Here is a 57671-nt window from a genome sequence, read left to right on the forward strand (position 1 = left end):
CCCCGGACACCGGCGTCATCGACGTCGAACTGGCCGGAATCGACGCCCAGTTGGACGCAACCAAGCTGCATGGCGCCGCCTTCTCGGCCGCCGTCGCCCGGAAGGAGTAGCCGGTGACGACGAACCTGTCGGGCCGCCCCGCACTGCCCGGCTTTCAGGGCCGGATAGTCACCCCCGGCGCTCCCGGATACGAGCGGGCCCGCCGGGTCCGCAATGCGCGCATCGACCGCCGCCCGGCCCTGATCGCCCGCTGCACCGACGCCGACGACGTCATCGCGGCCCTCGCCCACGCCCGCGGCCACGGACTGCCCGTCGCCGTCCGCGGCGGCGGGGCCAACGTGGCGGGCTGGGGGACCTGCGACGACGGCGTACTGCTCGACCTCGGCGGGATGAAGCGCATCGAGGTCGACGCCCGATCCCGTACGGCGGTCGCGGAACCCGGCCTGACCTGGGGCGAGTTCGACGCCGCCACGCAGGAGCATGGCCTCGCGCTGCCCGGCGCGCGCAACACGGATGTCGGGATCGCCGGGCACACCCTCGGCGGCGGAGTCGGGGACCTCTCCCGCCAGTACGGGCTGACCAGCGACAACGTCACGTTCTTCGAGGTGGTGACGGCCGATGGACGGCACCTGCGGGCGGACGCCGAGCAGCACGCCGAGCTGTTCTGGGCACTGCGCGGCGGAGGCGGCAACTTCGGTGTGGTCACCCGCTTCGGCTTCCGGCTGCACCCGGTCGAGCGGGTGACCGCCGGAGCCCTCGTCCACCCGGCGCGGCAGGCCCGCCCCGCCCTGCGCGCCGCCCGCGACTGGCTCGCCACCGCACCCGACCAGGCATCCCTGATCGCCCTCGTCTGGACCGCGCCACCGCTGCCGTTCATCCCCGAGCAGCTGCACTTCGAGCGCTGCGCCGTCCTCATCCCGACCTGGTTCGGGCCGCTCGAACGCGCCGACGAGATCCTCGCGCCGCTCCGCCACGGCCCCGCCCGCCCGGTCCACGACACCATCACCGACCGGACGTACACCGCCTACCAGCGGCTGCTGCCGTCCCCGCCCGACGTCGCCCGCCAGCACGTCTACAACCGCGGGGAACTCCTCGCCGAACTCACCGACACCACGATCGACCGGCTCCTCGGCCACTGGGAGACCTCCGGGCCGAACTACTCCGTCGTGCTCGGCGCACTCGGCGGAGCCATCGCCCGCGCCCCCGCCGGACCGACCGCCTTCGCTCACCGCCGCGCCCAGTGGTTCATCGAGATCTGTGCCCAGTGGTACGGCGAGCCCGACAGCCCCACCCACCTGGAACCCGCCCGCACCGGCTGGCAGGCCATCCAGGACGTGACCGAGGGGCCGTACCTCAATCTGCTGCCCGACCCCGGCCCCCAATGGGTGCGCGCCGCGTACGGAGACGACACGTACGCGCGGCTGGCGCGCCTCAAGGAGACCTGGGACCCGGACAACCTCTTCCGCTTCAACGCCAACATTCCACCCGCCACCATTCCGTCCGCCGATATTCCGCCCGCCGATATTCCGCCCCGTGCGGCCAAGGAGACCCACCGATGACCACCGCATCCACCCCGGGCGAGCTGATCGCACAGCTGCGGCAGGCAGGAGCCCAGCTGTGGGAGGAGGACGGCGCTCTCCGCTACCGCGCCCCCAAGGGCACCCTGGGGCCCGATGAGCTGCGGGCGCTCAAGGAGCACAAGGCCGGCGTACTGGAATGGCTGCGCGCCGAGGACCGTCCGGCGTCCCTCGTGCCGGACCCGGCGGCCCGCCACGAGCCGTTCCCGCTGACCGATGTCCAGGCCGCCTACCTCCTGGGACGCAACGAGGTGTTCGGCTACGGCGGCGTCGCCTGCCATGTCTACCTGGAGGTGAACTACCCCGACCTGGCCCCGGACCGCGCCGAGCGGGCCTGGAACCTGCTCGTCGAACGGCACGCCATGCTGCGCGCGGCCGTCGACCCCGGCGGCCACCAGCACATCATGCCCACCGCGCCCGCCCTGACCCTTCCCGTCGCCGATGTCCGCGGCGCCGACACCGCCCGGGTCCGGGCCGCCCTCGAAGCGGCGCGCGAGGAGATGGGCCATCGGGTGTACGACACCACCACCTGGCCGCTGTTCGAGCTGCGCCTGACCCGTACCGACAGCCGGGCCGTACTGCATCTGTCCATGGACTTCCTCATCGCGGACTGGGCCAGCATCTGGCTGCTGCTCGCCGAATTCGAGGCCCTGCACGCCGACCCGGACGCGCAACTCCCGCCCATCGAGGTGGAGTTCCGCGACTACCTGCTCGCCGAGCGTGCCCTCGCCGAATCCCCGCGCCACCAGCGGGACAAGGACTACTGGCACGCCCGGCTCGACACCCTGCCGCCCGCCCCCGACCTGCCCGTCCTCGACACCGGCACGGACCAGTCGGCCCGCTTCCGCCGCCGCTTCCTCAAGCTCGACACCGCCGGCTGGGAACGCCTCAAGGACCGCGCCCAGCGCCGCGGACTGACCCCGTCCTCCGTGGTCCTCGCCGCCTACGCCGCCGTGATCGAGCGCTGGAGCCGCACCCCGCGGTTCTGCCTCAACCTCACCGTGCTCAACCGGCTGCCCCTGCACCCGCACATCGACCGTGTCGTCGGCGATTTCACCACCGTCAACCTGCTCGCCGTCGAAGGCACCGCCGGCGAAAGCCTCGCCGACCGGGCCCGCGCCCTGGCCGGCCAGCTCTTCGACGACCTCGACCACCGCCTCTACTCCGGCGTGCAGGTCCTGCGCGAGCTGGCCCGGCGCCGCGGCCGCGACGCTGCCCTGATGCCGATCGTGTTCACCAGCGCCATCGGCCTCGGCGACACCGAGGCGAACGGCCGCGCCGAGGGCCGGCTCGACGGCTTCGGCATCACCCAGACCCCTCAGGTCTTCATCGACTGCCAGGCGATGGACGACGCCGAGGGCCTCCAGGTCAACTGGGACGTACGCGACGGGGTGTTCCCCGACGGCCTGGTGGACGACATGTTCGACGCCTTCGAGACGCTGATCCGGGGGCTCGCGGACGGCGAGGAGCTCTGGGAGTCCGGTGACGCGGTGGCCCTCCCCGCCTGGCAGACCGAGGAGCGCCGCAAGGTCAACGACACCGCGGCCGAACTGCCCGACGGACTGCTGCACCACGGCGTCCTCACCCAGGCCGTCCACACCCCCGACCGCCCCGCCGTGATCGCCCCGCACTCCACCCTCAGCTATGGGGAACTCGCCGGCCGGGCCACCGCCGTCGCCCGGGCGCTGCGCGGCGCGGGCTGTACGGCGGGCAGCCGGGTCGCCATCGTCATGGACAAGGGCCCCGAGCAGATCGTCGCCGTCCTCGGCACGCTGCTCGCCGGCGCCGTCTATCTCCCCGTCGACACCGTGCAGCCGCCGCTGCGCCGGGCCGGCATGCTCCACGACGCCGGGGTCGAGCACATCCTCACCCAGTCATGGGTGGCCGCCGATTGGCCGCAGAGCAGCACGGTGCTCGCCGTCGACGCCCTCGACGCCGTGCCGGCCGCTGCCCCCGACCCGGAGGCGGGCGACCCCGACGCGCCCGCGTACGTCATCTACACCTCTGGATCCACCGGCCGGCCCAAGGGTGTGGTGATCAGCCACCGCGCCGCGCTCAACACCCTCGCCGACATCGGGCACCGCTACGACATCGGGGCCGACGACCGGGTACTGGGCCTGGCCAACCTCGGCTTCGACCTCTCCGTCTGGGACATCTTCGGCCCGCTGTCCGTGGGCGGCGCCCTCGTCCTCCCGGACCCCGAACGGCGCACCGACCCCTCGCACTGGGCACAGCTGGCCGCCGAACACCGCGTCACCGTATGGAACTCCGTCCCCGCGCTGATGCAGATGCTCGCCACCTACTTGGAATCCGAGCCGGGCCTGGACCTCCCGGCGCTACGCCTGGCGCTGCTCTCCGGCGACTGGGTGCCGCCCGCCCTGCCCGGCGAGATATCCGGCCGACTGCCGGGGCTGCGGGTCATCGCCCTCGGCGGCGCCACCGAGACCGCCATCTGGTCCATCCACCACCCCTGCGACGCCTCCGACTCCGGCCGCCGCTCCATCCCCTACGGCACACCGCTCGCCAACCAAGGATTCCGGGTGCTGGACGCCGCCCTGCGGGACTGCCCCGTATGGACCGCGGGCGAGCTGTACATCACCGGCGACGGCCTCGCCAAGGGCTACCTCGGCGACCACCGGACCACCGCGCACCGCTTCCGCGCCCACCCCCGCGACGGCCAACGCCTCTACCGCACCGGCGACTTCGGCCGCTATCTGCCCGGCGGGGAGATCGAGTTCCTCGGCCGCGAGGACAGCCAGGTGAAGGTGCGCGGCCACCGCATCGAGCTGGGAGAGATCGAGGCGGCGCTGCTGGAGCATCCGGCGGTCGCGGCCGCCGGGGTCGTCGTGGACGGCACGGGGGAGGAGCGCGGGCTGCTCGGCGTCGTCGAGCCCGCCCTCGCGGCCGAGCCCGCCGAGGGAGCTGCGCCCCTGACACCGGTGATCTCCGCGGCCGCCGACAACGCCGTACCCGGCATGGCGCACGAGCAGGTCACCGCCCATGTCGAGACGCTGGACGCCGCAGTGCTGGCGTCCATGGCGTACGCACTGCGCGCACTGGGGCTGTCGGCCACCACCAGCCCGACGGAGGAGGCGCTGCACGCGGCGGGCGTCGCGCCGCGCCACCACTGGCTGGTACGCCGATGGCTCGCGGTGCTGGCCGACCACGGCATCACCGAGGCCGACGCGGACGAGGTGGCCCGCCGCTGGACCGCGGCCGAAGCCGCCTGGACCGACGCTCTCGGCTCCCACGACTTCCTGGCCTACGTGCGCAGCAACACCGACCGCCTCCCCCAGCTGCTGACAGGCGACCAGGATCCGGTCGAACTCCTCTTCCCCGAGGGCGACTTCAGCACCGCACAGGCGCTCTACCGGCAGCACGCCATGGCGCGCTACCTCAACACCGCCGTCGCCACCCTCGTCGGGCGGATCGCCGACGAGTACCCCGCCGACCGTCCGCTGCGCGTGCTCGAAGCGGGCGCCGGCACCGGCGGCACCACCGAGGACGTACTCCCCGTGCTCGACGGCCGCGCCACCGACTACCTCTTCACGGACGTCGCGCCGTTCTTCCTGCCGGAGGCCAGGCGCCGCTTCGGCGACCGCCCCTGGCTGCGCTTCGGAGTGTTCGACGTCGACACCGACCACCGCGCCCAGGGCCTGGCACCGAACGCCTACGACATCGTGCTGGCCGCCGGCGTCCTGGAGAACGCCCGGGACATCCCCGCCGCCCTCAACCGGCTCACCGAACTGGTCGCTCCGGGCGGCTGGCTGATCCTGACCGAACCGACCCGTGAACACCCCTGGATCCTGGCCTCCCAGGCCTTCATGATGACCGAGCCCGAGGACGACCGGGTGCTCGGCGGATCCTCCTACCTGGACCCTGACCAGTGGCGCGCACTGCTCGCCGAGGCCGGCGCGGAGCAGGTGCTGAGCCTGCCCGAGGACGGACACCCGCTTGCCCCGCAGCAGCTTCGGCTCTTCGCGGCCCGGCTGAAGACCGACCGGACCTGTGTCACGGATGCCGAGTTGACCGCGTTCCTCCGCGACCGGCTGCCCGCCCACATGATCCCCTCGCACCTCCAGATCGCCGACGCGCTCCCGCTCACCGGCAACGGGAAGGTGGACCGGCGCACCCTCCAGGGCTGGCGGCCCACGCTCCCCGACACCGGCGAACCCGCGGCCACCGAGGCCCCCGCCGACGCCTTCGAGGCGCGGCTCGCCGAGCTCTGGGCCGCCGCGCTGCCCAGCGGCCGCATCGGACGCACCGACGACTTCTACGTGCACGGAGCCGACTCCCTGATCATGGCCCGGATGGCGGGCAAGCTCCGCGAAGACGTACCGGAGGCGGCCCACGTCCCCTTCGATGCCATGCTGCGCCAGCTGCTCAACCACCCCACGCTCGCCGAACTCGCCGCCTTCCTGCGCGCCACCGGTGCCACCGGCGACGCCGGGGCGCAGCCCGAGCCCCGCCGCGCCGCGACGGGCAACGCCGGTCTGCTGTCGTTCAGCACCACCGGCGACGGCCCGCTGCGGGTGATGTTCCACGCCGGTCTCGGCACCATGGACTGCTACCGGCCGCTGGCGAGCCGGCTCGTCGCACAGGACCTCGGCCCGGTCCTCGGCGTCGTCATCGACGACACCGACCGCTACTGCTCCCTCGACCCGGCCACCGTCGTCGAGCGCGCCGCCGACGACTACGCGGAGCGGCTGCTCGCCGAGGGCCACGACCGCGTCCAGCTCATCGGCTACTGCCTCGGCGGGCTCTACGCCACCGAGGTGGCCCGGCGCCTCGAAGAGCGCGGAGTGACCGTCGAGGACCTCGTCCTGATCAGCAGCCACCCCGTCGTCATCGACGTCGAGGACGACCTGCTGATCGAGATCCTCTTCGTACCCAACCTGCACATCTCCATGGCGCAGACCGGCTTCGGCGACCTCGACAGCGACACCGTCGTGCGCGGCTTCCTCCAGGCCATCGAACGCCACGGGGGGAAGGTGCCGGCCGGCGCCCTCGACGAGGTCGGCGGGGATCCCGAACTGGACCGGGCCGGGGACTTCTTCCGGCACCTGGGCTCCTTCACCCGCGAGGAGCGGTTTGCCGTCTACGCCCGCACGGCGTTGGAGGCCAACGGCGAGACCATGCCGCCGGAGATGGTCGCCGCGATGTTCCAGGTCTTCCGGCAGAGCTTCCGCTCAGCGCACTTCACACCCCCGCCGTACGTCGGCGACATCCGCTTCCTGCGGCCGCGCGGCGCCTCCGGCTTCGCGCCCGGCATGGACGAGACGACGCTCGGCTTCTGGCGCGACGTGTGCATCGGCGACCTCCCCGTCACCGACATCGACGGCAACCACTTCAGCTGCATCGAGGAGCCGAACGCGGACCGGGTCGCCGACCTCGTCGCCGCCCCGCTGCGTGCCGCGCGCCAGAGCTGACCCTGATCCTTCCCCGCAGGAGAGACCACCCATGACACCCGTGACACCCGTGACACCGATGACACCCGTGACACCCACGACCCAACAGCGCTATCAACAGATCAGTATCGACGGTCCCTTCGACCCCCTCGCCGTCGTCGCGCAGCTCACCGCGTCCGGGCTGCTGACCGACCATGTCGTCTACGAGCAGGACCAGCACTGGCACATCGCGGGCAACCCGGTCCAGGACATCCGCCTCTCCGCCGACGACGTCCGTACCACCCCATGGGAACCCATACGCGCGGCCCTCGCCCGCACCCCGGTCGAGGACTGGCACGCTTACGGCTGGCTGTCCTTCGAGCTGGCAAGCAGCGGTGGCGGCGACGAACTGCTCGGTCATCTCATCATTCCCGGCGTGGAGTTGACGGTGAGCCGGGAGCGGGCGCTGATACGCACGCTGGACCCGGCCCTCACCGACCGCCTGCACAAAGTGGTAGCCGAGGCCCCGCAGCACGCTGAGACGCCCGCCCCGGTGCCGGTCGACGAGCGGGCCACCGACCGCTCCTACCACGACTGGGTCGCCGGCGCCGTGGCGGAGATCGGCCGTGGCGGCCTGGACAAGGTCATCCTCTCCCGTACGGTCACTGTCCCGTACGCCGTCGACATGACCGCCACCTATGTGCGCGGCCGGGCCGCCAACACTCCCGCCCGCTCGTTCCTCCTCGACCTCGACGGGCTGCAGGCCGCCGGCTTCAGCCCCGAAACGATCATCGAGGTCACGGCGGACGGCACCGCAACGACCCAGCCACTGGCCGGAACCCGGGCCCTGACCGGAGACCCCGGGACGGACCGGGCGCTGCGCGCCGAACTGCACCGCGACCCCAAGGAGGTCTACGAACACGCGATGTCGGTGAAGCTCGCGGTCGAGGAGCTGACGTCGGTCGGCGTCCCGGACCGCACCCGGGTGGGGGAGTTCCTCACCGTCAAGCCGCGTGGCAGCGTCCAGCACCTCGCCTCCCGCGTCACCACCGAACTCGCCGACGGCCGCACCGCCTGGGACGCGCTCGGCGCGGTCTTCCCGCCGGTCACCGCCTCCGGCATCCCCAAGGCCGCCGCGTACCGGCTGATCCGCGAGCTGGAGGAGGAGCCGCGCGGGATGTACGCGGGTGCCGTGCTGCGTGTCGGCGCCGACGGTTCGCTGGATGCCGCCCTGGTGCTGCGCGCCGTCTACCAGCGCGAGGGGCGGGCCTGGCTGCGGGCCGGCGCGGGCGTGGTCGGGGCCTCCACGCCGGACCGCGAGTACGAGGAGACCTGCGAGAAGCTCCGCAGCGTCGCTCCGTACGTCGTCCCGAAGGCGGGCCGCTGATGCTCGACGGACATCTCGACGGATTCATAGGTTGGCCCGAGGAGTTCGCCGACCGCTATCGCGAGCACGGCTACTGGAGCGGCCGCACGCTCGGCGCGCTGCTGCGCCGCCGCGCCACCGCCACTCCCGAAGCCCTCGCCGTCGTCGACGGGGCCCGACGCTGGACGTACCGCGAACTGGACGAGCGGGCCGACCGGCTGGCATCCGGGCTGTGCGAGCTGGGCCTGGCGCCGGGTGACCGGGTCGTAGTGCAGCTCCCGAACTGCGCGGAGTTCTTGCAGCTGGCCTTCGCGCTCTTCCGGATCGGCGCGGTGCCGGTCATGACGCTGCCCGCCCACCGCGAGGCGGAGATCGCGCACCTGGCGGCCCTCTCCGAAGCCGTGGCCTATGTCGTCCCCGGCACCCATCTCGGCTTCGACTACCGCCCGTTGGCCCGTTCCGTACGTGCCAGGGTGCCGAGCCTGCGCCATGTACTCGTGACCGGCGACGCCCAGGAGTTCACCGGACTGGCGGGGCTGGAGCGAGCGCCGAGGCCACTGCCCGAGCCCGATCCGTCCGCAGTGGCCCTGCTGCTCCTCTCCGGCGGCACCACCGGCACTCCCAAACTCATCCCGCGTACGCACGACGACTACCTCTACAACGCCACCGCCAGTGCGGCGGTGGCCGGCCTGGACGCCGACACCCGCTACCTGGTTGCGCTCCCGGTGGCGCACAACTTCCCGCTGGCCTGCCCCGGGGTGCTCGGGACGCTGCACGTGGGCGGCACCGTGGTGATGTGCCCGACGCCCAGCCCGGACGTCGCCTTCCCGCTCATCGCCCGCGAACGGGTCACCGTCACCGCCCTCGTCCCCTCCCTGGCGCTGCTGTGGCTGGAGGCCACGGACTGGTCCGACGACGACCTCGGCAGCCTCCAACTCCTCCAGGTGGGCGGCTCCCGGCTCCAGCCCGAGGCCGCCCGGCGCATCGCACCGGCCCTCGGCTGCCGGTTGCAGCAGGTCTTCGGCATGGCCGAAGGGCTGCTCAACTACACCCGGCTCGACGACCCCGAGGAACTGATCCTGCACACCCAGGGCCGGCCGCTCGCCGCCGACGACGAACTGCGGATCGTCGACACCGAGGACCGCGAGGTGCCCGACGGCGAGACCGGCGAACTGCTCGTCCGAGGGCCCTACACCCTGCGCGGCTACTACCGGGCCGCCGAGCACAACGCCAAGGCGTTCACCGACGACGGCTACTACCGCAGCGGAGACCTGGTACGGCGCCTACCCAGCGGACACCTGGTGGTGTCCGGCCGTGTCAAGGACGTCATCAACCGGGCGGGCGAGAAGGTCCCCGTCGAGGAGGTCGAGAACCACTTGCTCGGGCACCCCGCCGTCCACGATGTGGCTGTCATCGGCCTGCCCGATGAGCGGCTGGGGGAGCGCAGCTGCGCCTGCGTCATCGCCCGCGAGGAACCACCGGCCCGCGCCGCCCTGACCGCCCACCTCACCGAACGCGGCCTCGCCGCCTACAAGCTCCCCGACGAGGTCAGGGTGCTGGCGTCCTTCCCGCGCACCGCCCTCGGCAAGGTCGACAAGAACGCCCTCATCCGGGAGGTGACCTCGTGAGTGGTCTGGGCACTGTACGGAAACTGGTGGCGCTTGCCCCGGAGGCCCTCGGCAGACTCCGGCAGGCCGCGGCGCTGAGCGTGCTCAGCGGCGTGAGCTCGGTGGCAGGACTCGTCTGCGTGGCATACGCCGTCGGGGAGCTCCTGGCCGACCGGCCGTCCGGGGCGGTCGTCACCCGCTGGACGCTCGGCGCGCTGGCCGGTCTGCTCTGCGGCTTCGCCGCCCGCTGGCTGGCCGAACACCTCGCCCACGAGGCCAGCTACGCGCTGGAGGTCGTCCTGCGCCGCCGACTCGCCGATGCGCTGGCCCATATGCCGCTCGGCGAGGTACAGCGGCTCGGCGCCGGTCGCATCAAGAAGATCGTCCAGGACGATGTGAAGGCGCTGCACAACGTCGTCGCCGACGCGCTGCCGTTCGTCGGCTCCGGCGTCGCCCAGCCGCTCGCCGCACTGCTCGCACTGGGCGTGGTGCAGTGGCGGCTGCTGCTCGCCGTCCTGCTGATCGTCCCCATCGCGTTCGTCTGCTTCTCACTCATGGCCCGCGACTACGGCACCCAGCGCGAGCGCTACAACACCGCGAACGAGAAAGTGAACGCGGCCGTCGTCGAGTTCGTCCAGGGCATGCCGGTCGTGCGCACCTTCGACGACGGCCGGGCATCGCTGGGACGGTTCGCCACCGCCGTCGAGGAGTTCACCGAGGCCGTCGGGGCGTGGATGGCGACCACTCGCGCCTCCGGCCGTCTGCACCGGCTGTTCATCGTGCCGCTGCCCACCCTGCTTCTCGTCGCGGTGACCGGTGTCCCCATGCTCACGGCCGGCTGGATCTCGCTCACCGATCTCCTGCTCGCCCTGCTGATCGGCACCATGCCGATCGAGGCGGTCTCCCCCCTGATGCATCTGACGAACCACATCAACGACTCCAAGGCCGGCGCCGTCCGTGTCCAGGCGCTCCTCGACACACCCCCGCTTCCGGAGCCGGAGCAGCCGCGCGAACCCACGGGATCGTCCGTCACCTTCGAGAACGTCGGCTTCCACTACCCCGGCCGCACCGGCCAACCCGCCCTGAACGGCATCGACCTGGAGATACCCGAAGGCACCGTATGCGCGCTGGTGGGCGCCTCAGGAGCTGGCAAATCCACCCTCGCCCGGTTGGTTCCCCGGTTCCACGACGTCACCTCGGGCGCGGTCCGCCTCGGCGGCACCGATGTGCGCGACATCCGCAGCGACGTCCTGCTGCGCCATGTCTCGCTGGTCTTCCAGGACCCGTTCCTGGTCAGCGGCACGGTCGCCGAGAACATCCGGCTCGCCCGGCCCGACGCCACCGACGACGAGGTACGCGCCGCCGCCGAAGCCGCCGCCGCCCACGACTTCATCGTCAAGGAACTCCCGGACGGCTACGACACCCCGGTGGGGGAGCGCGGCGGACGCCTCTCCGGGGGGCAGCGGCAGCGCCTCACCATCGCCCGCGCGATCCTCTCCCACGCCCCCGTCGTCATCCTCGACGAGGCCACCGCGTTCACTGACCCCGAGACCGAGGCGGCGATCCAGCAGGCCCTCGCGCGCCTCACCCGCGGCCGCACCGTCGTCATCATCGCCCACCGTCTGGCCACCATCGCCGACGCCGACCAGATCGTGGTCCTCGACGGCGGCCGGATCGCCGAACGCGGCCGGCACGCCGACCTCATCGTCGCCGGTGGCCGCTACGCCCGCCTCTGGTCGCTGCACCAGCAAGCCGCCGACTGGGACCTGACCGGCGGCCGAACCCACCGCCCGGCCAAGGAGGAGATCACCCCGTGAAGCGCATCCTGCGCCTGATGCTCACCGCCGCCGGACCCTACGCCCGGCAATTCCGCGCCACCCTGCGCGTGTCGCTGGCCGCCACCGTTCTCCAGGCCGCAGCCTACGCCTGCTTCGTCCCGCTGCTCGCCGAACTCTGCCGCGACCCCGTCCGCACCGGCCGCGTCTGGCTCTGGCTCGCCGTGCTCACCCTTCTCGTAGCGGGCGAAGGAGCCCTGCGCGTACGGGAGATGACCTTCACCTACGACCACTGGCACCTGGTGACCCGCGCCACCAGACTGCGCCTGGGCACCGCCCTGCGCGCCATGCCCCAGCAGGAACTGGCCCGGCGGGCCGCCGGCGACCTGACCCAGGTCGTCGGCAATAACGCCACCACGGCCGCCACCGCCGTCTCCTCACTGGCCGCCCTCTTCGTCCAACTCGTCACCGTCCCCGCGGTACTGGGCGCCGTGGTCCTCGTCCTCGACTGGCGCCTGGGCCTGGTCCTCGTGGCGGGCACCCTGGCCGCTCTCCCCCTCGTACGGCAGGTCCAGCGCCGCTCCGGCAGCGGCTTCCGCGCGGTCGACGAGGCCGACGGCGAGAGCGCCGCCCGGATCGTCGAGTACGTCCAGGGCCTCCCCGTCCTCAAGGCCACCGGCCAGGCAGGCGCCGACTCACCGCTCCTGCTGCCCGTACTCACCCGGCAACACCAGGCCCAGGCCGCCTCCAACCGCTCCGCGGCGCTCCCCGTCGCCGGCGCGCAACTCCTCGTCCAGCTCGCCCTGGTGGCGCTGGTCGCCCTCGGCGCCGCACTCGCCCTAGACGCCCGTCTCACCCCCGCCACCCTGCTCGCCGTCACGGTCGCCGCCGCCCGCTTCGCCGAACCCCTGAGCCTGGCCGCCGTCATGACCAAGCTCTTCGAACTCTCCGAAGCAGCCCTGGCTCGCATCGACGACGTCCTGGCCGTCCGCCCGCTGCCGGTGGCCCCCGGCGGCGAGCCGCCCCGCACGTTCGACCTCGACTTCGACCACGTCACCTTCACCTACGACGGCCAGGACCGACCGACCGTCCAGGACGTCGACTTCACCGTCCCCGCCCGCAGCGTGACCGCCCTCGTCGGCACCTCGGGATCGGGCAAGACCACCCTCACCCGCCTCCTGTGCCGCTACGCCGACCCGCAGCACGGCACCGTGCGCCTCGGCGGCACCAACCTGACCACCCTCGCCCCGGACGACGTACTGCGCCATATCGCCGTCGTCTTCCAGGACGTCCACCTCTTCGACGACAGCATCCGCGCCAACATCGCCCTCGCCCGGCCCGACGCCACCGACGCCGAGATCGAGGCCGCGGCCCGCGCCGCCGGCATCCACGACTTCGTCAGCCGGCTGCCCGACGGCTACGCCACCCGCGTCGGAGAGCTCGGCTCCGTCCTCTCCGGGGGCGAACGCCAGCGCATCTCGATCGCCCGCGCCTTCCTCAAGGACGCCCCGGTCCTCGTCCTCGACGAGCCCACCGCCGCCCTGGACACCGAGTCCGAGGCCGTCGTCCAAGAGGCCATCGACCGCCTGGTGGCCGTGGCCGACAAAACCGTCATGGTCATAGCTCACCGCCTGACCACCATCGCCGGCGCCGACCAGATCCTCGTCCTCGACAACGGCCGCATCATCCAACGCGGCACCCACACCGAACTCCTCGCCGAGCCCGAGGGCCGCTACGCCCGGATGTGGACCGCTCAATCGGCGGCGCGGGGCTGGCGGATCCCTGGTGGAAGCGATGCGCCGCCCGCGTCCTCGGGGAGACCCTGGCCACCGGAGCCGACCCACTGCACCTGACCGCGATCTTCGACCTCTCCGAGACCACCGCAGTGAAGTGCGCGACCCTCGCCCGCCAGCTCCTCCACGATCCGACCGGCCAGGAGCCGAACCTGTCGGACGCAGAGTAGATGTCACTGGCGGCGCAGGGCTGTTGTCAGTGAGGTCCCCCAGTGCTTCAGTGGTCCGCCGGGGCGGATCAGTCGTGTGGTGCTTTCCCGCTGAGGTGGTGGTCGGCCAGGTTGAGGGCTTCGTCGACCATGCGCCGCAGGTGTCCGTCGGGGAGGGCGTAGATCACCCGTCGGCCCTCCTTGCGGGTGGTGACCAGCCCGGCCAGTCGCAGCCGGGCCAGGTGCTGGCTGACGGATGGCCGGGCGGCGTCGACGGCCTCGGCGAGTGTGGTGACGTCCGCTTCTCCCGAGCCGAGCGCGTGCAGCAGGGCCAGGCGGGTGCGGTCGGCCAGCAGGCCCAGGACGTCGGCCGCGAGCCGGTAATGCTCCGGGCCTGGCTCTTGCGGGTGCGAGCCTTGTGCAGGTGATAGATGCATGCGTGCGCTCATGTGCACATAATAGAGGGGTGGCCCCGCTGCGGACCGCACTCGTCCTGCCCGTTTCCCGGAAGGCGCCCCTGACGTGAGTACCCACCACGACCATGAGCCCGTGGAGCCCCGCACCGGCAACGCCCATGGCCACGACCACGCGCACGACCACCATCACGGGCACGGCCATGACCACGGCGACCACGCCCATGAGCACACTCACAGTGGCTCACGCTGGTCGCGGCTACGCCACCAGGTCGGGCACCTGGTTACTCCACACAGCCATGAGGCGATGGACAAAGTCGACTCGGCGATGGAAACCTCCAAGGAGGGCATGCGCACGCTGTGGCTCTCGCTGGGCATCCTGGGCTTGACCACAGTGATCCAGGCGGTCGTCGTCGCCCTGTCGGGGTCCGTCGCGCTGCTGGGCGACACCATCCACAACGCCGCCGACGCGCTCACCGCCGTGCCGCTGGGCATCGCCTTCGTCCTCGGGCGCCGGGCAGCCAACCGCCGCTACACCTACGGCTACGGCCGCGCCGAGGACCTGGCCGGCATCGCCATCGTGGCCACCATCGCCGCCTCCTCCGCCCTGGCCGTCTACGAAGCAGTCGACCGGCTGCTCAACCCCCGCGACATCACCCACCTGTGGGCGGTCGCCGTCGCCGCGGTGGTGGGCTTCATCGGCAACGAATGGGTGGCCCGCCACCGCATACGCACCGGCCACAGGATCGGCTCCGCCGCGCTGGTCGCCGACGGTCTGCACGCCCGCACCGACGGCTTCACCTCCCTGGCCGTCCTGCTCGGCGCGGGCGGCGCCGCGATCGGCTGGCGACTGGCGGACCCGATCATCGGTCTGCTCATCACCGTGGCCATCCTGATGGTCCTGCGGGACGCCGCGCGGGAGGTCTACCGGAGGCTGATGGACTCCGTCGACCCGGCCTTGGTCGATGCCGCAGAGGCCGCGCTGCGCGGCGTGGACGGGGTGGGCGGCCTCGGACAGATCCGAATCCGCTGGATCGGCCACTCCCTTCGTGCCGAAGCCGACATTGTCGTCGCCCCACAGCTCACCGTGGTGCAGGCCCACCAGCTGGCCGTCGAAGCCGAACACGCACTCATTCACGCCGTGCCCAGGCTGACCGCCGCCACCGTGCACACCGACCACACTGCCGGCGCCGACGCGCACGCCGTCCTCGCCCATCACCACAGCGTCGGCTGATATCCGCGCGGGCCCACATTCCAGGCCGCCCCGGTGACCCACAACTCACCGGGGCGCATTGCTGCCGGAGCCGCTGGCGCCCCGTCAGCCGTGGCTCACAGCGGCGAGAGAATCATGAGGATCTCATCGCGGTCGTCACCTGCGGCAAGCCGAAGGGCACCCGGCCAACGGCCTATTTCCTTCCACCCGAGTCGCCCGTAGAGGTCTTCCAGACCGACTCCGCCCCGCGCAGCCAGGCGCAGCTGCTCCAGACCCATCTCGTACGCCGTTCGGACGCTGCCGGCTCGGGGCCGGTACTGGCTGTGAGTATGGTCCAGCGTGGTGAGACGTCGACCGGTTCACCGACGACGTCCTCTACGGCCTTCGGATGGTCTCCGAGCCGTCACCAACTGCTGACTCGGACCCTGAATCAGCGCACCCGCCGGTCCTCCAACGGGGCTGCCATCAGTACGTCGTCGGCTGCCTGCGGCAGGTGGGGGGTGTGGTTGACCAGGCGGGCCGAGTTGCCGACGACGGCGATGCTGCTGGTGTTGTGGAGGAGGGCGGCCAGGACCGGGTTCATCGAGCCGCCGGCGCCGGCGACCAGGCCGAGGAGGTTGACGCCGATGGCGAGGCCGTAGTTCTGGCGGACGACGCGCAGGGTGTGGCGGCTGAGTTCGACGACGGCGGGGACCTGCCGCAGGTCGTCGCCGGGCAGTGCGATATCGGCGGTCTCCAGGGCGACGTGGGAGGAGTGGGCGCCCATGGAGATGCCGACGTCGGCGAGGGCCAGTGCGGGGGCGTCGTTGGTGCCGTCGCCGACCATGGCAACCGTGTGGCCCTCGGCCTGGAGATCGCGGATCAGCTGGAGTTTGCCCTCGGGGAGGGCATGCGCGTGGACCTCGGTGATGCCGAGGGTGTCGGCGACGACCTGCGCGGTCTCGGGTGCGTCGCCGGTGAGCAGCACCACGCGGCTCACGCCGAGGTCGGTCAGCTGCTGGATGACGGTCCCGGCCCCGGCCCGTACGGCATCGGAGACTCCGAGCAGGCCGATCAGGTCCTCGTCGTGGGCAATGCAGATGACGGTCTCGCCGCCGTCGCGCAGCTGCTCGGTCCAGCCCTGGGCCTCCTCCGTCAGCTCGACGCCATGTTGACGCAGCAGGGCGGGGCTGCCCACGAGCAGCCGAGTGCCGTCGAGTTCGGCGCGCATGCCCATGCCGAGGACGACTTCGCAAGCTTGATGGATGGGCGCGCGCAGGTGCTGTTCCTTGGTGTGGGCGACGATGGCCTGGGCGAGCGGGTGGCGGGCGTGCAGTTCGCCGGAGGCGGCGAGGCTGAGGACCTGGTTGGCGGTGTAGCGGTCGCTGAGGGTGACCACGCTGGTGACGAGTGGGCGTCCGAAGGTGAGGGTGCCGGTCTTGTCGAAGACGACGGCGGTGACCCGGCCGATGCCCTCCAGGTGGGTGCCGCCTTTGATGAGGGTGCCGCGGCGGGCGCCGTTGCCGATGGCGGCGCTGATGGCGGTGGGCGTGGCGAGGCCGGCGGCACAGGGGCAGGCGATCAGCAGCATCGTCATGGCGCGGCGGGCGTCGCGGGTGACGGCGTAGGTCAGCGCTGCCAGCGCGAAGGAGACGGGGACGAAGCGCTGGGTGAAGCGGGTGGCGACGGTCTGGATCGGCGCCCGGTCGGACTGGGCCTCCTCGACCCGGCTGATGATCCGTCCGACGGTGGTGTCCGCTCCGACGGAGGTGGCCCGGACGGTGAGCGAGCCGGAGGTGATGATGGTCCCGGCGTAGACGTCGGCGCCCGCGCGGGCGTAGACGGGCAGTGCCTCGCCGGTGATCGCGGCCTGGTCGACGAGGGCTTCGCCGGTGACGACCTGTCCGTCGACAGGGATCCGGTGATGCTCGTAGACGGCGACCACATCGCCCGGCACGACCTCTTCGAGCGCCACCTCGACCTCAACGCGCCCGTCGTTCTCCGCGCCCGCCTCGCGTACGAGCCAGACGCGCTCCTCGCCGATGGTGAGCAGTTCCTCGATGGCGCGCCGGGTGCGGCGCAGGGTCAGGGTCTGGAGGAATTCGCCGATGTTGAGGAGCCAGAGGACGGTGAGCGCGACGACGTTCTCGCGTAGTACGAGGGAGATGACGGTGGCTGCCGTCACGAGGGTGTCGGTGCCAGGGTGGCTGCGGCCGCGCAGGGAGCGCAGGGCGCCGCGGAAGAACGGCAGGCCGGTGAAGAGGGTGATCGCACCCAGGAGGCCGGAGGATCCGGTCGTGATGCGGGGGCGGCGCAGCAAGCGGCGCAGCGCCACAAAGGCGAGTACCGCGCCGCCGACCACGAGCCGGGCCAGCTCGCCGGTGGAGGAGTCGGGTGTGGAGCGGGTGGGTTTGGCGGGCGTGGAGGGAGCCGGGGCTTCTTCGAGTGCGGCCACCAGGCTGTCGATGTCCAGGAGGTCCGGGGCCATCCAGATCACGACGCTGCCGGTGCGCGGAAAGATCCGCAGCGCCCGGAAGCCGCGCATCCCGAGCAGTCGTTCGTCGACCAGTCCTGCGCTGCCCGGGCGCGCCTGTACCCAGGGCACGGTCAAGCGGGCCCGGCCGGAGGCCACGGAGCGGACGAGCACACCGGACATGATCAGTGGTCGTGGTCGTGGTCGTGGTCGTGCTCGTGGCCCTCGGTGGCGACGGCGGAGGGTGGCGGTACCTCTTCGCCCAGTGACGTACGGGCCTCGGCGAGGACGTCACCGGCCTTGAGGCGAGCCTCTTCGGCGGCCGAGGCCAGCCACCGTCCGGCCACGATTCCACCGGCCAAGCCCCCGACAACTGCTTTCCGGGCGGCGGGCTTTGTCTGGGGCAGGCGCTTGGCGGCGCCTTTGACGATCAAAGCGCCCACAACCCCGGAGACCGCGTAGTGCGCGAGCCGTCCGGCTGCGGCGCCCGCAAGCGCGACGGGATGCATCAGGACTCCTTACGTCGGAATCGCTCCCTTCAAGTGTGCGCCCGTAGGGGTTGCCCGGGCGAACCGAGCGTGGTCCGGGCCACCTGCTTCGTTCGCCGTGCCTCCGCCAGCCGGCATCCCATGTAGAGGACGAACGCGATGGTGGTGACATACGGGCTGATGGGGATGCTGCTGCCGAGCGCGAGCAGAATCCCGCCCTCCATCGCGCACAGAGCGAAGACCACGCTCAGGGCGACAAGCAGTACGGGAGACGCGGTGATCCGGGCTGCGGCGGCCGCCGGGGTGACCAGCAGCGAGAGCACCAGCAGCGCTCCGACGATCTGCACGCACAGCGCCACCGCCAGCCCCAGGACCAGCATGAAGGCCAAGGAGAGCGCCCGTACGGGAACGCCACGGGCCTCGGCGACCTCAGGGTCCACGGCGGCGAAGGTCAGCGGCTTCCAGATGACCGCGAGGGCGAGCAGCACCACCACGGACGTGCCGAGCAGCCAGGCCATCTGTGGCGTGCCGACGGCGATGATCTGGCCGGTCAGGAGGCCGAACTTGTTCGCCGCCCGGCCCTTGTAGAGCGACAGGAACAGCACTCCGAGGCCGAGCCCGAACGGCATGATGATGCCGATCACTGAATTGCGGTCACGGGCACGGACACCCAGGATGCCGATCGCTGCGGCGGCGATCAGGGATCCGACGATGGACCCGGCCACGACGTTCACCCCGAGCAGCAGCGCCGCCGAGGCTCCGGCGAAGGAGAGTTCACTGATGCCGTGGACGGCGAACGGCAGATCCCGCATGATCACAAATACTCCGACCAGGCCCCCGACCAGGCCGAGCAGCACCCCGGCGAGCAGCGAGTTCTGGACCAGGCCGAGCAGTTCGCCGTAGTCGTCGAAGTTGAAGATCTGATGCCAGATGCCGGAGTCGTCCCCGTCGTCCGCGAGCAGCCCGAGCACTGGCCCGATCATGGCTGCGCCTCCGTATCCGGCCCGTCGGTGTGGCTATGGGCAACGACGTCCTCCGGTGCCCCGACCACGACGATCCGGCCCCCGACGCGGATGACGTCAACGCGCGTCCCGTAGAGCTCGGAGAGGGTCGCGGAGGTCATGACCTCGTCCGTCGGCCCGATCCTGTAGCCGCCTCGGGCCAGATACAGGATCCGGTCCACCAGGCCGAGGACCGGGTTGATCTCGTGTGTCACGAAGACCACCGCGGTGCCGGCGGAGCGACGCCGCCGTTCCACCAAGGTGGTGACGGTGCGCTGATGCTGCAGGTCGAGGGAGAGCAACGGCTCGTCGCAGAGCAGGATCCGCGGATCGGTGGCCAGCGCCTGGGCGATGCGTACGCGCTGCCGCTCGCCGCCGGAGAGCCGGCCGACCGGGACGTCCGCGTACCGCAGCGCTCCGACCGAGGCCAGGATCTCGTCCACCCGGTGGCGCAGCGCGGGGCGGAGCAGTGGGGGGCCCCAGCGATGCCCGTCCAGACCAAGCCGCACGAGATCACGGGCGCGCAGCATGGTGTGGGCAGGCAGCGAGGTCTGCTGCGGGATGTATCCGATGTGCCGGCAACCGCGGCGCGGGGCGTGGCCCAGGACGGTCAGCGAGCCCTCGGTGAGCTGCTGCCGGCCGAGCAGCACCCGCAGCAGGCTGGTCTTGCCCGAGCCGTTCGGTCCCAGCACGGCGAGGAATTCCCCCGGCCGTATCTCCAGGTCGAGACCCCGCCACAGGACGTGGTCGCCGTAGGCCAGGGTGCCGCCCTTCAGGCTGATCACGGGCCCGGCTGCTGGGCTCTCCCTCCCCTGACCGGCGGTTCCAGCCGGTTCGGGGAGCGGCGTGACGGCCTCGGTGTGGTCCATCAGGTGTCCAGCGCGCGCTTGAGGGCGTGGACGTTGGCGGTCATCCAGCCGATGTAGTTCTCGCCGCGGGGCAGCGTCTCGGTCACCGGCACCACGGGGATCGCCTTCTGCTCGGCGGCCTTCCTGACCTGTTCCGTTTCGGGGCTGGAGGTCTGCTCGTTGTAGACCAGCGCCTCGACGTGCTCGCCGGTGAACAGGGCGAGCGTCTCGCGCAGGCTCCGCGGGGAGACATCACTGCCCTCTTCGATTGCCTCGCTGAAGGCTGCGGGCGTCTTGTTGCGCAGGCCGCTGGCCTCCGTCATATACAGCGGCACCGGCTCGGTGACTGCCACGGCGGCACCGCCGTGAGCAGCCTTGATCTGCCGCTCCTTGGCCTCCAGCGTCGTCAGCCGCTCCTTGAACGTCTTCGCGTGGAGCCGGAAGGTGCCGGCATCGGCGGGCGCCTCCTCGGCCAGGGCGGCGGCGATCCGGTCGGCCAGCTTCCCCATCGTCGGGAAGTCGTACCAGACGTGCTCGTTGAGGTCCTGGCCCGTCTTCGCCGCCTTCCCGGAAACCTGCACGGCGTCGATGACCGTGGGCGAGGAGTTCTTCGACCCGTCGAGCATCCGGCCGACGAAGTCGTCGTACCCGCCCCCGTTCGCCACGACAACCTCGGCCTTGGCCAGCGCCAGCCGATTCTGCGTACTGGCCTCGTACGAATGCGGGTCCTGCGCCGGGTCGCTGATGATCGACACGACCTTGACCTTGTCGCCGCCGATCTGCTGGACGATGTCCCCGTACACGTTGGTCGAGGCGACGACCGGGATCGCGGATGAGGGGGCGGCGCTCCGGGCGCTGTCGGCCATCCTGGCGTCCGATGTACCGCTGCAGGCACAGGCCAGGGCCAGCACCACGCTCATGACCATGAGTGATGCCGGGCAGCGGATCGAGGACGCCCGCATCGCGGCCTCCGCCCAAAGAGAAACCGAAACGGTTTTCGCTTCATTATCGGCCGGTTGCCGCCCGCTCTCCACCGGAATGGACGGCCCGCCGACACCCAGGCGTCAACGGCCCGCCGACGGGCATCGGGGAGCACCCGTGGACCCGCTGCTCGCCGCCCCGGCCGGGGCCTCAGACGAAGGGGCCTGCGAACGACCACGCCGGAACCGCTGGTCAAACGGCGTCATGGTCGTCACCACGTCCCTCGGGTGACTCCTGGACTGCCGTGCGCCCCGCGGCCTGCACGCCGCAGTGCAGCCGTGTACGACGGCTCGCCGGCCCAACGGCCCAACGGCCCCGCGGTCCTCCTCGGGCCCATCGTCACCGAGGCCGACGCGGAATCGATCGGCGCATGGCTACGGGCAGGCATGCCAGACGACGCCGGTTCGGCGCCGGTGGCTGCGACCGCCCAGACGGGCCGCTTCGCCGTCACTTCGAGCGGTGTGCATCGGTGTCGAGGTCGACGTCAAGGAGCGCTATGCGGCCTCCCCGCTCCGCTACGGCGAGCATGCGCGGGCCTATCCATGCGAGCGACGTGGCCGGGGTGGTCAGGCGCCAAGCGGCGAGGGAGGTGTAATTGCCTTCCCGGCCTCGAACGTCGGCGTGCCAGAGCCGGACGGTGTGGTCGGACCCGGCGGTCGCGAGCACGTCCCCGCTGTCGGGGCGCCAGGCCAGCGCCGATGCGCATACGGGGAGGGTGGTCAATCGGGTCGGTCTCCTGGTGCCGATGGACCAGAGCGAGACGTGGCGCTCTGCCGGTACGGCCAGACGGTTCCCGGTCTCGCTGAAGATGGGGCTGTGCCGGCCCGAGGTGTCCTCGCACTCGACCGGCGACACGCTCGGGCGATGTGTGTGCCACAACAAGGTCTTACGCTGGTGTGCCGAACACACGGCCCAGCGCCCGTCGACGGACAGAGTGAGATCCTTCGGTGCGCCGCCGTAGACATGGACGGCGACCGGTTCACGGCGCATCGGCATGAAGCAGCGGACCTGACCTGCCAGAGACACGGCCAGCAGGCGTCCGCCCGGTACGCAAGCCACATCGGTGGCTTCTGCTGGGAGGGGGGCGGCGGACCACCGTGCCACGCCATTGGTGTCATATGCGGTGACGTTGTGTCCTTCCGCAATCGCCACGATGCCCGGCCCCATCCAGCGCGCCCGGACGCAGGCCGTGGTCGTGGCCGACGTGGTCAGCCCGCCGTCGGCGGTGCGCCACAGGCCGTATCCGTGGTGGCCCGCCAAGGCCAAATGCCGCCCATCGGGGGAGAAGGCCAGGTCTGTGATGCCGCCGGGAAAGGAGAAGTGGCCGTGTTCCTCGCCTCCTTCGAGATCCAGTACGCGCACGTTGCCGCGGCGCCCTGCAACCGCGACCAGGCCCACACCTACTGACAAGGAGACCGGCTCCCATGGGAACCTCTTGGACCACAGGAGGTCGCCCCGCAGGCGTTCACCGCTTGTCGGCGCGGTCAACGTCCTCATGGCGACCACGTCCCAGCCGGAGCCTGGGGCGAAGTGGCGGGTGGGGCGCCGTGGGGTATCTGGTGTGTGGGTTGGTTGAGGTGCATCGGCGAGTCTCCAGTTGTGAATATGGGAATCATTCTCATTAAATACGATGTGGGGTCTGCCGGTGACTCCGGGCTCGACGTGTGACTCGGCGGACCGGTGCAGGTGCGGTGGGGGAGGCGAGGCTCCGAGGTCTGTCACTCCGCGAGTCGCGATGGTGCCGGAGCGCCGGCTTCTGCGATGCCTTCGGCACCACCCCCGTCGGCCCTCGGTCCGGCCGGCCGTGGGCGAGCATGGGATGTCCCGTGTCCCGGGTGTGACAGCCGCCTTCACTGCGTCAATGTCGTCGTCAATGCCGCGGGCGGTGAAAAGCCGGACGACGATTCAGCGCACGGCGACCAGGACGTGGCTGTGGCCGAACTGCCATACCGGCCCCGCGTCCTCAAATCCCGCCTCACGTAGCAGTGCGATGTGCCCCGCCAGCGTCAGATCGTTGCCCTCGCAGTACGGCAGCGGGCGGTTGTGGCGAGCGGCGAGAAGGTCGGCGAGGTCCGGGTCGGCGCCCGCTGCTGCCCACCAGGACTCCCAGTCCTCGTGGGCGAACGCGGCTTGCCGACCGGCTCGGCGACGTCCGACGTCGGCGGCGAGGCCCGAGATGCGCACGCCACCTGGGCAGATGTGGTCGCCGTTGATCAGGGCCCCGCCGGGCCGCAGTGCGGCCGCGAGCTGCCGGTGCACCCGACGAAGGGTGCGCTCGCCGAGGTAGTGCAGAGCCGTTGCTGAGACGATCGCGTCCAGTGGGCGGTCCAGGCCCAGGGTGCCGAGCCATCCCGGCTCGCCGATCGTGGCCTCGATGTAGCGGATGGCGGAGCCGTGGCAGACCCGGCCGAGTTCCAGCAGCAGGGGATCGCCATCGACCGCGAGCACCTCTGCGTGCGGGAGCCGGCCGGCCAGCCGTGCCGCCAGCGCACCGGGGCCGCAGCCGAGGTCGACGATCAGCGGATCCGTATGACCGGTCGTCGTCTGCTCGACCACGTCGGCGATGACCGTGAATCGCTCCTCGCGGTCGATCGCATATCGCTGCTGCTGGCTCTCCCAGCGTTCGACCCACCGCGCGGCCGTCGCCGTGCTCAAGCCCATTGCGAGCCCACTCCGCCTGATACCTCTGCCGACTTGCTGACCCCCTGCCAGGGGATGCTCCTGACCGGAATGCAGTGGCGAGCCGCGGGCGACCGCCAATGCTATTGAAAATCATTGCACATTGGCGAGCGCGGAGAGCAACGCGTCAATCTCCTCAGGGTTGTTGTGGACGTGCAGACTCACTCGTACGGAGCCTTCCTTCTCCCCGGCGCCGGCCTGGCAGTGGCTGTCGGAGCGCACCATCAAGCCGTGGCTGAAGAGGATGAATCCGAGGTCGCTGGAGGCGATTTCACGGTGCCGGAAGGTGACGAGGCTGCGGCGTCGCTGTACCACCGAATCGGTGGCCAGGCTCTGCCGACACCCGAGCACCTCATATGCGTCCATACGGCTCAGACCGTCGGTCAGCCGGGCAGCGAGGGCGACCGTCCAGCGCTCAATACGGTCCACGTCTGCCGCATCCAGCCAGTCCATGGCCGCCCCCAGCGCGGCGATGCCGGCCGTGTTCGGGGTGCCGTTCCAGCCGCCGGGCCGGAACGCGGGCCCGCGTGCCTCTCGCGCCCAGATCACGCCGGTGCCGGGCAAGGCCATCGTCTTGTGCCCGGAAAACACCACGAAATCCACGTCGAGTTCGGCCACGGAGAACGGCAGATGGCCGACGCTCTGAGCGGCGTCCAGGCAGATCGGCACCTCCGGGCCGACCACCCGGCGGATGCGCTGCACATTCATGTCGCCGCCGTAGACATGGTGTACATGCGTGGCCGCGACGAAGCGGGTGCGCGGTCCGACCATCGCGGCGAGTGCGGCGAAGTCGTAGTCGCCGGACGACTCCTGGTACGGCAGCGCGCGGACCAGAACCCGGATCCCCTGACGCGCCAGCAGCTCGCGCGCCTCCAGCCACGGTGACAGGTTGGCTTGGTGGTCGGCGAAGGGGACGACGATCTCGTCGCCGTCACGGAGGAAACCGGGCGTCGTCAGCCAGTCGCGGGCGACCGTGCGCAGCCCTTCGGTGGTTCCGCCGGTGAAGTGGACGGCCGACCGGTCGGGCCCCGGGTCGCCCAGGAACTCCTTGACCCGCTCGCGGGTCCGCTCCACCATCGCCGTCGTGGCGTTGGCCCATGGGTACGTGCCGCGGCCCGCGTTGGCGTTGGAGGTGGTCAGATAGGTCTGTACGGCGTCGAGAACGGCCTGCGGCTTCTGCGCCGTGGCGGCGCTGTCCAGATAGGCGAGTTCAGGATGTGACACGATGATAGGGAACTGCTCGCGCAGGGCCCGCTGCCACGATCTCAGGTCATCCAGGGGGCGTGGACATCCCATGTCAGTCACGCACCAATGGGGCACCCGCGTCCCGCCAGGCGATGATGCCGCCCGCCAGACTGCGCACGTCGGGATGTCCCATGCGAGTCAGCAGGGCCGCGTACCGGTCGGACTTCTCTCCGACCGGACATGCCAGCAGCACCGGCTGCCGCTTGCTGAACGGCAGCCCGCCCCGCAGGAGTTCGTCGAACAGCTCGTCCACGATGTTGACCGACCCCGCGATGTGCAGCGCGGCGTATGCGAAGGGGCTGCGCAGGTCGATGACCAGCGGCCGGTCCGTCGCGATCCACTTCTGCGCGTCGGCGGTGTCGATGACCGTGGCCGCCCGTATCTCGGAGTCGGTGAGCGTGGCCACGGAGTTCCTCACCGGCGGGCGGCCCAGCAACTCGGGCCGCCGCTGCCGGACATAGCCGAGATAGCTCTCCACCCGGTCGCAGACGATGAACACGGCGGCCCTGCGTTCCGTCAGCCCGGCGTCGAATGGGCGTAGATGGCGCAGGGCGCCGAAGTACGCCGCGCCGCCGGTGGGACCGGCGAGAATCCCGCAGCGGCGGAGCAGGGTCAGCATCCCGTCGATCGCCTCGTCGGAGCTCACCGGCTCGATCGTGTCGTATGTGGCCGGATCGAAGAGACCGACCTCGTGCACCTCGTCGACATTGCGGATTCCGGGGATGAAGTCCGACTTCTGTCCGACCAGACCGACGACCCGTACCCCCGGATCGTGTTCGCGCAGCACCCTGGCCACCCCGGTGGACGAACCGGCGGTGCCCACACAGGCGATGAACCAGTCCGGGGCCCGGCCGTCGAGGTCCGCCACGATCTCGGGGCCGGTGCCGGCCGCATGCGCCTCCGTGTTGAGCGCGTTGAAGTACTGATCGGTGTGGAGGTGGGTGCTGCCGGGGCGTGTCAGCTCCTGGTGGAAGCGGGTCAGCGGGTCCTCGGTGGCGGTCGGGTCCAGGCATTCGGTCTGCCCGGGCAGCTCCTCGATCTCGGCGCCCAGCAGCAGGAGAAGGTCCTTGATCTCCGGCACCCGCATCCGGTTGGTGACGCTCTTGAACGTGAGCCCGTGCATGCCCGCGATGACGGCCAGCGCCTTGGCGGTGTTGCCGCTGGACAGCTCGACGATCGTCTCACCGCGTTCCCGGGCACCGGGCAGCCCGGCCCGCGCCATGTGCCAGGCGGCACGGTCCTTGACCGAACCGAAGGGGTTGAGCAGCTCCAGCTTCGCGTAGAGGTCGATGTTCCGCAGACCGTGCACGGCCGGATCGAGCCGGACCAGCGGTGTGTTGCCGATGGCCTCGGTGATGCTGTCGTACCTCATGTGTCATGCCCCCCATGGCAGTTGACCGGCCAGTACTGCTCGTCCAGGCACCAGCTCCAGGAGCCCGCCTCCCGGTGGACGGCGACCTTGCGGGCGACGGGCTGCTGCTGGGCGCGGGTGGCGCTGAAGTCCATGCAGTAGCCGGCCGTGTTGGCGAAGGCGAGGAGGTCACCGGGTCGTGGCAGCCGGGGCAGGAAGACCGTCCTACGGGTGATCAGATCGGTCTCCAGGCACAGGCTTCCGCTCAGGTACACGCCCACCGGTTCCGGTGTCCCCGCAGTCCCCGCCGACGCGTCGTCGCGGGGCAGGAGCACGGGATCCACGAGGACCCCGTGCTCCTCCAGACTCACATCGCGCGCCGTCATCGCGAGACGCACGAGATGTTCCCCGAGTCGGTACGGCGTGTCTCTGCCACCTTCGCAAGTGAGAGCCCGCACTGGTCCACCAGCGCCCGGCCGGGCTCGATGTGCACGTCGTACAGGTTCTCCAGCAGCAGCGTGCCCAGCGGGCGGCTGCCCAGGGTCGGAGCCTGCGTCGACAGCAGCGCGTCTAGGTAGGCGGGTCCGGCGACGGGGCGGTGGGCGGGGTAGAGGGTGAGCGCGCCGCGGAGGGTGCCGTTCTCGGCGCGCAGGCCGTAGTCGTGCCCACCCCAGGTCAGCAGGGGAAGGCGCCCCAGCACGGCCTCGGTGAGCGAGGTCGTGTAGCGGTCCCACTGGGCGCCGTGCGCCAGGTAGTTGACGCCGTAGCCGCCGCCGATGTCGATGGCACGCGGCTCGAATCCCAGGCGCCGCAGCCGGCCCATGGCTCGGAGGCAGCCTTCGAGTGCGACGGCCTTCTCGTCGAGGCTGGTGGTGTCGAGGTGGTAGGCGACCCCGGTCGGTTCGATGGCGTCCTGGTGGCGCTCGACCGTGTCCAGCAGCCGGTCCAGGGAGCGCACGGAGGAGCCGAAGCGGCTGCGCCGGGAGAGTACCCTGACCCCGGACGCCTCGAACTCCGACAACCGCAGCAGGACCCGGACACGGGGCAGGCCGTGCGCGCGCACCACGGCGGCGAGGTCCTCCAGCTCCCCTTGCCCGTCGACGCTGACCATGACGCCGGTGCGCGCGGCAAGCCAGCGGAACTCCGGGTCCTTGGGACCGGTCGCCACGATCCGTTCCGGGGTGAAGCCGGCGCCGAGGGCGTGTTGCAGCTCTCCCAGCGAGGCCACGTCCACGCCGGTGTCCGTGGCGGCGAGCCGTCGCACCAGTGCACTGGAACGATTCGCCTTGTGCGCGAAGAACACCTGGCCGGTGAGGTGGTGGCGACGAAGGGAGCAGCGGAAACGCTCGACGTTCTCCGCGATCCGGTCGGGCAGCACGACATTGAGCGGTGAGCCGAGCGCATCGACCAACGTGTGCAGGAACGCGGGCGACTCCAGCAGCGACGCCAGCGGTGGTTCGAGGACCGGTTCCAGGTACAAGGGCGCACCGTGCATCCAGGCGTTCCTCCCCGGTGAGGTGACACCGCTGCCGCCGTCCGGCCTTAATTTCTTCCCACTCGCACGCTGTTTACTCCCGGATATCGAGTCGGCAGGGGCGGCCGGCGGCCGAATCAGAGGGCGAGAACCATCAGGATGTCGTCGCGGTCGTCCCCGGGCGCCACCCGCAAGGCCCCCGGCCAGCGGCCGACCTCCCGCCAGCCCAGTCGGCGGTAGAAGCCCTCAAGTCCCATGCCCGCCCGGGCCGCGAGGTGGAGCTGCTCCAGGCCCATCTCGTCCCGCGCCAGTTCGCGGACGCGGCGCATCAGCGCGGCCCCGATGCCTTGGCCGCGGAAACGTGGATGTGTCTGGAGGTGGTTGATCTCGCCCCAGTGCGCGATCAGCGGATGCATGTCACGGCGTACGAGCAGCCAGCCCGCGAGGTCGTCCCCGACGGTGGCGAGCAGTAGTCGGCTGCGCCGCGGATCGAGCCCGGCGATGAGTCGGTCGGCAGCCGGCGCGACCTGCTCGACGCTGACAGGGGGGAGGGGGAATCCGAGCGGCACGACCGGACCGCCGGCGTTGGTCACGGCCGCCCAGCACTCGATCAGCTCAGTCCTGCGCTTCGGGGGCATCTCCGGCGGTTGGGTGACCTGTCGGAACTCGGGCGGAACGTGGTCGGCCATGGTGGCACTCATGGCGGACAGCCTGCCAGACCTCCACAGTCCGGTAGGCCCGCCCCGTCCGGGGGGCCGTGGTCGGCCGGGGGCTGGCGTTGCGGCCCATAGGTCCGCGCTGGGGTTCACCGCTGCCATATTTTTGCATACGACATTCGTTTTCATGTAGCTTCGCGTGTCCGACTCGTCTTTTCGATCCGTCTCTCGGAGGTTTTCCGCAGTGGCCGTGCCCAAGCGCAAGATGTCCCGCAGTAACACCCGCCACCGCCGCGCGCAGTGGAAGGCGAGCACTCCGGAGCTCGCCCCGATCCACGTCGACGGCGTCGAGTACCAGGTGCCCCGGCGCCTCGTGCGCGCCTACGAACGCGGGCTGCTGCCGCTGCCCGGGAAGAGCTGACGACCCGTCCGCCGCTCCGTACGAGAACTGAGGAAGCCGTCCCGTGTCAGCCCCGCCGCGCCATCCCACCGCCGTCTGCCTGTCACCGTGCTGTCCGGATTCCTTGGCGCGGGCAAGACCACGCTGCTCAATCACGTCCTGAACAACCGCGCGGGGCTGCGGGTGGCGGTGATAGTGAACGACATGAGCGAGGTCAACATCGATGCCGCGCTGGTGCGGGACGGGGGAGCGGCGCTGTCCCGTACCGAGGAGCGGCTGGTGGAGATGACCAACGGCTGCATCTGCTGCACGTTGCGGGACGACCTGCTGGAGGAGGTGGAGCGGCTCGCCCGTGCAGGCCGGTTCGGCTACCTGCTCATCGAGTCCAGCGGGATTTCCGAGCCCATGCCGGTGGCCGCCACGTTCTCCTTCGCGCGCGACGACGGCGCATGCTCGCGGACATCGCGGCTCTGGACACCATGGTCACCGTCGTCGACACCGCCAACTTCCTGCCCGAGCTGGGGCGCGGAGACGAACTGACGGAGCGGGGCCTCGACCAGTACGAGCACGACGAGCGCACCGTCAGCGATCTGCTGATGGACCAGGTCGAGTTCGCCGAGGTCATCGTGCTGAACAAGCTCGACCTGGTCACCGACGCGGAAGCCGACCGGTTGCGAGCCGCTCTGGCCCGGCTGAACCCCTCCGCCCAGATCGTGCCCGTCAGCCACGGGCGGATCGACCCGGTCCGCGTTCTCGGGACCGGGCGTTTCGACGTGGAGAAGGCTCAGCAGGCCCCGGGCTGGGTCGCCGAACTCAACGGTGACCATGTCCCGGAGACCGAGGAGTACGGAATCTCCAGCCTCGTCTTCCGCGCCGACCGCCCCTTCCACCCCGAGCGGTTGTGGCGCTTCGTCGCCGACGACCTGGACGGCGGAGCGTACGGCGACATCCTGCGTTCCAAACGTACGGCTTCGACGACGCCTGTGCGCACGAGAACGCGTCCGAGTACATTCACGCGGACTGAAGCGAACGCGATCGCCAGAACCCTGGAGCATGCCGGGTCGGGCGTGTTCTGCTGCCCCGATCGGTGTCAGGCCATCCAGAAGAAGACCGCGGTCATCCGCTTGTCCTCCAGGGTGCTTCCCCAGTAGCCGGTGGCGCTGTGCATCAGGGGGTTTGCGGTAGGGGAGGACGGGAAGCGCCGGGGGCCTCGGGGGGTGTGGGGGCATGCGGCCGACCTTATGGCCGGAAAGCGTCAGAGCTCTGCCGGGGATTGGTCAGTCTTCCGTCAACTCCGGGTAGCGGAGCGCATGTTCCTGGGGCTTTCGCATCTCTCACGTGGCCTCCGTCCGGGGGTTGGCTCGGGGGCTTCGGAGCCGGGGTCGAAGGCCATGCGGTGAGGTCACGAGTGAGATCAGGAAGAGGGCGGCGATGACGAGGCTGATGGTGCCTCCGGCTGCCATGTCCCAGCGGATGGAGAACTCCAGGCCGATCACGCAGCCACCGACCCCGACGGCAACGGCCAGCGGTACGGCCGTGCGGATCCGGTCCGTCCACAGCCGGGCCGTGGCGGCGGGGCCGACGATCAGGGACATGGCCAGCATCACGCCGATGGCCGGGGCGGTGACGACGATGACGGCTTCCACCAGCAGCAGGAGCAGCAGTTCGAGAGCCGTCACCGGGTATCCGGCGGCCCGTTGCCCGTCGGGGTCGAAGGCGCCGTGCACAAGCTCTTTGTGCAGCATCCCGAGGACGAGGAGGACGATGGCGCCGACGGCCGTCGTCGTCGCCAGGTCGTGGTCCGAGACTGTCAGGAGAGAGCCGGTCAAGAAGGCTTCGAGGTTCTTGCCGAAGCCGTTGGAGGCGGACAGTACGGCGACGCCGAGGGCGAAGCCCGCTGCCAGCATGATGCCGGTCGCGGTGCCGTTGCCTTGATCGCGGCGGCGTGAGACGCCGACCACGCACAGGCAGCCGAGGAGTCCCGTGGCCGCGCCGCCGAGGTAGAGGTCGAAGCCGGTCAGGGTGGCGAGCGCCACCCCGGGGAAGGTGGCATGGGTCATTGCCATCGCGAAGAACCCCAGTCGGCGCAGGAGTATATGCAGGCCGATCGCCCCGCAGACCGCGCCGACCAGCGCCGCCTCCAGCAGGGCGCGGTCGCTGTACGAGGTGAGCCAGCTCATGTGCGTACCTTCCAGGTCTTGCGAAGGCGGGTGACTGCGGTAGCGGCGCGCAGCGTCACGTATCCGGCGACCATCAGCAGGACCACGGCGGGGCCTGCGGCCAGCGGCAGCCCGTATCGGAGGGATGCTTCGTTGCTGGCCGTCAGTCCGATCCAGGCGCACAGCCCGCCGAAGCCGGCCCCCGTGGCCGCGATCACCGGGATGCGGTGGGAGAGGAGCCGTCCGACGGCCGCCGGGATGACCAGGAGGGCGATGACCAGCATGGTGCCGACCGATCGCACCGCCGCGACGACGACCAGCGCGATCACCGAGTTCAAGGCCAGGTCCAGCAGCCCGATGCGGTAGCCCAGGGCGCGGGCGCCCTCCGGATCGAGGGCCCGCAGCGTCAGATGGCGCCCGAGCACGGCGAGCACGGCCAGACAGACCACGGCCAGGGCCACGCTCTGCGTGATCTCCTCGTCGGTGACGGTGAGCACTTGGCCGAAGAGGAATGCCGTCAGGTCGTGGTGGTAGCTGTGCTGTCGTGAGACCAGCACCACCCCCAGCCCGAACAGCGCGGTGAGGATGACGGTCAGCGCCGCGTCTTCGCTGATCCGCGGAGTGCGCGTGAGCAGCGTCAGCAGTGCTGCGGTGAGCAGACCCGCGGCGAGGGCGCCCCAGAACACCCCCTCCGCGGCGCCGGCGGCGAAGCCGATGACGACGCCGGGGAAGACGGTGTGGGTGAGGGCGTCCGCCACGTACGCGAGGCGTCGCACGAGCACGAACACCCCCACCGCGCCGCCGAGCACGCCCAGGATCACCAGTTCCGCCAAGGCCCGGGCCATGTACGGGGCCTGGAAGGGGTCGGTGAGGATGTCCATGCGGTCACACCCCCGCCACCATGGCGCTGCCGTCCACTTCGAGCACCCGGGCGCCGTAGCACTCCTTCAGGTTGCCGGTGGTGAGCGTCGACCGCACCGGTCCGAAGCCGAACTGCCGCCCGTTGAGCAGACAGACCTGCTCGCACAGGGCCTGGGCGATCGCCAGGTCGTGCGTGCTGACGAGGACCGCGGCGCCGCCCGCCTTCAGCTCGCGCAGCGCGCCGAGCAGAGCGTCCCTGCTGACGGCGTCCACGCCATTGAAGGGCTCGTCCAGCAGGAGTACGTCCGCGTGCTGGGCGATGGCGCGCGCCAGGAGCACGCGCTGCCGCTGTCCGCCGGAGAGGGTGCCGAAGCGGTCCCGTGCCCGGTCGGCGAGGCCGACCAGGTCCAGCGCCTCGGCGGCGATGGCGCGGTCCCGTCGCCCGGGCCGGCGCAGCCAACCGACGGCGCGGTAGCGGCCCATGAGCACCACCTGCCCGACGGTGACCGGGAATTCGGGATCGAGGGTGTCGGCCTGCGGCACGTACGCGGTGCGTGTGCGGGCGGCGGCCGGACGACGCCCGCACACGGTCACCGAACCCGAAGCCACGGTCACCAGCCCCAACGCCGACTTGAGGAGGGTGGATTTGCCCGCCCCGTTGGGGCCGACGAGCGCGAGCGCCTGGCCGCCGGCGACCGAGCCGTGCACGTCATCGAGCGCGACCGTGGAGCCGTAGCACAGACACGCGTGGTCGAAGATGACCGCGGGCCGTTGTCTGTCCGGCCCGGTTCCGGCGCGCGGCGCGGGAATGGCGGACGTGGTCACTTGAGGGCGTCCACGATCGTCTTGGTGTTGGCCAGTTCGCTCTTGAGGTAGGTATCACCGGCCGAGCCCTTGGGCCCCAGCGAGTCCCCGTACAGCGAGCCGTCACCGGCGATCACCTTCACCCCGGCCTGCCGGGCGATGCCCTTGGCGGTCTTGGGCGGCAGCGAGCTCTCGCCGAAGACGGCCTTCACCTTCTGCGCCTTGATCTTCTTCACCAGGCTGTCGATCTGCTTGCCGGAGAGCTCGGCCTGGTCGCTGAAGTCGGGGATGACCGCGCCGACGTAGGTGAGGTGGTAGCGGTCGACGTAGTAGCCGAAGGCGTCGTGGTTGGTGACCAGCTTGCGGCTGTTCTCGGGGAGAGAGCCGATCAGCTGCTCGATGTTCTTGTCGAGAGCGTCGAGCTTGGCGGCGTACGCGGTGAAATGCGCCTGGTAGTCGGCCTTGTGTGCCGGGTCGGCCTTGATCAGCGCCTTCCGAATGGTGTCGCACATGATCTTCGCGTTGCGGGGGTTGTGCCAGATGTGGGGGTCGTCGGCGGGCTTGCCGGTCTCCTCGTCCTCGCCTTGGCGCAGCGTGACACGCCGGCTGGTGTCGACGGTTTCGCCGCTGAAGCCAGAGGCGTGGACCGGCTTGTCCAGCCACTCCTCCTCCAGGCCCACGCCGTTCTCGAACAGCAGCTTGGACCGGCCTATCGCCTGGAGGTCGGCGGGCGTGGGCTCGTATTCGTGGGTCGAGGCGTTCGGCTTCACGAGCTGGGCCACGTCGACGTGGCCCTTGCCGATGGTGCGGACGAAGTCCGCCACCTGCGTGGTGGTGGCCACCACCTTCAGAGCGCCCGAGCCGGCGCGGTCGGACTGTGCGGAGTCGCCCTTCGCGCCGCAGCCGGCCAGCGACAAGGCGGCCAGGGGTATGACGGCAAGGGGGACGAGGGACTGCTTCGGACGGTGCACGGGATCTCCTGGGGCGTGGGCGTGGAAGGCTCGGGGCATGATAGACATGAAAATCATGTTCAACTAGTGTCGGTGATCGACAGGCCGCAGGTCAACGGGGAGTCGTGATGAGCAGCGCAGAGGCGGGGTGGACGGCCGCCGTGGAGCCGGGTGCGCGCAGGACGCGTCAGCGCACCGCCGTGCTGCGCACGTTCGCTGCCTGCCGAGACTTCGTTTCCGCCCAGGCCCTGCACGCACTGCTGACGGAAGCAGGCGTCGGGGTCGGCCTCAGCACCGTCTACCGCACCCTGCGCGACCTGGAGCGGGCAGGCCGCGTCGACGTCGTCCGCGACGAGACCGGCGAGCGGCTGTACCGGCAGCGGCCCGACGACGGCCACCGCCACTACCTCATCTGCCGGTGCTGCGGCCGCAGCCAGGCCGTCGACACGGACGTGGTCGAGGAGTGGGCCGACCGGCTCGGTGAACACACCGGCTTCACCGCCGTCGAGCACACCCTCGAACTCAGCGGCGTCTGCGCCGACTGCGGCACCTCTGCCGAACAAGGAGAAGCGCCATGCCGCCAGGCGTCCCCCCGCCCCATCGATCCCCGCAGATCAGCGTGCTGAAGGGCCGCGTACGACGCTTCCTCGCCCCCTCGGCGACGACACCGTCATCGTCATCCGCCAACCGTCTACGCGGGCCCTGGATGCCCGCCGCTGGAGACCGTCATCGCCTTCCTCTCATGGAGGGGGAAGCCCTGCGGGCCGTACGCGGCGCCGTCGGCCAGATCGCCTGCGGCTCGGCGCACGGTCTGCCTGCGGATACGAGCCTGGGCTGACATGGAAGTGCCGCCCGGGGAACGCCCGGACGGCATGAGCCTGCGCCTGGCATCCACCCGGATCCCGGCTTCGACGGAAGCGGGGGCCGCAGCCTGTCAGGTCGGGCCGTTGACTGTCACCAGCTGCTCTTGGTGACGCCGGGGAGCTCGCCCGCGTGCGCCATCTCGCGCAGGCGGATGCGGGAGAGGCCGAAGGCGCGCAGGTGACCGCGGGGGCGGCCGTCGATGGAGTCGCGGTTGCGCACCCGGGTGGCGCTGGCGTCGCGTGGCTGGCGGCGCAGTTCCTGCTGGGCGGCCGCGCGGTCCTCGTCGGATGCGTTCGGGTCGGCGATGAGTGCCTTGAGTACGGCACGGCGTTCGGCGTAGCGGGCGACGATCGCGCGCCGCTTCTCATTCTTGGCGATCTTGCTCTTCTTTGCCATCAGACCTTGCCTCCCTGTGCGCGGATGCGAGCCACGGCCGCCTCGATGCCGATCGTGTCGACGGTCTTGATGCCCTTGGTGCTCAGCGTGAGCCGGACGTGGCGGCCTTCGCTGGGCAGCCAGTAGCGCTTGCGCTGGATGTTGGGGTCGAACCGGCGGCTGGTGCGGCGGTGCGAATGGGAGATGTTGTTGCCGAAGCCGGGTTGCCGGCCGGTGAGTTGGCAGTGAGCGGACATGGCTCCCCTTGTTGCGTGTTGGTCGATTCCGCAGCACCGTAACAGGTTAATGAAAATGAAAACCAATTGTGTATGCTGCGGGGCATGGCCCGTAACGAACTGCGTCCGATCGTCAAGCTCAGGTCCACTGCCGGGACCGTTCCCCAAGCTCTCAACTTCGTTCGAGCAGGGGAGACCCCAATCACGTACGTGACCCGCAAGAACCGCCGTAACGATCCGGACCGGCTGACCCTGCGCAAGTACGACCCGGTCGTCGGCCGGCACGTCGATTTCCGTGAGGAGCGCTGACCCCTGTGAAGCCTGGAATCCACCCCGAGTACCGGCTTGTCGTCTTCCGCGACCGGGCCGCCGACCATGCCTTCCTGACCCGTTCCACGGCGACCAGTGACAAGACCGTCGAGTGGGAGGACGGCAACACCTATCCGGTGATCGATGTGGAGATCTCCTCGGTGAGCCACCCCTTCTACACCGGCACCCAGCGGGTCCTGGACACCGCAGGGCGTGTGGAGCGCTTCCAGCGCCGTTACGGGCGGAGGGAACGGTGAGTGTCGCCTCGCCCCGCCTGCCGGTGGTGATCGTCGGCGGACTGTGCGAAGGCGCCCGGCGCGCGGCCGTCGGGGACATCCTGCACTCCGTGCCCGGCACCGTCGTCCTCCACCACGATCTGTCGGCCGGACCCGACGGCTCGGTGCACCGCACCATCCGCGATCTGAGCGGTCCCGTCAGCAGCGGTCACACGCCCTTGGTCAACGACTGCGCGTGCTGCGCACTGCGTGAGGACCTGGTTCCCGAACTGGTGCGGCTCGCCGACGCCGGAACGTACCGGCTGGCCGTCGTCGAGCTGTGGGACTCCATCGAGCCGCAGGCCATGGCGGCCGTCATCGCGGCCGAGAGCGAAGCGCTGGAGCTGACCGGGGTGGCCACCGCGGTCGATCCGGCGCTCGTCCTGCCGTGCCTGTCGAACGGGGACGACCTGGCCGAGGCCGGCCTCGCGGCCGCTCCCACCGATCAGCGCACCGTCGCCGACACCTTCGCCCGGCAGATCGAGTACCCCACGGTGCTCGCCCTCGCCGAAGGCGACGAACCGGCGGACGACGCCGACCTCGCGCTGCTCGCCCAACTCACCCCGGCCGCACAGCGTTTGCGGGTGGGCGAGGGCACGCTCGGGCCGGCCCTGCTGACCGGATTCGACGTCGAGGCCGCAGCGGCGCGTCAGCACCCGTCGTGCGCGCTGCTGCCGCAGGAAGCCGACGCACACGGCGTCGACACTCTCGTGTGGCGGCGAGACCGACCGTTCCACCCCGGGCGGCTCTATGCGGCCCTGGAGGATCTGGTCTGTGCCGCGGCGCGTATCCGCGGGCGGTTCTGGCTGGCCGACCGGCCCGACACGCTGCTGGCCTGGGACGCCGCCGGCGGTGCGCTGTGTGTGGAGTCCGCCGGGCCCTGGCTGGCCGCGCTGCCCGACGCCGCTTGGGAGATGGTGTCTGCGGAACGCCGCATCGCGGCCTCGCTGGACTGGCATCCGGAACACGGCGACCGCGGTCAGCACCTCACCTTCACCTCTCCCGGCCTCGACCGGGAGAACCTGCTGATCCTGCTGGACTCCTGCCTGCTGACCGACACCGAGCACGCGGCCGGACCAGGGGCGTGGAAAGAGCTGTCGCACGCCTTCGACGAACTCCTCGACCCGGTCGCCTGAACGTGTACCACCGAAACCATGAGGAGGGATCTGGCATGGCCCGCCGCAGCAACCTCAAGTCCAAGGCCGTCAAGCGCAAGGCCAACCCGCTGGCGGCCGCCGGCATTACGTATGTCGACTACAAGGACACCGATTTGCTGCGGAAGTTCATCTCCGACCGAGGCAAGATTCGCAGCCGCCGGGTGACCCATGTGACGAAGCAGCAACAGCGGCAGATAGCCCGCGCCATCAAGAACGCCCGCGAGATGGCTCTCATCCCCTACGGCTCCCGGTAACAGACCTCGATGCGAAACATTCCGTTGGCGGTGGCGTGGGGACGCAGGGCCGCCCACACACTCGTGACCGCGATCGCCGGGGTGGGCGCGTGAGCATCGGCGGAGGGCCGGCCCCGGGCCTGCTCACCGTGGTCTGCGGCAACACCCCGGAGGCGCGTGGTCGCGCCGTCGACCTCCTCCGTCGCGTCGCTCCCGATGCCGTGGTGCTTTCCGTCTCGGTCGACGGTGCGCCGGACGGGCGGTACCCGTCCGTCCAGCGCACCGTCTCCTGCCACGACCAGCAACTGCGCGGTGACCTCTGCCGGGCGACCACAGGAGACCCGGCCGTGATAGTCCGTCAGGACCTGGAGGCCATCGCCCGCCGTACGGCGCACCCACACGTCCTGCTCGCGCTCCCCGGCGAACTGGATGCGGCTCTGTTCCTCGCCGCTCTGTGGCAGACCCCGCTGGGTCGCACGCCAACGGCGCACCACTACGGCCTGGGGCCCCTGACCGTCGTCCTGGACCCCGACCGCTTCCTCAGCGACCTGCGATGCGTGCACAGGACCGTCCGGTCCTACGGCCCAGGTGCCCACGCCGTTTCGCTCACGCTCGCCGAAGCCGCCGCCCGCCAGGTGGAGGCGGCTGGAACCGTGGTGCTGAGCCCAGGACGAGACCTCACCGACGGCACCCGGGAGGGGACGCGGGCTCTGCTCGGCCACCTCAATCCGTCCGCGGAGGTGCTCTCCGTATCCGAGTCCGGCGATGACGCCCTCGGAACTCTGGTGAAGCCCGATCCGCGGTGGGCCGTGGCCGGCCCGGTCGAGCGTCTCGATCCCGTAGTCGCACTGGTGCGCCGGCAGGGTGTCGACCACGGCGTGATGTCCGTATTGTGGCGCTCCCGCCGTCCCGTCCACGCCGAGCGGCTGGCGGACAGCCTGCCGCGGATCATGTCCGGAGTCGTACGCAGCCGGGGGCACCTCTGGCTGGCCACCCGCCCCCAGTCGGTCGTCGGCTGGCGCTCTGCGGGTCGTCACCTGGAACTGCGCGAGACCGGCGACTGGTTGCAGCAGGACAACGTAGCGGCGTGGCGAGGCGTGTCGCCGCAACGCCGGACCCTGGCCTCCTGGTTCTGGGACGACTACTACGGCGAGCGGCGCAACGAGATCGTCTTCACCGGCACCGAGCTGGACCAGGACGAGCTCCGACGCACCCTCGATGCCACCCTGCTCGACGACCGAGAGCTGTCGCGCGGCGTCGAGAGCTGGGCAGACCTCCCTGATCCGCTGCTCGGCGACCCCGCCCCCGATGGTCCGACCGACGGTTGACGGTCGGACCATCGGGGACGGGAGGAGCGCAGACGCCCGCACCGCCGAGCCGGACCCTCATCGGCCCGCGGCGAGCACCTGCCCCGTCCGGACGGCCAGCTCTTCGGCTTCCACTGGCACCGGGTTTGGGGCGATGCTGTGGGTGTAGTGGATTGGCCAGCATCTTTGTAGCCCTGTGGCCGATCCCGGCGGCACTACGGTGACTGGTGACAACGGGACCCTGGCCGGGGCTGGAGCCGGCTGCCTGGCGGCTTGCCTCCTGCTGGCCCTGTGGATGTGGGTCCGGCGCTGTCCGAGCGCTCGGCGGCTGCAAGAGTCGGTGCCTTCGGCGAAGGACAGCGTGGTGCGCTGACCACCGGCATCCCCTTGCGCTCCTGCCGCACGACTTCTTGGCGGCCTGGTATCGCGCTGGTACCCGCTTCTCATCGGGAGCGAAGACGAGGTGGGCGTCGCGGCGTGGGTGGAGCGAGTGGGGCCGGGCGCGCTCCGCATTTCAATGATGCGGCTGATTCGGGTGGCAGTGAATGACTCGTCGGGGTGTGCCTGGAGGTGGGCGATGTCCACTTGCCGGAGCGCTCCAGGTGTGAGCCGCCTTCCACGCTTGGCGCGGGGTGCGCCGGTTCCGTCGGCCACGCCCAGCAGGCGGCTGACCGTGGGAGCGCGCTGGTCCCCGTCTGGCGGTCGGGGCCGAGGCACTGTCATTCGCTGGCGCCGTTGGTGAATCCTGAGGGCTGATCGTGATGTCGGCCTTCGCGATCCGTTGTGGTCGGCCAGAGTCAGATTCAGGGTGTTCCACGAGCTGGGACTGACAATGCTCTGCCGGGCCTGGGCGGGGGGCTGTGAGTGTGGGGAGGATTGGTGGGTGCTGTCCCGGGCCGGGGTCTGACTCATGAGAACTCTGACCGCGGTGTCTTACTCACGCTGTGTCGACCGCTGACCGGGGATGGTGCGTTGCTGGTACCGGGCCGGCCGGGTGTGTCTCGATAGGGGCCTGCCGACCAAATAGGCGTTGTCACAGTTCTGACCGTCCGCGCGGTCCGGTGCCGGCTACGTGATGCGCCATCGGGTCGGAAGGTGAATGAACGTGACAGATAGGTCCTTAACCCCGCGTACTCGCCGACGCCGGCCGACGGGGGAGGTGGTCCTTGGAGTGGACACGCACCGCAGAACGCGGCCCGGGCGGTGCTGAGCGGGCGGGCACGGGCCCAGGCCAAGTCAGGCGATGGACCGGTGCAGATCGCCCGGATGTACAAACTCACCAAGGGCTCGGCAGTCAAGGCCCGCACCCAGGCGATCAACCAGCTCAAGGCCGTCCTCGTTGCCGCCGACCCGGACCTACGGGAAGAACTGGCCCGGCTGGGCAATGCGGAACTGTTTCGTACCTGCGCACGGCTCGCTGACGACAGCAAGAATGACGCGGACAGTGGAGAGCCGGTGCTGCAGGCCACCCGCATTACCCTGCGTCTGCTGGCCGAGCGAATCGGGCAGCTCTCCGAGCAGATCCAGGACCTGGAAGGCCGCTTGGCTCTGCTCGCGGAACGCCACGCACCGCAGCTGCTCGCTGTGGTGGGGATCGGGCCGGACACGGCCGTCACTCTGCTGATCACGATGGGGGACAATCCGGAACGTTTGCACAGTGAGGCGCCCTTCGCCGCGCTGTGCGGGGTCAGCCCCATCGAGCGTTCCTCAGGCAGTCGGCAGTACTGTCGCCTCAACCGCGGAGGCGACCGGCAGGCCAACGCCGCCCTCCACCGGATCGTGCAGACCCGCCTACGCTGCGACCCACGCACCCAGGACTACTACGAACGCCGCACCAAGGAGGGCAAAACCCGACGCGAAATCGTCCGATGCCTCAAACGCTACGCCGCCCGCGAGGTGTTCCACCTGGTCAGGCCCACGCAGTCATGACCCCCGTTATAGGGGCTGTGAGATGTGAGGAACCCCCGTCGGCTGGCGGCGAATTCAAGGGGTCGTTGCTGTGAGATGTGAGGAACCCCCGTCGGCTGGCGGCGAATTCAAGGGGTCGTTGCAACACCGCTGGTCATGCGGCTGTTGTGAGGAGCTTAGCGAGGCGCTCGGCTGGGGTTTCCCAGCCGAGCGTTTTGCGTGGGCGGCCGTTGAGTTGGGCGGCGACGGCGTCGAGGTGTTCGCGGCTGTGGCGGGACAGGTCGGTGCCCTTGGGGAAGTACTGCCGTAGCAGCCCGTTCGTGTTCTCGTTCGAGCCGCGTTGTCAGGGGCTGGAGGGGTCGCAGAAGTAGACGGGCACGCCCGTGGCTATGGAGAACTGGTGGTGCAGGCCCATCTCGGCGCCCTGGTCCCAGGTCAGGGAGCGTCGCAGGTGGGCCGGGAGGGCGCTGGCGGTGTCGATCAGCGCGTCGCGGACGGTGATGGTGTCGCGGTTGCCAGGCAGATGGACCAGCATCACGTAGCGGGTGGTCCGCTCGACGAGGGTGCCGATCGCGGAGCCGTTGTTCTTGCCGATGATCAGGTCTCCCTCCCAGTGGCCGGGAACGGCCCGGTCCTCGGCCGGCCGGTCGCTGATCATCACCATCGGTGCCGGATAGCGCGGAACGCGCTGGTCGGGACGGCGTTGAGGCTTGCGGAGGGTGCGGCCGGTCCGCAGGGCCTTGGTGAGTTCGCGGCGCAGCTCGCCCCGGCCCTGGACGTAGAGGGCCTGGTAAATCGTCTCGTGCGACACGTGCATCTCCGACCGGTCGGGGAAGTGCAGCCGCAGGCTCCGGCTGATCTGCTCGGGACTCCACTTCAGTCCCAACCACGACTGGATGGTGTCACGCAGCAGCAGACACGCCGCGATCTTCCCGCCTTTGGGGCGGGGCCGTCGAGCCCGTGCGCGGGCGTGCGCGGCGTGCGGCCGGTACCGGCCGTTCACGGGGTGCCGGTTGCGGCGGATCTCCCGGCTGATGGTGGACGGACTGCGGCCCAGTTCGGCCGCGATGGTCCGGATGGCGGCCTTCCCCCGCAGCCGGTCGGCAATGTGTATCCGCTCGTCCTCGCCGAGATAACGAGAGTCGCCACGGACCTCGATCAACCGCGTCTTGGCCGTTCTGACGGCACGGACCGCGGCCGCAGGCGCATCCTTCGCCCGCGGCCGCGGTCTCTTCACCCGGCCCTTCGGCCGTCCGTAACGCCACTCCCGGCCGGTCCGCTCGTGCACTCCCACGATCCTGCTCGCCTGCGCGTTACTCATTCCTTGATCCACAAGGGAAAGGTAGAGCTCGCGCTCCTTCAAGAGCTTCCTGGGCCCCTGCGGCCTCCGGTCCTCCCGGATCTCGAAGTCCACTGCAACTCCCTACAGGCGGGGTGTTGCAACGACCTCTTGAACTCAAGTGGCTCCGGCGGGGGTTTCTGTGTTCGGGGATGGCCCTGGTGCGTGGTGTTCGACGCGGTCTTGCTGTGCTCCGGCTCGCTGTTCTCGACGACGTGGGGAGGCCGGCGGAGACGGTGCGGGGGCGGTGGGCGAAGTGCAGCAGAGGGTGGGGGACGTTACGGGGAGGACGAGGGCCGTGGCCTTCACGGGTGCGGATGTACCCGAGGCCGGGGAGCATGCTCCGTCGCATTGTTCTGGTTGTGCATTCTTGGACCCCAATTCCTTGCGCGGTCGCGGTGCCCCGGGGGGCAAGGGGCGTGAGACTGCAGACGTTTGCCAGGCAGCGCGCGAGCGCGTGTTCGCTTCGGCGCGGAGGTGGAAAGACGGGGGAGCGCCGTACTGCTTGGGCGTGCGGGCGAATGGCCGAGCCTCGGTATAAACGCCGACGTCGAATGAACGTGACCGGATGACAGCCCTGCGCGTGTCGCAGCTGTGGAAGATCAATGAGCACGTCAATGAATCCGGAGCAGACTCGGAACTTGGTTCGGAAAGGCTGCTGGATTAGAGGGGTCGGCAGCATCGCAGAATCAGGATGCATCAGCGGCCTCACCTGCTCAATTACTTCTTGGAAGCTGCCTTCGGCCGCCCGGTGGTTCGCTCTATCAACCCCCGTTGTCAGTGTTGGGTCTACGGTTCATTCGTGGCTGACACGGAATGCCCGTGCACGGTCATGTGGTCGTGGGCGCCGGCCCATATGGGACGTGCGTTTTCGCCGCTTGCGAGAAATGCCGTCGCACCCGCTGGGGCAGTTAGTACTGCAACCGCATGTGGGGGGTAGGGCCTCGTCGTTGGTAGTGGCAGCGGCGGGCTCGGGCTTGGCTGCGGTGTCGGAAGTGTGACCAGTGCAGACGGTGTTCGTTGGAGTGGCAGCGGGGCGTGGCGACGACGTGTCCGATCGGTCGGTGGATCTCCGGGACGCTGAGGGGTATGAGGTCGTATTCCTCGTCTTCGCTGCCCCGTTTGCGCTTCTGCGGCTCGGGTGGCGGTGAGGTGGGCGAGGGCGGCCATCGCGAGAGTGATGTGCCGGTACCAGGCCCGGTAGAGACGGACTTGGTAGGGGGCCAGGCCGCATTCGCCCTTGGCGATCTGGAAGCATTCCTCCACCTGCCACCATGCGCCGGCGGTCTTGACCAGGTCTTTCAACCGGGAGGTGACGGGGCCGTAGCAGACGTAGTAGGCGATCTCGGTGGGTCGCTGATGCTGCGGCGGGCCAGGACCCAGTGCCCGAAGCTGTTCTCCCCGACCGGACGGATCGCGATCCGGGCCCAGTCGTAGAACCTGTGGCCGTGCGCGCCCGCACCGGCGGAGACCCGCTTCCATGCCTGCCGGGGCAGGCTGGTGACCAGGTCACGTACCTCGGCGTCCGTGCCGTCGGTGGTGGTCACGGTGTCGTTGACTTTGGTGGCCGGCACGTACGCGACGTGCTGTTCCTCCAGCCAGGTCCGCATGTGCTTGGCCTGGCCGTATGCCTTATCCGCGGTGATCCAGGCGAAGGGGACACGGGCGTCGATGGCGCGTTGCGGCATCCACTTGAAGTGCTCGATCTCGTGGCGAAGGGCACCTCGTCGCCGATCCCGGCCCCCCTGCACCGCTCGCGGTCATTGGTCCAGGAGACGGGGACATACAGCTCCCGGTCGATCAACGCCGGGCCCTTCGCAGAGGCATAGGCCAGGAATGTGCCGATCTGACAATTTTCTGTGCGGCCGACCGTTCCGGAGTACTGCCGCTGAACGCCAGCCGATTTGACGCCCTTCTTCAGGAAGCCGGTGTCGTCCCCGATCGGGGCCTGACCCAGACACACGGCTAAGTTTTGCGGCGTTCCGATCGAACGCCGCAAAACTTAGCCGTAATGGCCGCCGGGCTGCTGCCCACTCGGCAGCGATGTCGGGCTCGGCCTCGATCTCCTCGGGTTCTGGGTCCGGGGAACAGCACCAGGGGGCATGCCCCCACCTCTCGATGGAAGCGGCCCGAGGACCCGCTCACCCTCGAGGAGATCGACCCCCGCCAGCGCCTCCAGTCCCAGCCGCACCCGAACGCCAAGGAGGCTCCCCGTGGATGACCTCACGACCGTACGCGCGCAGGATCTTAGGGGGGTGTAGGTCAGCACCACGCAGCCAGGTTTTCCGTCGCGGCCCTGCTCGGACGGCTCCTGGGAGGGGCTCCCTCCGCCGGAGAGGCCCGCTCCGCGGCCGCCGCCGCCTCCGTCTCCCGCGAAGGGGCAGGGCTTGGGGTACGTCTGGTTGTTGCCTCCCGCACCGCCTCGTCCCGGGGCGTTGCGGTAGCCATCGTGACCGCGTGTGCCGGTCTCGCCTGTTCTGGGGATCTTGTCAGTGCCCTGGCAGACGGGGGGCGTGTGGTTGCTTGCCCCGCCGGCTCCTCCGTTACCGCTTTGCCAGGATCCTGACGCCTCACCGCCCGACCCTGGCAGCCCGTGCCGCGCCAAGGCCAGAAGCCGCCCACGCTCCATGGACGCCACACCGGAGCCGCCCCCGTCCTTGCCGGGGTTGCCGTTGTGGTACTTGCCCGTTCCGCCTTCGCCTCCCGCGCCCCCCTTGCCCACGACGATGGTGAGCTTCTCTCCGCCCTCGACCGTGGCAGTGCACGACACCGCGCCCCCGCTGCTGCCACCCCCGCCGCCGGCACCACTGAGGGGGCCGTTGTTGTTGCCGCCCCCGCCTCCACCCCCGCCGCCCGCGCCCAGGGCTGTCACGCGAAGGCTGGTGACACCCTGCGGCACGGTGAACTCGTACCGGCCAGGGGTAGTGAATGCCTGGTCGACCGGGGCCAATGACGCCGACGCCGAGCCCGGCACCGCCAGCAGCGGCACCGTCGTCGCCACGACCACCAGCGCCGCGCACCTCAACCGCGCGGGAAAGAGCAACCTCATGAAACCCCCTGATCATCAGCAGAACAGACCACTTCGCCCCCTTTCCTCCAACCACTGCGCCCAACCGGCCGCGGCCGGGGATTCACTCGCCCAAGAACAACGTTCGACGGCGCCGCATCCAGCCGCTGTTCGCGCAGCTCGCGCAAACGTTGGTTTCTTTAAGGCGGAGGCACGGCGGCGGTCGTCCGACGCGCCTGTTCATGTCATAGAAGCTGCGGAGGCAGGCCATGAGCCGTATGCGTGTGACGTCCTACCCCTGACCCCCGGCATCGTGGCCAGGCAATGCAGGCCAGCTGTGGGCGATCTGGCGCGCAGGGGCGCCGGGCTACCGCCCTCACTCGCTGCCGCGGCCGCCCGGCCAGGGAGACCCGGCCTCGACCAGCTCCGGCAGGCCCCCGAAGCTGCTGCCACCGCGCCCTCAATCTGCGCGACCGTCAACAATTCATCACACAGTCAGCCCAACGGCCAAGACGAAGTCCCGTCACGCCGGTTGCAGTATTAGGGAGAGACCGCAGACGGCGATCCGTATGCGGACCGTGGCGGAGGTCAGGTCGAGGCGGGCGACGGCCATGCCGGCGATGACGAACGGGACCCATGCCACGGCCGGTAGCTGCCGGTGAAGAGGTTGTGGTGTGGACGACGAGGCATTGGCTGGTCCGGCTTCGGGCGCATGGCAAGACCGGATCGGGGCACGGGGACTTGGTGTTCCAGGAAGAACAGGCGCGGCGTACGCTACGTGATCATGTCGCGACTCTCGGATTGTGTGGACGGCGGGGATGTCGGCCTTGGCACAGTGCGTCAGGCGGTCATCCTGGCCGGCGGCTTCGGCAGCCGGTTGCGGCCACTGACGCGGACCCGGCCGAAAACAATGGTCGAAGTGCACGGCACTCCGATCCTGCGCCACCAACTCGACTGGCTTGCCGAGTCGGGCGTGGAACAGGTCGTCGTCTCCACGGGGCACCTGGCGCCGGCGATCGGCGACTACCTCGCCTCCCACCAGCTGCCGCTGCGGACGGACGTGGTGGTCGAGGAACGGCCCCTGGGCCGGGGCGGCGGACTCAAGCTCGCATCCGCCGCCCTGGACCGGCTCGACGAGCCGTGGCTGGCGGTCTACGGGGACATCTGGACGCGGTTTTCGCTCGCCGGGATGTTCGCTCACCACCGGCGTCACGCCGCGCTGGCAACGGTTGCCCTGCCCCGACCTTGGCTGCCCAGAGGCAGCGTCGACTGTGACGAGCGGGGCCGAGTAACCGCGCTTGTCTCACACGTGCCACCGCCGTTACGGGTCAACGGCGGCGTCTACGTCTTCGACCCGCGCGTTGTGGAACTGCTGCCCGAGGAGGGCGACCACGAGGAGGTCACCCTCCCTCGTCTGATACAGGCACGGCAGCTGATCGGCTACCTGGTGGACGGCCCGTGGCGGGCCATTAATACACCACGTGATCTGGACGACGTTGAACGCGAACTCGCATCGGCTACGGATGACGCGTAGAAGAGGATCGCCATGCTGCTCGGACGGATCGGTGTATGGAGTGTGGGACTCACTCACGGGGACCGCGCCGAGGCGAGGGAGGCCGCGGCGGAGCTTGAGGCGCTCGGCTACGGCACGCTGTGGCTGGGCGGCACCCCCGGCGACAATCCGCAGGCGAATCTCGCTGCGGCAGCAGAAGTACTGGCGGCGACCAGACGGACGGTGGTAGCGACCGCCTGCCTCTCCATCTGGACACACACCCCGGACCGGCTCGCCGCAGCCTACGGGGCACTGCCCGTCGCCGACCGCGCCCGACTGGTCACGGGCCTGGCGGTGAGCCATGCCCCGTTCGCCGAAAACTACCGGCAGCCGCTGACCGCCATGCACCGCTATCTCGACGCGCTGGACGCCATCGGCACCGGACCGCCGCCCTTCGCACGGCTCATCGGCGCACACCGCCCGCGGATGACACGGCTGGCCGCCGCCCGGACCGCCGGCACCCAGCCTTATCTCGTAGACACCCGCTACACCGCGCGGGCCCGTGAGCTGCTGGGCACGGGCCCGCTGCTGGCCCCGGTGCAGACCGTGGTCCCGCTCACCGACCCGATCGCGGCCCGGGCAGCGGCCCGCACCGTGCTCGCGCCCTATCTGGCACTGCCCAACCTCACCCGAACCTGGCTCGACTCAGTCTTCACCGAGGCCGATCTCCAGCACGGCGGCAGCGACCGCCTCGTCGACAGGCTCGTCGCCTGGGGGGACACCGAGCGCATTACCGCCCACGTCAGCGGCCATCTGCGGGCCGGTGCCGACCACGTCGCCGTCCACGTTGTCACCGAGCACCCCCGAGCCTTCCCACGCGCTGCTTGGCGCGACCTGGCCTCACTGCTTCCGATCATTTGACGATGTTGCCGGCTGCGGGAGTGCGGTGGGTACGGGCATCGTTCGTGGTGGTCCTTGCGGCGGATCCTCCCTGCGTGAGGCAGGAGATGGTCTCCGCGCATTTCTCCTACACACCAATTTTGTGGCGAGGTGGCACAGTTGGCGACCAAGGAAGACCTGGCGTGTCAAGAGATCATCGGTCGATACCAGTTCAACGGGGCAGGCGCCAGTGCGATGCCCCGGCTTCTCCAGGCCCTGGGTGACCCGGGACGCAACCTGCGGGGTATGACCGTCACCGGCACGAATGGGAAGGGATCGACCTGCGCGTTCGCCGTCTCAGCGTTGGCTGCGGCCGGACTGCGGACCGGAAGTATGCCCAGCCCGCACCTCCAGCGTGTCACCGAACGCATCCGCATCAACGGGGCGCCCGTCTCTCCAACCGCATGTCACCGTGCCTTCCAAAAGGTCGCTGAAGTCCTCAGCAGTACCGGGCTTGTGGCCAATGCAGGAGCGGTACATGCGGCCGCAGCCGCAGTTCATTTCGCCCTCGCAGGAGTGGACTTGGCCGTCTTGGAGGCGAACATCGGCGGCCGACGCACCGCGGTCAACTGCTTCGACACCGGAGTCAAGGTCATCACCGGAGTGGGGCTGGACCACCAGCATTTGCTGGGAAACACCCTGGGCGAGATCGCACGGAACAAGGCAGGCATCGTTCGGGACGGCGACCATGTCGTGCTCGGCGAGATGCCCGAGGAGGCGGCACAGGCCGTAGAAGACGTCCTCAGCCACCACACGGGGGTGACCGTCTGGCGCCTCCACCAGGAAGTCCACTGCCGGCCATGCACAGCCGACGGCGGGCGTCCCGTGCTGGAAGTGACCACCCCGTATGCCGTCCACCGAGACCTGACCTGCCCGCTCCGCGGAGAACACCAGCACCACAATCTGGCTCTTGCCGTGGCCGGCATCGACGCGCTGACCGAACGAGGAACGATCCGAGGTATCTCCGAGGAGGCGCTGCGCAGCGGCCTTGCCGCGACCCGCTGGCCCGGCCGCCTCGAACTACTGGCACCGGCACACCTCGATTCCTGGACCGGCCGCCTGCTGCTCGATGTTGCCTCCAACCACCAGGGTGCAGCCACCGTGGCCCCGGAAATCCTTCGGCAATCCCGCGCCGCTGAGCGCACCGCCCTCGTCTTCGGCACCCTCCAGTACAAGAATGTGGCAACCATGCTTGAGCCACTGCCGGCGGACTGGCCGGTGGTACTGACCCGGGTCGGACATCCCAACGAAGCGGCCCCGGCCACGATGCGCACCGCCCTGGCATCACGCCGAGAACTGTACGTACGGCAGGAGACTGCTGACGCCGTCCGCCACGCCACCGAACTTGTCGGGGCCGGCGGCCTCGTCACCGTTCTGGGAACCCCCCTCCTGATCGGCCGTGTCCGTGAACTATTCCAGCTCCCACCCGGCTGACTGCTCCTGTGAGTGGTTCGACAGCGTCGCCCCGACGCCCGGAAGATTGACGCGTAAAACACCCGCAGCCAGCATCAGCCTCCCCCACCCGCCCAGGCATCCAGCACACCACGGACCGCATCACGCGGAGGCCCAGTCCAGTCATAGGGTGGCGAGTGCGGCGAGTTTGTCGGTGGTGAGTTTGGCGCGCACCGGTTTTGCGTTCGGCATCCATACGCCGACCACGGGCCCGGCTGGGGGATGGGACCGGACATCGGCGCCGTCTCCCACGTGGCCGAGACGAAGCCGTCCCGGACTTCATCTTGAGCGTTGGGCTGACTGTGTGTTCCAGATCGTCAAGGGTGAATGCGGCCTGGATCACTACCAAGTCCGTCTCTACCGGGCCTGGTACCGGCACATCACCCTCGCGATGGCCGCCCTCGCCTACCTCACCGCCTCCCGAGCCGCAGAAGGGGTAGCGAAGACGACGAGCACGACCTCATACCCCTCAGCGTCCCGGAGATCCGCCGACTGATCGGACACATCGTCGCCACGCCCCGCTGCCACTCCAACGAACACGGTGGATTCCAGAGGTCATTGCAACACGTGACTGTGTTGGTCAGGTCGCGAGCAGTTTATGCAGACGCTCGGCCGGGGGTCCCAGCCGAGCGTTTGTGCAGGCGGCCGTTCAGCTACGGCGACCAGGCAGTCGCGGCCGCAACTGGACAGGACGGCGCCCGAATCGGTCCGCGCGAGGAGGCCGAGAGCGCCGCCGCACTGCTGGACGAGCTGCTACCGCCGGCCGGCGAGGAGACCGAGGCGGAGACGCACGTCAACTGGCCACACTGGCGAAGAACAGGCTCGGGCGAATTCAAACCACCCTGTCGGGGAATTTCCTGACGCCCCCTCTGCTCCTTGAATTGGCGATGCCGCCGCCACGGTGCGCGGCGGCGTCATCGCCGTACGGAGGAGTCACCCTGAACAAGATCAAGCGCCTTGCCGGCGCCACTGCCGCAGCCGCCGCCCTGGCGATATCCGTCCTCATCACCCCCGCGCCCGCGTCGGCTGCCGCCGACGGCCCCCACCCCGAAGTCGGGACGCACTGCACCCCCTGGGAGTCGGTCTACGGCCGCGGCGGCTACACCTTCACCGATTTCCGTGTCTGCATCGATGTCAGCGACCGTGAAGGGCGATCCTCCGTGGTCATCGAAACCGACAGGAACACCTACTGGCATGGCGGCGCCTGGTGGAACGCCACTGAAGGCTACAGCGCCAGCGTAGGAGCCACCGTCAACATGGACGCCAGCCCGTACCAAGGTGGCCGCTCTGTCAGGCAAAGCGTCACGTGGAAGCAGGAATCCCGCAGGAACAACGAGGGCCGGGGCATCGGGATCATCAAGTGCGGCGTCCGCCACCTTGACGTGTCCTACCACCAAGTTGGCGCCTACTACGGCTTGGACAAGGAGATCAAGGTGAAGCGGTCGTACGACCGCTTCGTAATCCCCTGCTCCTTCAACTAACCAACCGCTAGGCCCCCACTCGCATGGCGAACTCCAGGGGCGTTGCAACACAGGTGATCAACTGGCTGTTGCCAGGAGTTTAGCGAGATGCTCGGCTGGGGTTTCCCAGTCGAGCGTTTTGCGTGGGCGGCTGTTGAGCTCGGCGGCGACGGCCTCCAGGTCCTCGCGGGTATGCCGGGATAGGCCGGTGCCCTTCGGGAAGTACTGCCGCAGCAGGCCGTTGGTGTTTTCGTTGGAGCCTCGCTGCCAGGGGCTGCCCGGGTCGCAGAAGTAGATCGGGATGCCAGTGGCGACGGTGAACGCGTGATGGGAGGCCATCTCGACGCCTTGATCCCAGGTCAGAGACCGCATCAGGTGCGGTGGGAGGGCCTGAACGGCCTCCGCGAGCGCCTTGCGGACGCTTGCGGCAGCGTGTCCGTGGAGGAGGTGGACGAGCATCAGGTAGCGGGTGCTGCGTTCGACCAGGGTGCCGATGGCTGAGCGGGATTTGGAACCGACGATCACGTCCCCCTCCCAGGGCCCGGGATGGCTCTGTCGGCGACTTCGGCCGGGCGTTGGCTGATCATGACCATGGGGTGCACGAACCGGGGCCGGCGGGCCACTGACTGGCGATGCGGGCGGCGCATAGCGCGGCCGGTTCGCAGGCATCGGGTACGGCGACTCGCACGGGCCACCAAGCCCCCGTGCCAGCAGGACGGTGCAACAAAACCGCCTTGCTGTCATGGGACAGCAAGGCGACCAGAAGGATGCGTTGTGCACAGGAGGGAAACCGAGCCATGCACCCAGGCTCGACACCACGCCACATGAAGGCACTCTGGCGCCAGCCAACGTACTGAACCGTTGAACTGCCGCCGACTTGTTCAAGCCCGCCCCGCGAGCCCCGGATCCGCCCGCTTGACCAGCGGCGATGGGCTCAGCGTTCCCAGACCGTCAGCACTCCGTTGTGCAAGCCTTGAGCCACTCGCCCTTGACCTGCGGCGATGGAGTTTTCTACAAGCCCCGCGCGCAGTCCTGGGCGGGCGACGCAGCAATGCCCTGACCGTCCTGCGCACCCTGGGGGCGGCCGTATCGACGGTGGCGCGCACAGCCTGGCGTGCCGCCTCGTCCACGACCAGCCACACCACGGGAGTGGCCAGTCCGGCGACTTCGGCAAACCCGAACCCGAGTGGCTCCTTTCGGCCTCTCCGACGGCCGAGCAGTCGAGCCAGACTCTCGTCATCAAGGGAGGCCAGGCCGTCGAGCAGCGGTAGTTTGCCTGGGGCCGCCGTGGCCACCACCTCGCGCACTGTGGGCACGGCTGGCCCCTCCCTTCGGCTGGTGACTGCATGACCCATCGTTGAATACCCAACGAGCCAGGAAAAGCATATGAGTCGGATTGATTCAGCTGCTACCCAAACGTTCGCAGACGCTGTGGGGCCGGTGTTCCGAGCTGGGATTTCCGCGTGTGGCTTTGGGTGAACACCGCCGCTGAAGTTCCCCCTGATCATGGACAGCGGGTGGTTACGCTGCGGGAGTGAGGTCCTGGGCTGCCAGGGCCCGGGTCTCGATCGGGGTGACGTAGCCGTAATCCGGGTGCTTGCGCAGGCGGGTGCGGTGGTATTCGACCTTGATGAAGTGGAAGACATCGGCTCTGGCCGCCTCGTGGAGGCTTTGTCACAGTTCTGACCGTCTGCGCGGTTCGGCGCCGGCTACGCGATGCGCTATCGGGTCGGAAGGTGAACGAGCATGACCGGTACGTTCTTAACCTCTCGCGTACTCGCCGACGCCGGTCCATGGGGGAGGTGGTCCTTGGTGTGGACACGCACCGGGATGCTCATGTGGCTGCTGTGGTCTCCCTGGTGGGTGCAGTGATCGGCACCGCGGTGTTCCGGGCCACCACGGTGGGATACCGCGATTTGCTGGAGTGGCCCAGGGGGCTGGGCATGGCGCGTCGGGCGGGAGTGGAGGGGACCGGCTCCTTCGGGGCGACCTTGTCCCGTTATCTGCTGGCCCGGGGCGTGGAAGTGTTCGATGTGTGGACGCGCCGCCTCGAGGCAGGCCATTGCCCGTTCACCGAGCAGGTCGGTCGCAGCGCGCGTCGTCACTATCTCCTTGGTCCGTCCACTCGCTGTCGTCAGTGGGCGCAAGCTGTCGAATGGCCCCGACTGACGGTCGGGTTTGAACAACCGGTGTCCACATGCCGTGAGGGGCGAGAGGGTGGGTGGGCGCTTTCCCCGGTCTGGGTCTGACTCATGAGATCTCTGACCGCGATGTCCTTCTGTCACAGTGTCGGCCGTTGGCCGGGGAAGGTGCGTTGTCGGTACCGGGCTGGCGGGGTGTGTCTCGATAGGGGCCTGCCGATCCATGAGGCGTCATCACAATTCTGACCACCTGACGCGACCCGGTGCCGGCAACGCGATGAGCCATCGGACCGGAAGGGAACGAGCATGTCCCCAACGAGCACGTCGAGTACGTCGCCTGTCCCGCGTGCGCGCCGTCGCCGCCCCACGGGGGAGGTGGTGCTGGGAGTGGACACGCACCGGGATGCTCACGTGGCTGCGGTGCTCTCCTTGGTGGGGGCAGTGCTCGCCACCGGCGAGTTCCCGGCCACCGCGGCTGGGTACCGCGATCTGCTGAAGTGGGCCAGGGGCCTGGGTGTGGTGAGGCGGGCCGGGGTTGAGGGGACCGGCTCCTTCGGGGCGGCTCTGTCCCGCTATCTGCTGGCCCAGGGTGTGGACGTGTTCGACGTGAATCGGATGGACCGCACGGATCGCCGTCGGCGCGGCAAGACGGATCCGCTCGATGCCCAGAACGCGGCGCGAGCGGTGTTGAGCGGGCGGGCGCGTGCTCGGGCCAAGTCGGGCGACGGACCAGTGCAGATCGCCCGGATGTACAAACTGGCCAAGGGCTCGGCAGTCAAGGCCCGCACGCAGGCCATCAACCAGCTCAAGGCCGTCCTCATCACTGCCGACCCCGGCCTGCGGGATGAGCTGGCCAGGCTGAACAATGCGGATCTCTTCCGTACCTGCGCCCGGCTTGCCGACGACAGCAAGAATGACGAGGACGACGCAGAGACGGTGCTACAGGCCACCCGCATCACGTTGAGTCTGCTGGCCCGCCGGATCGGGCAGCTCACCGAGCAGATCCGGGACTTGGAAGATCGCCTGGCCCGCCTCGTGGAACGCCACGCCCCGCAGCTGCTCGCAGTGGTGGGGATCGGGCCGGACACGGCCGTCACTTTGCTGATCGCGGTGGGGGACAACCCGGAACGGCTGGGCAGCGAGGCGTCCTTCGCCGCACTCTGTGGAGTCAGTCCCGTCGAGCGTTCCTCGGGCAGTCGGCAGTACCGTCGCCTCAACCGCGGGGGCGACCGGCAGGCCAATGCCGCCCTGCACCGGATCGTGCAGACGCGTCTGCGCTTCGACCCGCGCACCCAGGACTACTGCGAACGCCGCATCAAGGAGGGCAAGACCCGACGCGAAATCGTCCGATGCCTCAAACGCTACGCTGCCCGGGAGGTGTTCCACCTGGTCAGGCCCGTATAGCCTTGGCCCCCGTCATAGGGGCTGTTGTGAGATGCGAGAGCGGGCAGGGCGTCAGTGAGACAGCGACGCACTCCCCGCAGCACCGCTTTGATGGGTCAGAAGATGCCCGATTTCTCGTCACGAGCAAGGCACCGCATCCGTACCAGCAGATCATGGTGAGCTACGACGAGCTGGGTCGCCCGGTCGTCTCCATCGTCTCGACCGTGCGGCTCTGACCTGCACGTATCCCGGTTCGAGTGCGGTCGGCGGCCACGCCGAGCCGTCCTCGTGCCAGCTCTTCCTGACCCGGGTGTCAGGACCGCGTCAGAGTGTTCGGTAGCGTGGCCGGGTGAGCGAGAAGACCCTGCAGCACCGGATTGACGGCCCCGACGACGCCCCCGTACTCGTACTGGGTGCCTCGCTCGGTACCACATGGCACATGTGGGACCGGCAGATCCCCGAGTTGACCCGTCACTGGCGCGTGATCCGTTTCGACCTGCCCGGACACGGTGGCTCGCCCGCGCACGCGGCGCCTTCCATCGCCGAACTGGCCGACCGGCTGGTCGCCACCCTCGACGCGCTCGGCGTGGACCGCTTCGGCTACGCGGGCTGCAACATCGGCGGCGCCATCGGCACCCAGCTGGCGCTCACCCGCCCCCACCGGGTCACCTCGCTGGCGCTGGTGTCCTCGTCGCCGCGCTACGGCACCGCCGATGCCTGGCGCCAGCGCGGCGTGGTCATCCGCACCAACGGACTCGACCCGATCGCCCGCACCTCCCCGGAGCACTGGTTCACCCAGGGCTTCGCCGGCGCCCAGCCCGCGATCGTCGAGTGGGCCGTCCAGATGGTGCGGACCACCGACCCCGGCTGCTACATCGCCGCCTGTGAGGCGCTGGCCTCCTTCGACGTACGGTCCTCGCTCGGCCGGGTCGGCGTGCCCACGCTGGTCGTCGTCGGCTCCGAGGACCAGGTCACCCCGACCACCGACGCCCGCACCCTGGTCGCCGGCATACCCGACGCGAGCCTGGCGCTGGTGCCCGGGACCTCCCACCTCGCGCCCGTCGAGCAGCCCTCGGCCGTCACCGAGCTCCTCATCCGGCACTTCACCACCGCCTGGCACGACAAGCCGGGCCCCGGTGGCCAGGCCGCCATCGGCGCCGCGGCCCCCAAGCCGCAGATCGCGCCCCCGCCGCCCCCGCAGGCGCCGCCCGCCGCCATAGAGTCCGGCCTCGCCCAGCCGGAGCAGCACCGCGGCGGCACGTACGAGGCGGGCATCAAGATCCGCCGCGAGGTCCTGGGCGACGCCCATGTCGACCGGGTCGAGTCCGCCACCGACGCCTTCACGGGGGACTTCCACGACTTCATCACCCGCTACGCCTGGGGCGAGACCTGGAGCCGTCCCGGCCTGGACCGCCGTACCCGCAGCGTCATCACGCTCACCGCGCTGGTCGCCCGCGGCCACCAGGACGAGCTGGCGCTGCACACCCGCGCGGCCCTGCGCAACGGCCTGACTCCCGCGGAGATCAAGGAAGTCCTGCTGCACACCGCCGTCTACTGCGGCGTCCCGGCCGCCAACTCCGCCTTCGCGGTCGCCCAGCGGGTGATCCGGGAGGAGACCACGCCGGAGGCGTGAGGCCGGCGGGCTCGGCTCGTCGCGCCTCCCGGGCCCGAGGGGGAGGCCCCTCCAGTCGCTCGCCCATCTCGCCCCCCACCGGCCCCGCGCGCGGCAAGATGGCGGCCATGGAACTCACCAAGAAGACCCATGCCTGTGTCCGGCTGGAGAAGGACGGGCAGACGCTCGTCATCGACCCCGGTGTCTTCAGCGAAGCGGACGCGGCCGTCGGAGCGGACGCGATCCTGGTCACCCACGAGCACCGGGACCACTTCAACGAGGACCGGCTGCGCGCGGGCATGGAGGCCAACCCCGGCGCCCGGATCTGGACCCTGGCCAGCGTCGCCGAGCAGCTCTCGGCCGCGTTCCCCGGCCGGGTGCACACGGTCGGCGAGGGCGACACCTTCACCGCGGCCGGATTCGAGGTCGAGGTGCACGGCCAGCTGCACGCCGTCATCCACCCCGACATCCCGCGGATCACCAACGTCGGCTACCTGATCGACGGCGGCGCGGTGTTCCACCCGGGCGACGCGCTCACCGTCCCCGAGGGCCGTACGGTCGACACCCTGCTGCTGCCCGTCCACGCGCCCTGGAACAAGGTCGCCGAGGTGATCGACTACGTCCGCGAGGTCGCGCCCCGGCGGGCCGTCGACATCCACGACAGCCTGCTCCAGGACCACGCCCGGCCGATCTACGACACCATGATCGACCAGCTGGGTGGTACCGACCACGGCCGGCTCGCTCCCGGCAGCAGCACCCTGGTCGGCTGAGCGCCGGACCGGCCGGGAGCCGACTGTCAGTGCCGGGCTGTAGGTTTGCAGACATGCGCATCGCGACCTGGAACGTCAATTCGATCACCGCCCGCCTCCCGCGGCTGCTGGCCTGGCTGGAGAGCACCGGCACGGACGTGCTGTGCATCCAGGAGACCAAGTGCACCGCCGAGCAGTTCCCGTACGACGAGCTGCGCGAGCTCGGCTATGAAGCGGCGGTCAACGCCACCGGGCGGTGGAACGGCGTGGCCCTGCTGTCCAAGGTGGGGCTGGAGGACGTGGTGCACGGGCTCCCGGGCGGCCCGGACTACGAGGGGGCGCAGGAGCCGCGCGCGATCTCGGCGACCTGCGGCCCGGCCCGCGTCTGGTCGGTGTACGTCCCCAACGGCCGCGAGATCGACCATGCGCACTACACCTACAAGCTCGGCTGGTTCGAGGCGCTGAAGACCGCGGTCGCCGAGGACGCGGCGGGCCCCCGCCCGTTCGCGGTCCTCGGCGACTACAACGTCGCCCCCACGGACGAGGACGTCTGGGACCCCGCGGTGTTCGTCGGCGCCACCCATGTCACCCCCGCCGAGCGCGCCGCCCTGACGGCGCTGCGCGAGGCGGGCCTGACGGACGTCGTACCGCGCCCGCTCAAGTACGACCGGCCGTACACCTACTGGGACTACCGCCAGCTGGCCTTCCCCAAGAACCGCGGTATGCGCATCGACCTGGTCTACGGCAACGAGCCGTTCGCCAAGGCCGTCTCCGACGCCTACGTGGACCGCGAGGAGCGCAAGGGCAAGGGTGCTTCGGACCATGCCCCCGTTGTTGTGGACCTCGACGTCTAGGCGTGTAGGGGTCTAGGCGTCTGGACGTCTGGGCGTCTGGCCGGGATGCGGCCGGCCGGCGACGAACCAGCCGGCCGCAGGGGCGGTCGTCCGCACGGGCCTGAGGCGGGGGTTCAGCTCTCGTCGGAGGATGCCGTCCTGGACGGTGCCGGATGCCGGGCGGGGTCGTCGGCGGTCAGGCTTCCCAGGAGGATCAGTGCCTGTTCCGAGGGACTGCCGGGGGCCGCTTGGTAGACGACCAACTGCTGCCCGGGGGCGCTGTTGACGGTCAGCGACTCGTAGTCCAGCGTCAGTTCCCCCACCAGAGGGTGCCGAAAGCGTTTGGTCTCGCGGGTCTTCGGGCGAATGTCGTGGCGGGCCCACAGTCGGCGGAACTCCGGGCTGTGCAACGACAGTTCGCCGACGGTACGGACGAGCTGCGGGTCGTCGTGGCCGGTGCCCGCCGCCGATCGCAGCGCGGCCACGGCGTTGCCCGCCGCCCGCTCCCAGTCCGGGTAGAACGCCCGCGCGTCCGGATCGAGGAACACCAGACGCAGCAGATCGCCGCTGTAGGTGTGGCCGGCGAACAGGGCCCGGCCCAGGGAGTTGTCGGCCAGCACGGTCAGACGGCCTCCCAGCACCACGGCCGGAGTACGGTGCCAGCCCGCCATCATCCGCAGCAGCGCCGGGCCGACCGGCTCCGGCCGGGTGCGTGCCCGCCCCCGCTCCGGGGCCGGTCGCGTCAGCCGGTGCAGGTGGTCCGTGGCGTCCTCGCCCAGGTTCAGGGCCCGGGCCAGGGCCTCGACCACCTGCGCGGAAGGACTCCGTTCGCGGCCCTGCTCCAGCCGTGTGTAGTAGTCGCTGCTGACGCCGGCCAGGATCGCCACTTCCTCCCGGCGCAGCCCCGCCACCCGGCGCCGGCCGGACACCGGCAGTCCGGCGTCCTCGGGTGTGACCAGGGCACGGCGGGC

General features: G+C 70.0%; 42 protein-coding genes and 9 pseudogenes (2 of these 51 cut by a window edge). 26 read left to right on the forward strand and 25 right to left on the reverse strand.

The genetic code is table 11. The features are described 5' to 3' along the window. The 7 genes from ACZ5XZ_RS06425 to ACZ5XZ_RS06455 all read left to right on the forward strand — a co-directional run. Positions 1 to 110, forward strand: the final stretch of a protein-coding gene (locus ACZ5XZ_RS06425; protein ID WP_468974953.1) for a VOC family protein. Its footprint begins 598 nt before the window's first position; 110 of the gene's 708 nt are visible here — the last part of the coding sequence; its start codon lies beyond the left edge, outside the window; the stop codon is at positions 108 to 110. Between the two features lie 3 nt (positions 111 to 113). Next, positions 114 to 1559, forward strand: coding sequence for an FAD-binding oxidoreductase (locus ACZ5XZ_RS06430; protein ID WP_468974954.1), 1446 nt, complete (start codon positions 114 to 116; stop codon positions 1557 to 1559). Then, positions 1556 to 7006 carry a non-ribosomal peptide synthetase gene (locus ACZ5XZ_RS06435; RefSeq protein WP_468974955.1) on the forward strand — a complete coding sequence of 1817 codons (5451 nt, stop codon included), beginning with the start codon at positions 1556 to 1558 and terminating at the stop codon, positions 7004 to 7006. Before ACZ5XZ_RS06430 ends, ACZ5XZ_RS06435 begins: the two co-directional genes overlap by 4 nt. A gap of 67 nt (positions 7007 to 7073) precedes the next feature. Further along, positions 7074 to 8351: a salicylate synthase gene (locus tag ACZ5XZ_RS06440; protein WP_468974956.1), complete on the forward strand. Its 1278-nt coding sequence runs from the start codon at positions 7074 to 7076 to the stop codon at positions 8349 to 8351. After that, complete coding sequence (locus tag ACZ5XZ_RS06445; protein ID WP_468974957.1) at positions 8351 to 9958, forward strand: (2,3-dihydroxybenzoyl)adenylate synthase; 1608 nt, start codon at positions 8351 to 8353, stop codon at positions 9956 to 9958. Before ACZ5XZ_RS06440 ends, ACZ5XZ_RS06445 begins: the two co-directional genes overlap by 1 nt. Then, positions 9955 to 11754, forward strand: a complete 1800-nt coding sequence (locus ACZ5XZ_RS06450; protein WP_468974958.1) for an ABC transporter ATP-binding protein — start codon at positions 9955 to 9957, stop codon at positions 11752 to 11754. The genes ACZ5XZ_RS06445 and ACZ5XZ_RS06450 overlap by 4 nt, the downstream gene beginning before the upstream one ends. Then, positions 11751 to 13565: an ABC transporter ATP-binding protein gene (locus ACZ5XZ_RS06455; RefSeq protein ID WP_468974959.1), complete on the forward strand. Its 1815-nt coding sequence runs from the start codon at positions 11751 to 11753 to the stop codon at positions 13563 to 13565. The genes ACZ5XZ_RS06450 and ACZ5XZ_RS06455 overlap by 4 nt, the downstream gene beginning before the upstream one ends. Before the next feature lie 178 nt (positions 13566 to 13743). Here ACZ5XZ_RS06455 and ACZ5XZ_RS06460 read toward each other — a convergent pair whose 3' ends face one another. After that, positions 13744 to 14103: an ArsR/SmtB family transcription factor gene (locus ACZ5XZ_RS06460; protein WP_468974960.1), complete on the reverse strand. Its 360-nt coding sequence runs from the start codon at positions 14101 to 14103 to the stop codon at positions 13744 to 13746. 73 nt (positions 14104 to 14176) lie between these two features. On the opposite strand from ACZ5XZ_RS06460, the gene ACZ5XZ_RS06465 reads away from it, so the two are divergent. Then, entirely contained in the window at positions 14177 to 15301 is a 1125-nt protein-coding gene (locus tag ACZ5XZ_RS06465; RefSeq protein WP_468974961.1) for a cation diffusion facilitator family transporter, read from the forward strand. A gap of 95 nt (positions 15302 to 15396) precedes the next feature. On the opposite strand, the pseudogene ACZ5XZ_RS06470 reads toward ACZ5XZ_RS06465, so the two are convergent. The 12 genes and pseudogenes from ACZ5XZ_RS06470 to ACZ5XZ_RS06525 form a co-directional block, all read right to left on the reverse strand. Continuing rightward, positions 15397 to 15561 (reverse strand): annotated as a pseudogene (locus ACZ5XZ_RS06470) (GNAT family N-acetyltransferase); the annotation flags it as partial. Positions 15562 to 15710: 149 nt separating this feature from the next. Continuing rightward, positions 15711 to 17915: a heavy metal translocating P-type ATPase gene (locus ACZ5XZ_RS06475; protein ID WP_468974962.1), complete on the reverse strand. Its 2205-nt coding sequence runs from the start codon at positions 17913 to 17915 to the stop codon at positions 15711 to 15713. Positions 17916 to 17917: 2 nt separating this feature from the next. Next, the gene (locus ACZ5XZ_RS06480; RefSeq protein WP_468974963.1) at positions 17918 to 18241 is read right to left on the reverse strand and encodes a DUF1490 family protein; all 324 of its coding nucleotides are present in this window, start codon (positions 18239 to 18241) and stop codon (positions 17918 to 17920) included. Between the two features lie 29 nt (positions 18242 to 18270). After that, complete coding sequence (locus ACZ5XZ_RS06485) at positions 18271 to 19203, reverse strand: metal ABC transporter permease (protein WP_468974964.1); 933 nt, start codon at positions 19201 to 19203, stop codon at positions 18271 to 18273. After that, positions 19200 to 20090: a metal ABC transporter ATP-binding protein gene (locus tag ACZ5XZ_RS06490; RefSeq protein ID WP_468974965.1), complete on the reverse strand. Its 891-nt coding sequence runs from the start codon at positions 20088 to 20090 to the stop codon at positions 19200 to 19202. Before ACZ5XZ_RS06490 ends, ACZ5XZ_RS06485 begins: the two co-directional genes overlap by 4 nt. Next, positions 20090 to 21031: a metal ABC transporter solute-binding protein, Zn/Mn family gene (locus tag ACZ5XZ_RS06495; protein WP_468974966.1), complete on the reverse strand. Its 942-nt coding sequence runs from the start codon at positions 21029 to 21031 to the stop codon at positions 20090 to 20092. Before ACZ5XZ_RS06495 ends, ACZ5XZ_RS06490 begins: the two co-directional genes overlap by 1 nt. A gap of 466 nt (positions 21032 to 21497) precedes the next feature. Next, positions 21498 to 22448 carry a WD40 repeat domain-containing protein gene (locus ACZ5XZ_RS06500; protein WP_468974967.1) on the reverse strand — a complete coding sequence of 317 codons (951 nt, stop codon included), beginning with the start codon at positions 22446 to 22448 and terminating at the stop codon, positions 21498 to 21500. A 507-nt stretch (positions 22449 to 22955) separates the two neighbouring features. Beyond that, a complete protein-coding gene (locus ACZ5XZ_RS06505; protein WP_468974968.1) occupies positions 22956 to 23711 on the reverse strand; it encodes a methyltransferase domain-containing protein in 756 nt (251 codons plus the stop codon). A 111-nt stretch (positions 23712 to 23822) separates the two neighbouring features. Further along, complete coding sequence (locus ACZ5XZ_RS06510; protein ID WP_468974969.1) at positions 23823 to 25025, reverse strand: aminotransferase class V-fold PLP-dependent enzyme; 1203 nt, start codon at positions 25023 to 25025, stop codon at positions 23823 to 23825. Position 25026: 1 nt separating this feature from the next. After that, positions 25027 to 26346 carry a pyridoxal-phosphate dependent enzyme gene (locus tag ACZ5XZ_RS06515; RefSeq protein ID WP_468974970.1) on the reverse strand — a complete coding sequence of 440 codons (1320 nt, stop codon included), beginning with the start codon at positions 26344 to 26346 and terminating at the stop codon, positions 25027 to 25029. Beyond that, positions 26343 to 27820: pseudogene (locus ACZ5XZ_RS06520) on the reverse strand (Y4yA family PLP-dependent enzyme). The gene ACZ5XZ_RS06515 and the pseudogene ACZ5XZ_RS06520 overlap by 4 nt, the downstream one beginning before the upstream one ends. A 116-nt stretch (positions 27821 to 27936) precedes the next feature. Next, on the reverse strand, positions 27937 to 28500 hold the full coding sequence (locus ACZ5XZ_RS06525; RefSeq protein ID WP_468974971.1) for a GNAT family N-acetyltransferase: 564 nt from the start codon (positions 28498 to 28500) through the stop codon (positions 27937 to 27939). A gap of 199 nt (positions 28501 to 28699) precedes the next feature. Here ACZ5XZ_RS06525 and rpmF point away from each other — a divergent pair, with 199 nt between their 5' ends. Next, positions 28700 to 28876, forward strand: a complete 177-nt coding sequence (gene rpmF / locus ACZ5XZ_RS06530; RefSeq protein ID WP_069570074.1) for a 50S ribosomal protein L32 — start codon at positions 28700 to 28702, stop codon at positions 28874 to 28876. 27 nt (positions 28877 to 28903) lie between these two features. Beyond that, positions 28904 to 29817, forward strand: a pseudogene (locus tag ACZ5XZ_RS06535) (GTP-binding protein); the annotation flags it as partial. Positions 29818 to 29945: 128 nt separating this feature from the next. On the opposite strand, the pseudogene ACZ5XZ_RS06540 reads toward ACZ5XZ_RS06535, so the two are convergent. The 5 genes and pseudogenes from ACZ5XZ_RS06540 to ACZ5XZ_RS06560 all read right to left on the reverse strand — a co-directional run. Then, positions 29946 to 30026, reverse strand: a pseudogene (locus tag ACZ5XZ_RS06540) (DUF6445 family protein); the annotation flags it as partial. A 163-nt stretch (positions 30027 to 30189) separates the two neighbouring features. Further along, a complete protein-coding gene (locus tag ACZ5XZ_RS06545; protein WP_468974972.1) occupies positions 30190 to 31035 on the reverse strand; it encodes a metal ABC transporter permease in 846 nt (281 codons plus the stop codon). After that, the gene (locus ACZ5XZ_RS06550; RefSeq protein ID WP_468974973.1) at positions 31032 to 31895 is read right to left on the reverse strand and encodes a metal ABC transporter permease; all 864 of its coding nucleotides are present in this window, start codon (positions 31893 to 31895) and stop codon (positions 31032 to 31034) included. The genes ACZ5XZ_RS06545 and ACZ5XZ_RS06550 overlap by 4 nt, the downstream gene beginning before the upstream one ends. Positions 31896 to 31899: 4 nt before the next feature. Continuing rightward, on the reverse strand, positions 31900 to 32700 hold the full coding sequence (locus ACZ5XZ_RS06555; protein ID WP_468974974.1) for a metal ABC transporter ATP-binding protein: 801 nt from the start codon (positions 32698 to 32700) through the stop codon (positions 31900 to 31902). Beyond that, positions 32697 to 33650, reverse strand: a complete 954-nt coding sequence (locus ACZ5XZ_RS06560; protein WP_468974975.1) for a metal ABC transporter substrate-binding protein — start codon at positions 33648 to 33650, stop codon at positions 32697 to 32699. The genes ACZ5XZ_RS06555 and ACZ5XZ_RS06560 overlap by 4 nt, the downstream gene beginning before the upstream one ends. Positions 33651 to 33757: 107 nt before the next feature. Between ACZ5XZ_RS06560 and ACZ5XZ_RS06565 the strand changes: the two genes are divergently transcribed. Beyond that, positions 33758 to 34255, forward strand: coding sequence for a Fur family transcriptional regulator (locus ACZ5XZ_RS06565; protein WP_468974976.1), 498 nt, complete (start codon positions 33758 to 33760; stop codon positions 34253 to 34255). 328 nt (positions 34256 to 34583) lie between these two features. On the opposite strand, the gene rpsN is transcribed toward ACZ5XZ_RS06565, so the two are convergent. Together rpsN and rpmB are read right to left on the reverse strand one after the other, a co-directional pair. After that, positions 34584 to 34889, reverse strand: coding sequence for a 30S ribosomal protein S14 (rpsN, locus tag ACZ5XZ_RS06570; protein ID WP_468974977.1), 306 nt, complete (start codon positions 34887 to 34889; stop codon positions 34584 to 34586). Further along, on the reverse strand, positions 34889 to 35125 hold the full coding sequence (rpmB, locus tag ACZ5XZ_RS06575; protein ID WP_468974978.1) for a 50S ribosomal protein L28: 237 nt from the start codon (positions 35123 to 35125) through the stop codon (positions 34889 to 34891). The genes rpsN and rpmB overlap by 1 nt, the downstream gene beginning before the upstream one ends. Positions 35126 to 35209: 84 nt before the next feature. Between rpmB and rpmG the strand changes: the two genes are divergently transcribed. The 6 genes and pseudogenes from rpmG to ACZ5XZ_RS06605 all read left to right on the forward strand — a co-directional run. Next, positions 35210 to 35413: a 50S ribosomal protein L33 gene (gene rpmG, locus ACZ5XZ_RS06580; RefSeq protein ID WP_468974979.1), complete on the forward strand. Its 204-nt coding sequence runs from the start codon at positions 35210 to 35212 to the stop codon at positions 35411 to 35413. A 5-nt stretch (positions 35414 to 35418) separates the two neighbouring features. Continuing rightward, positions 35419 to 35670: a type B 50S ribosomal protein L31 gene (locus ACZ5XZ_RS06585; protein WP_468974980.1), complete on the forward strand. Its 252-nt coding sequence runs from the start codon at positions 35419 to 35421 to the stop codon at positions 35668 to 35670. Then, entirely contained in the window at positions 35667 to 36824 is a 1158-nt protein-coding gene (locus ACZ5XZ_RS06590; protein WP_468974981.1) for a GTP-binding protein, read from the forward strand. Before ACZ5XZ_RS06585 ends, ACZ5XZ_RS06590 begins: the two co-directional genes overlap by 4 nt. A gap of 35 nt (positions 36825 to 36859) precedes the next feature. Then, positions 36860 to 37099 carry a 30S ribosomal protein S18 gene (rpsR, locus tag ACZ5XZ_RS06595; protein ID WP_468974982.1) on the forward strand — a complete coding sequence of 80 codons (240 nt, stop codon included), beginning with the start codon at positions 36860 to 36862 and terminating at the stop codon, positions 37097 to 37099. Between the two features lie 89 nt (positions 37100 to 37188). After that, positions 37189 to 38406, forward strand: a complete 1218-nt coding sequence (locus tag ACZ5XZ_RS06600; protein ID WP_468974983.1) for a GTP-binding protein — start codon at positions 37189 to 37191, stop codon at positions 38404 to 38406. A 1164-nt stretch (positions 38407 to 39570) separates the two neighbouring features. Further along, positions 39571 to 40314, forward strand: a pseudogene (locus tag ACZ5XZ_RS06605) (transposase); the annotation flags it as partial. A 133-nt stretch (positions 40315 to 40447) separates the two neighbouring features. Here ACZ5XZ_RS06605 and ACZ5XZ_RS06610 read toward each other — a convergent pair. The 3 genes and pseudogenes from ACZ5XZ_RS06610 to ACZ5XZ_RS06620 all read right to left on the reverse strand — a co-directional run bounded on the left by ACZ5XZ_RS06610 (position 40448) and on the right by ACZ5XZ_RS06620 (position 44681). After that, positions 40448 to 41614 (reverse strand): annotated as a pseudogene (locus ACZ5XZ_RS06610) (IS30 family transposase). A 1113-nt stretch (positions 41615 to 42727) separates the two neighbouring features. Beyond that, a pseudogene (locus tag ACZ5XZ_RS06615) lies at positions 42728 to 43574 on the reverse strand (IS701 family transposase); the annotation flags it as partial. Positions 43575 to 43634: 60 nt separating this feature from the next. Next, positions 43635 to 44681, reverse strand: a complete 1047-nt coding sequence (locus ACZ5XZ_RS06620; RefSeq protein ID WP_468974984.1) for a glycine-rich domain-containing protein — start codon at positions 44679 to 44681, stop codon at positions 43635 to 43637. A gap of 742 nt (positions 44682 to 45423) precedes the next feature. Between ACZ5XZ_RS06620 and ACZ5XZ_RS06625 the strand changes: the two genes are divergently transcribed. The 5 genes and pseudogenes from ACZ5XZ_RS06625 to ACZ5XZ_RS06645 all read left to right on the forward strand — a co-directional run bounded on the left by ACZ5XZ_RS06625 (position 45424) and on the right by ACZ5XZ_RS06645 (position 50003). After that, the gene (locus tag ACZ5XZ_RS06625) at positions 45424 to 46173 is read left to right on the forward strand and encodes a nucleotidyltransferase family protein (RefSeq protein WP_468974985.1); all 750 of its coding nucleotides are present in this window, start codon (positions 45424 to 45426) and stop codon (positions 46171 to 46173) included. 12 nt (positions 46174 to 46185) lie between these two features. After that, positions 46186 to 47052: a TIGR03620 family F420-dependent LLM class oxidoreductase gene (locus tag ACZ5XZ_RS06630; RefSeq protein ID WP_468974986.1), complete on the forward strand. Its 867-nt coding sequence runs from the start codon at positions 46186 to 46188 to the stop codon at positions 47050 to 47052. 138 nt (positions 47053 to 47190) lie between these two features. Then, positions 47191 to 48504 carry a bifunctional folylpolyglutamate synthase/dihydrofolate synthase gene (locus ACZ5XZ_RS06635; protein WP_468974987.1) on the forward strand — a complete coding sequence of 438 codons (1314 nt, stop codon included), beginning with the start codon at positions 47191 to 47193 and terminating at the stop codon, positions 48502 to 48504. Positions 48505 to 48811: 307 nt separating this feature from the next. Next, positions 48812 to 49018: pseudogene (locus ACZ5XZ_RS06640) on the forward strand (IS701 family transposase); the annotation flags it as partial. Between the two features lie 385 nt (positions 49019 to 49403). Next, the gene (locus ACZ5XZ_RS06645) at positions 49404 to 50003 is read left to right on the forward strand and encodes a hypothetical protein (protein WP_468974988.1); all 600 of its coding nucleotides are present in this window, start codon (positions 49404 to 49406) and stop codon (positions 50001 to 50003) included. Between the two features lie 57 nt (positions 50004 to 50060). On the opposite strand, the pseudogene ACZ5XZ_RS06650 reads toward ACZ5XZ_RS06645, so the two are convergent. Continuing rightward, positions 50061 to 50653: pseudogene (locus ACZ5XZ_RS06650) on the reverse strand (IS30 family transposase); the annotation flags it as partial. Positions 50654 to 52429: 1776 nt separating this feature from the next. Between ACZ5XZ_RS06650 and ACZ5XZ_RS06655 the strand changes: the two are divergent. The 4 genes from ACZ5XZ_RS06655 (at position 52430) to ACZ5XZ_RS06670 (ending at position 56721) form a co-directional block, all read left to right on the forward strand. Continuing rightward, the gene (locus tag ACZ5XZ_RS06655; RefSeq protein WP_468974989.1) at positions 52430 to 53527 is read left to right on the forward strand and encodes an IS110 family RNA-guided transposase; all 1098 of its coding nucleotides are present in this window, start codon (positions 52430 to 52432) and stop codon (positions 53525 to 53527) included. A gap of 328 nt (positions 53528 to 53855) precedes the next feature. Then, positions 53856 to 55139 carry a bifunctional 3-oxoadipate enol-lactonase/4-carboxymuconolactone decarboxylase PcaDC gene (pcaDC, locus tag ACZ5XZ_RS06660; protein WP_468974990.1) on the forward strand — a complete coding sequence of 428 codons (1284 nt, stop codon included), beginning with the start codon at positions 53856 to 53858 and terminating at the stop codon, positions 55137 to 55139. Positions 55140 to 55246: 107 nt separating this feature from the next. After that, complete coding sequence (locus ACZ5XZ_RS06665) at positions 55247 to 55888, forward strand: MBL fold metallo-hydrolase (RefSeq protein WP_468974991.1); 642 nt, start codon at positions 55247 to 55249, stop codon at positions 55886 to 55888. Between the two features lie 53 nt (positions 55889 to 55941). Continuing rightward, positions 55942 to 56721 (forward strand): exodeoxyribonuclease III, encoded by a 780-nt coding sequence (locus ACZ5XZ_RS06670; protein ID WP_468974992.1) that lies wholly within the window; start codon positions 55942 to 55944, stop codon positions 56719 to 56721. Between the two features lie 113 nt (positions 56722 to 56834). Here ACZ5XZ_RS06670 and ACZ5XZ_RS06675 read toward each other — a convergent pair whose 3' ends face one another. Beyond that, on the reverse strand, positions 56835 to 57671 hold the 3' portion of the coding sequence (locus ACZ5XZ_RS06675; RefSeq protein ID WP_468974993.1) for a helix-turn-helix transcriptional regulator. Its footprint extends 36 nt past the window's final position; the window shows 837 of its 873 coding nt (coding positions 37-873); the start codon falls outside the window, past its right edge; it ends in the stop codon at positions 56835 to 56837.

This window comes from Streptomyces sp. NPDC033270, from assembly GCF_055576575.1.

Excerpts from the sequence above, each read along its gene's own strand:
- ACZ5XZ_RS06655 (WP_468974989.1), top strand. The coding sequence starts at position 52,430 with ATGTCCCCAACGAGCACGTCGAGTACGTCGCCTGTCCCGCGTGCGCGC.
- ACZ5XZ_RS06670 (WP_468974992.1), top strand. The coding sequence starts at position 55,942 with ATGCGCATCGCGACCTGGAACGTCAATTCGATCACCGCCCGCCTCCCG.
- ACZ5XZ_RS06525 (WP_468974971.1), bottom strand. The coding sequence starts at position 28,500 with ATGAGTGCCACCATGGCCGACCACGTTCCGCCCGAGTTCCGACAGGTC.
- ACZ5XZ_RS06565 (WP_468974976.1), top strand. The coding sequence starts at position 33,758 with ATGAGCAGCGCAGAGGCGGGGTGGACGGCCGCCGTGGAGCCGGGTGCG.
- ACZ5XZ_RS06620 (WP_468974984.1), bottom strand. The coding sequence starts at position 44,681 with ATGAGGTTGCTCTTTCCCGCGCGGTTGAGGTGCGCGGCGCTGGTGGTC.
- ACZ5XZ_RS06480 (WP_468974963.1), bottom strand. The coding sequence starts at position 18,241 with ATGCATCCCGTCGCGCTTGCGGGCGCCGCAGCCGGACGGCTCGCGCAC.
- ACZ5XZ_RS06515 (WP_468974970.1), bottom strand. The coding sequence starts at position 26,346 with ATGAGGTACGACAGCATCACCGAGGCCATCGGCAACACACCGCTGGTC.
- rpmG (WP_468974979.1), top strand. The coding sequence starts at position 35,210 with ATGGCCCGTAACGAACTGCGTCCGATCGTCAAGCTCAGGTCCACTGCC.
- rpmB (WP_468974978.1), bottom strand. The coding sequence starts at position 35,125 with ATGTCCGCTCACTGCCAACTCACCGGCCGGCAACCCGGCTTCGGCAAC.
- ACZ5XZ_RS06490 (WP_468974965.1), bottom strand. The coding sequence starts at position 20,090 with ATGGACCACACCGAGGCCGTCACGCCGCTCCCCGAACCGGCTGGAACC.
- ACZ5XZ_RS06630 (WP_468974986.1), top strand. The coding sequence starts at position 46,186 with ATGCTGCTCGGACGGATCGGTGTATGGAGTGTGGGACTCACTCACGGG.
- ACZ5XZ_RS06495 (WP_468974966.1), bottom strand. The coding sequence starts at position 21,031 with ATGCGGGCGTCCTCGATCCGCTGCCCGGCATCACTCATGGTCATGAGC.
- ACZ5XZ_RS06435 (WP_468974955.1), top strand. The coding sequence starts at position 1,556 with ATGACCACCGCATCCACCCCGGGCGAGCTGATCGCACAGCTGCGGCAG.
- rpsN (WP_468974977.1), bottom strand. The coding sequence starts at position 34,889 with ATGGCAAAGAAGAGCAAGATCGCCAAGAATGAGAAGCGGCGCGCGATC.
- ACZ5XZ_RS06445 (WP_468974957.1), top strand. The coding sequence starts at position 8,351 with ATGCTCGACGGACATCTCGACGGATTCATAGGTTGGCCCGAGGAGTTC.
- ACZ5XZ_RS06505 (WP_468974968.1), bottom strand. The coding sequence starts at position 23,711 with ATGGGCTTGAGCACGGCGACGGCCGCGCGGTGGGTCGAACGCTGGGAG.
- ACZ5XZ_RS06460 (WP_468974960.1), bottom strand. The coding sequence starts at position 14,103 with ATGAGCGCACGCATGCATCTATCACCTGCACAAGGCTCGCACCCGCAA.
- ACZ5XZ_RS06625 (WP_468974985.1), top strand. The coding sequence starts at position 45,424 with ATGTCGCGACTCTCGGATTGTGTGGACGGCGGGGATGTCGGCCTTGGC.
- ACZ5XZ_RS06665 (WP_468974991.1), top strand. The coding sequence starts at position 55,247 with ATGGAACTCACCAAGAAGACCCATGCCTGTGTCCGGCTGGAGAAGGAC.
- ACZ5XZ_RS06550 (WP_468974973.1), bottom strand. The coding sequence starts at position 31,895 with ATGGACATCCTCACCGACCCCTTCCAGGCCCCGTACATGGCCCGGGCC.
- ACZ5XZ_RS06475 (WP_468974962.1), bottom strand. The coding sequence starts at position 17,915 with ATGTCCGGTGTGCTCGTCCGCTCCGTGGCCTCCGGCCGGGCCCGCTTG.
- ACZ5XZ_RS06510 (WP_468974969.1), bottom strand. The coding sequence starts at position 25,025 with ATGGGATGTCCACGCCCCCTGGATGACCTGAGATCGTGGCAGCGGGCC.
- ACZ5XZ_RS06545 (WP_468974972.1), bottom strand. The coding sequence starts at position 31,035 with ATGAGCTGGCTCACCTCGTACAGCGACCGCGCCCTGCTGGAGGCGGCG.
- ACZ5XZ_RS06485 (WP_468974964.1), bottom strand. The coding sequence starts at position 19,203 with ATGATCGGGCCAGTGCTCGGGCTGCTCGCGGACGACGGGGACGACTCC.
- rpsR (WP_468974982.1), top strand. The coding sequence starts at position 36,860 with ATGGCCCGCCGCAGCAACCTCAAGTCCAAGGCCGTCAAGCGCAAGGCC.